This window comes from Mesorhizobium sp. IMUNJ 23033 (assembly GCF_044778005.1).
Lineage (GTDB): Bacteria > Pseudomonadota > Alphaproteobacteria > Rhizobiales > Rhizobiaceae > Mesorhizobium > Mesorhizobium amorphae_A.
Window position 1 is genome coordinate 1 of record NZ_JBJACT010000034.1, and the last position, 54,261, is coordinate 54,261.

The 54,261-nt window shown below is 64.3% G+C and carries 60 protein-coding genes and 1 pseudogene (1 of these 61 only partly in view); 32 read left to right on the forward strand and 29 right to left on the reverse strand.

From position 1 onward, the window contains the following. Positions 1-184: 184 nt before the first annotated feature. The 3 genes from zapE to ACFX5Q_RS28740 form a co-directional block, all read right to left on the reverse strand. Positions 185-1,384 carry a cell division protein ZapE gene (zapE, locus tag ACFX5Q_RS28730; protein ID WP_404283345.1) on the reverse strand — a complete coding sequence of 400 codons (1,200 nt, stop codon included), beginning with the start codon at positions 1,382-1,384 and terminating at the stop codon, positions 185-187. Positions 1,385-1,473: 89 nt separating this feature from the next. Continuing rightward, positions 1,474-2,013: an AprI/Inh family metalloprotease inhibitor gene (locus ACFX5Q_RS28735; RefSeq protein ID WP_404283347.1), complete on the reverse strand. Its 540-nt coding sequence runs from the start codon at positions 2,011-2,013 to the stop codon at positions 1,474-1,476. A 264-nt stretch (positions 2,014-2,277) separates the two neighbouring features. Beyond that, positions 2,278-2,721, reverse strand: a complete 444-nt coding sequence (locus tag ACFX5Q_RS28740) for a VOC family protein (RefSeq protein WP_404283349.1) — start codon at positions 2,719-2,721, stop codon at positions 2,278-2,280. 133 nt (positions 2,722-2,854) lie between these two features. Between ACFX5Q_RS28740 and ACFX5Q_RS28745 the strand changes: the two genes are divergently transcribed. The 8 genes from ACFX5Q_RS28745 to ACFX5Q_RS28780 all read left to right on the forward strand — a co-directional run bounded on the left by ACFX5Q_RS28745 (position 2,855) and on the right by ACFX5Q_RS28780 (position 10,261). Then, complete coding sequence (locus ACFX5Q_RS28745) at positions 2,855-3,868, forward strand: MBL fold metallo-hydrolase (RefSeq protein ID WP_404283350.1); 1,014 nt, start codon at positions 2,855-2,857, stop codon at positions 3,866-3,868. Positions 3,869-3,926: 58 nt separating this feature from the next. Next, complete coding sequence (locus ACFX5Q_RS28750; RefSeq protein WP_120014473.1) at positions 3,927-4,088, forward strand: DUF1328 family protein; 162 nt, start codon at positions 3,927-3,929, stop codon at positions 4,086-4,088. A gap of 97 nt (positions 4,089-4,185) precedes the next feature. Further along, positions 4,186-5,070 (forward strand): diaminopimelate epimerase, encoded by an 885-nt coding sequence (gene dapF, locus ACFX5Q_RS28755; RefSeq protein WP_404283352.1) that lies wholly within the window; start codon positions 4,186-4,188, stop codon positions 5,068-5,070. Next, entirely contained in the window at positions 5,070-6,368 is a 1,299-nt protein-coding gene (mtaB, locus tag ACFX5Q_RS28760; RefSeq protein WP_404283354.1) for a tRNA (N(6)-L-threonylcarbamoyladenosine(37)-C(2))-methylthiotransferase MtaB, read from the forward strand. Before dapF ends, mtaB begins: the two co-directional genes overlap by 1 nt. A gap of 12 nt (positions 6,369-6,380) precedes the next feature. Beyond that, positions 6,381-8,327: a signal recognition particle-docking protein FtsY gene (gene ftsY / locus ACFX5Q_RS28765; protein WP_404283355.1), complete on the forward strand. Its 1,947-nt coding sequence runs from the start codon at positions 6,381-6,383 to the stop codon at positions 8,325-8,327. Between the two features lie 60 nt (positions 8,328-8,387). Next, on the forward strand, positions 8,388-9,056 hold the full coding sequence (locus tag ACFX5Q_RS28770; RefSeq protein ID WP_006202673.1) for a septation protein A: 669 nt from the start codon (positions 8,388-8,390) through the stop codon (positions 9,054-9,056). Positions 9,057-9,066: 10 nt separating this feature from the next. Next, positions 9,067-9,687 carry a pyridoxamine 5'-phosphate oxidase family protein gene (locus ACFX5Q_RS28775; RefSeq protein ID WP_404283356.1) on the forward strand — a complete coding sequence of 207 codons (621 nt, stop codon included), beginning with the start codon at positions 9,067-9,069 and terminating at the stop codon, positions 9,685-9,687. A gap of 40 nt (positions 9,688-9,727) precedes the next feature. Then, positions 9,728-10,261, forward strand: a complete 534-nt coding sequence (locus ACFX5Q_RS28780; RefSeq protein WP_404283357.1) for an NADPH-dependent FMN reductase — start codon at positions 9,728-9,730, stop codon at positions 10,259-10,261. 12 nt (positions 10,262-10,273) lie between these two features. Here ACFX5Q_RS28780 and ACFX5Q_RS28785 read toward each other — a convergent pair whose 3' ends face one another. Beyond that, positions 10,274-11,194, reverse strand: a complete 921-nt coding sequence (locus ACFX5Q_RS28785) for an SMP-30/gluconolactonase/LRE family protein (RefSeq protein ID WP_404283358.1) — start codon at positions 11,192-11,194, stop codon at positions 10,274-10,276. 285 nt (positions 11,195-11,479) lie between these two features. Between ACFX5Q_RS28785 and ACFX5Q_RS28790 the strand changes: the two genes are divergently transcribed. After that, the gene (locus ACFX5Q_RS28790; protein ID WP_006202677.1) at positions 11,480-11,647 is read left to right on the forward strand and encodes a hypothetical protein; all 168 of its coding nucleotides are present in this window, start codon (positions 11,480-11,482) and stop codon (positions 11,645-11,647) included. Between the two features lie 153 nt (positions 11,648-11,800). Here ACFX5Q_RS28790 and ACFX5Q_RS28795 read toward each other — a convergent pair whose 3' ends face one another. The 5 genes from ACFX5Q_RS28795 to ccmA form a co-directional block, all read right to left on the reverse strand. Then, a complete protein-coding gene (locus ACFX5Q_RS28795; RefSeq protein WP_404283435.1) occupies positions 11,801-12,373 on the reverse strand; it encodes a DsbE family thiol:disulfide interchange protein in 573 nt (190 codons plus the stop codon). 2 nt (positions 12,374-12,375) lie between these two features. Beyond that, positions 12,376-12,570, reverse strand: coding sequence for a heme exporter protein CcmD (gene ccmD, locus ACFX5Q_RS28800; protein ID WP_404283360.1), 195 nt, complete (start codon positions 12,568-12,570; stop codon positions 12,376-12,378). After that, positions 12,567-12,695: a hypothetical protein gene (locus ACFX5Q_RS28805; RefSeq protein WP_404283361.1), complete on the reverse strand. Its 129-nt coding sequence runs from the start codon at positions 12,693-12,695 to the stop codon at positions 12,567-12,569. Before ACFX5Q_RS28805 ends, ccmD begins: the two co-directional genes overlap by 4 nt. Beyond that, positions 12,695-13,360 (reverse strand): heme exporter protein CcmB, encoded by a 666-nt coding sequence (ccmB, locus tag ACFX5Q_RS28810; protein ID WP_404283362.1) that lies wholly within the window; start codon positions 13,358-13,360, stop codon positions 12,695-12,697. Before ccmB ends, ACFX5Q_RS28805 begins: the two co-directional genes overlap by 1 nt. A 223-nt stretch (positions 13,361-13,583) precedes the next feature. Next, the gene (ccmA, locus tag ACFX5Q_RS28815; protein ID WP_404283364.1) at positions 13,584-14,192 is read right to left on the reverse strand and encodes a heme ABC exporter ATP-binding protein CcmA; all 609 of its coding nucleotides are present in this window, start codon (positions 14,190-14,192) and stop codon (positions 13,584-13,586) included. A gap of 284 nt (positions 14,193-14,476) precedes the next feature. Here ccmA and acnA point away from each other — a divergent pair, with 284 nt between their 5' ends. Beyond that, positions 14,477-17,167, forward strand: coding sequence for an aconitate hydratase AcnA (gene acnA / locus ACFX5Q_RS28820; protein ID WP_404283365.1), 2,691 nt, complete (start codon positions 14,477-14,479; stop codon positions 17,165-17,167). Between the two features lie 32 nt (positions 17,168-17,199). Here the strand turns inward: acnA and ACFX5Q_RS28825 are convergent, their stop codons facing one another. Further along, positions 17,200-17,877 (reverse strand): ceramidase domain-containing protein, encoded by a 678-nt coding sequence (locus ACFX5Q_RS28825; RefSeq protein WP_404283367.1) that lies wholly within the window; start codon positions 17,875-17,877, stop codon positions 17,200-17,202. 184 nt (positions 17,878-18,061) lie between these two features. Between ACFX5Q_RS28825 and ACFX5Q_RS28830 the strand changes: the two genes are divergently transcribed. Together ACFX5Q_RS28830 and ACFX5Q_RS28835 are read left to right on the forward strand one after the other, a co-directional pair. Further along, the gene (locus tag ACFX5Q_RS28830; RefSeq protein ID WP_404283368.1) at positions 18,062-18,811 is read left to right on the forward strand and encodes a DUF1223 domain-containing protein; all 750 of its coding nucleotides are present in this window, start codon (positions 18,062-18,064) and stop codon (positions 18,809-18,811) included. A 659-nt stretch (positions 18,812-19,470) separates the two neighbouring features. Next, positions 19,471-19,860 carry a DUF2794 domain-containing protein gene (locus tag ACFX5Q_RS28835; protein WP_404283369.1) on the forward strand — a complete coding sequence of 130 codons (390 nt, stop codon included), beginning with the start codon at positions 19,471-19,473 and terminating at the stop codon, positions 19,858-19,860. Here ACFX5Q_RS28835 and ACFX5Q_RS28840 read toward each other — a convergent pair. From ACFX5Q_RS28840 to ACFX5Q_RS28855, 4 genes are all read right to left on the reverse strand, one after another. Continuing rightward, positions 19,857-20,432: a GNAT family N-acetyltransferase gene (locus ACFX5Q_RS28840; protein WP_404283370.1), complete on the reverse strand. Its 576-nt coding sequence runs from the start codon at positions 20,430-20,432 to the stop codon at positions 19,857-19,859. The two genes, ACFX5Q_RS28835 and ACFX5Q_RS28840, sit on opposite strands and share 4 nt — an antisense overlap. 107 nt (positions 20,433-20,539) lie before the next feature. Beyond that, complete coding sequence (locus ACFX5Q_RS28845; protein WP_192181748.1) at positions 20,540-21,313, reverse strand: Bax inhibitor-1/YccA family protein; 774 nt, start codon at positions 21,311-21,313, stop codon at positions 20,540-20,542. Between the two features lie 236 nt (positions 21,314-21,549). Beyond that, a complete protein-coding gene (locus tag ACFX5Q_RS28850) occupies positions 21,550-24,099 on the reverse strand; it encodes an ABC transporter permease (protein ID WP_404283371.1) in 2,550 nt (849 codons plus the stop codon). Continuing rightward, on the reverse strand, positions 24,099-24,797 hold the full coding sequence (locus ACFX5Q_RS28855; protein ID WP_006202690.1) for an ABC transporter ATP-binding protein: 699 nt from the start codon (positions 24,795-24,797) through the stop codon (positions 24,099-24,101). The genes ACFX5Q_RS28850 and ACFX5Q_RS28855 overlap by 1 nt, the downstream gene beginning before the upstream one ends. Positions 24,798-24,881: 84 nt before the next feature. Between ACFX5Q_RS28855 and ACFX5Q_RS28860 the strand changes: the two genes are divergently transcribed. Next, entirely contained in the window at positions 24,882-25,526 is a 645-nt protein-coding gene (locus tag ACFX5Q_RS28860; RefSeq protein WP_404283373.1) for an arylesterase, read from the forward strand. A 117-nt stretch (positions 25,527-25,643) separates the two neighbouring features. Then, a complete protein-coding gene (gene thpR / locus ACFX5Q_RS28865) occupies positions 25,644-26,240 on the forward strand; it encodes an RNA 2',3'-cyclic phosphodiesterase (RefSeq protein WP_404283375.1) in 597 nt (198 codons plus the stop codon). Here the strand turns inward: thpR and ACFX5Q_RS28870 are convergent. Continuing rightward, a pseudogene (locus ACFX5Q_RS28870) lies at positions 26,144-26,657 on the reverse strand (low molecular weight protein-tyrosine-phosphatase). The gene thpR and the pseudogene ACFX5Q_RS28870 sit on opposite strands and share 97 nt — an antisense overlap. A 107-nt stretch (positions 26,658-26,764) precedes the next feature. On the opposite strand from ACFX5Q_RS28870, the gene ACFX5Q_RS28875 reads away from it, so the two are divergent. From ACFX5Q_RS28875 to ACFX5Q_RS28895, 5 genes are all read left to right on the forward strand, one after another. Continuing rightward, positions 26,765-27,061 carry a 4a-hydroxytetrahydrobiopterin dehydratase gene (locus ACFX5Q_RS28875; RefSeq protein ID WP_404283377.1) on the forward strand — a complete coding sequence of 99 codons (297 nt, stop codon included), beginning with the start codon at positions 26,765-26,767 and terminating at the stop codon, positions 27,059-27,061. A gap of 128 nt (positions 27,062-27,189) precedes the next feature. After that, positions 27,190-27,552: a YkvA family protein gene (locus tag ACFX5Q_RS28880; protein WP_404283378.1), complete on the forward strand. Its 363-nt coding sequence runs from the start codon at positions 27,190-27,192 to the stop codon at positions 27,550-27,552. Between the two features lie 252 nt (positions 27,553-27,804). Next, positions 27,805-28,308 (forward strand): invasion associated locus B family protein, encoded by a 504-nt coding sequence (locus tag ACFX5Q_RS28885; RefSeq protein ID WP_192181754.1) that lies wholly within the window; start codon positions 27,805-27,807, stop codon positions 28,306-28,308. 268 nt (positions 28,309-28,576) lie between these two features. Further along, the gene (gene rlmN, locus ACFX5Q_RS28890; RefSeq protein WP_404283380.1) at positions 28,577-29,812 is read left to right on the forward strand and encodes a 23S rRNA (adenine(2503)-C(2))-methyltransferase RlmN; all 1,236 of its coding nucleotides are present in this window, start codon (positions 28,577-28,579) and stop codon (positions 29,810-29,812) included. After that, the gene (locus ACFX5Q_RS28895; protein WP_404283382.1) at positions 29,809-30,291 is read left to right on the forward strand and encodes a hypothetical protein; all 483 of its coding nucleotides are present in this window, start codon (positions 29,809-29,811) and stop codon (positions 30,289-30,291) included. Before rlmN ends, ACFX5Q_RS28895 begins: the two co-directional genes overlap by 4 nt. Here ACFX5Q_RS28895 and ACFX5Q_RS28900 read toward each other — a convergent pair. After that, complete coding sequence (locus ACFX5Q_RS28900) at positions 30,263-30,904, reverse strand: LysE family translocator (protein WP_404283383.1); 642 nt, start codon at positions 30,902-30,904, stop codon at positions 30,263-30,265. The two genes, ACFX5Q_RS28895 and ACFX5Q_RS28900, sit on opposite strands and share 29 nt — an antisense overlap. Positions 30,905-31,071: 167 nt before the next feature. On the opposite strand from ACFX5Q_RS28900, the gene ACFX5Q_RS28905 reads away from it, so the two are divergent. Further along, positions 31,072-32,289 carry an argininosuccinate synthase gene (locus tag ACFX5Q_RS28905; protein ID WP_404283385.1) on the forward strand — a complete coding sequence of 406 codons (1,218 nt, stop codon included), beginning with the start codon at positions 31,072-31,074 and terminating at the stop codon, positions 32,287-32,289. A gap of 123 nt (positions 32,290-32,412) precedes the next feature. Here the strand turns inward: ACFX5Q_RS28905 and ACFX5Q_RS28910 are convergent, their stop codons facing one another. Then, complete coding sequence (locus ACFX5Q_RS28910; RefSeq protein ID WP_404283386.1) at positions 32,413-33,207, reverse strand: lytic transglycosylase domain-containing protein; 795 nt, start codon at positions 33,205-33,207, stop codon at positions 32,413-32,415. Between the two features lie 253 nt (positions 33,208-33,460). Between ACFX5Q_RS28910 and ACFX5Q_RS28915 the strand changes: the two genes are divergently transcribed. From ACFX5Q_RS28915 to rpsP, 9 genes are all read left to right on the forward strand, one after another. Further along, positions 33,461-34,708 carry a flavin monoamine oxidase family protein gene (locus ACFX5Q_RS28915; RefSeq protein ID WP_404283387.1) on the forward strand — a complete coding sequence of 416 codons (1,248 nt, stop codon included), beginning with the start codon at positions 33,461-33,463 and terminating at the stop codon, positions 34,706-34,708. 79 nt (positions 34,709-34,787) lie between these two features. Further along, positions 34,788-35,885 (forward strand): putative zinc-binding metallopeptidase, encoded by a 1,098-nt coding sequence (locus tag ACFX5Q_RS28920; RefSeq protein WP_404283389.1) that lies wholly within the window; start codon positions 34,788-34,790, stop codon positions 35,883-35,885. Between the two features lie 64 nt (positions 35,886-35,949). Next, the gene (locus ACFX5Q_RS28925; protein WP_404283390.1) at positions 35,950-36,552 is read left to right on the forward strand and encodes a DUF1236 domain-containing protein; all 603 of its coding nucleotides are present in this window, start codon (positions 35,950-35,952) and stop codon (positions 36,550-36,552) included. A 141-nt stretch (positions 36,553-36,693) separates the two neighbouring features. Then, positions 36,694-37,638, forward strand: coding sequence for a lysostaphin resistance A-like protein (locus tag ACFX5Q_RS28930; RefSeq protein WP_404283391.1), 945 nt, complete (start codon positions 36,694-36,696; stop codon positions 37,636-37,638). Beyond that, positions 37,638-38,579 (forward strand): glycosyltransferase, encoded by a 942-nt coding sequence (locus ACFX5Q_RS28935; RefSeq protein WP_404283393.1) that lies wholly within the window; start codon positions 37,638-37,640, stop codon positions 38,577-38,579. Before ACFX5Q_RS28930 ends, ACFX5Q_RS28935 begins: the two co-directional genes overlap by 1 nt. Next, positions 38,576-38,731: a hypothetical protein gene (locus ACFX5Q_RS28940; RefSeq protein ID WP_404283395.1), complete on the forward strand. Its 156-nt coding sequence runs from the start codon at positions 38,576-38,578 to the stop codon at positions 38,729-38,731. The genes ACFX5Q_RS28935 and ACFX5Q_RS28940 overlap by 4 nt, the downstream gene beginning before the upstream one ends. Before the next feature lie 135 nt (positions 38,732-38,866). Next, on the forward strand, positions 38,867-40,468 hold the full coding sequence (ffh, locus tag ACFX5Q_RS28945; RefSeq protein ID WP_404283396.1) for a signal recognition particle protein: 1,602 nt from the start codon (positions 38,867-38,869) through the stop codon (positions 40,466-40,468). 7 nt (positions 40,469-40,475) lie between these two features. Next, a complete protein-coding gene (locus tag ACFX5Q_RS28950) occupies positions 40,476-40,802 on the forward strand; it encodes a chorismate mutase (protein WP_404283398.1) in 327 nt (108 codons plus the stop codon). Positions 40,803-40,851: 49 nt separating this feature from the next. Next, positions 40,852-41,253: a 30S ribosomal protein S16 gene (gene rpsP / locus ACFX5Q_RS28955; RefSeq protein ID WP_404283400.1), complete on the forward strand. Its 402-nt coding sequence runs from the start codon at positions 40,852-40,854 to the stop codon at positions 41,251-41,253. Positions 41,254-41,340: 87 nt separating this feature from the next. Here rpsP and ACFX5Q_RS28960 read toward each other — a convergent pair whose 3' ends face one another. From ACFX5Q_RS28960 to ACFX5Q_RS28975, 4 genes are all read right to left on the reverse strand, one after another. Next, on the reverse strand, positions 41,341-41,604 hold the full coding sequence (locus tag ACFX5Q_RS28960; RefSeq protein ID WP_404283402.1) for a glycine zipper domain-containing protein: 264 nt from the start codon (positions 41,602-41,604) through the stop codon (positions 41,341-41,343). Between the two features lie 141 nt (positions 41,605-41,745). Beyond that, on the reverse strand, positions 41,746-42,273 hold the full coding sequence (locus ACFX5Q_RS28965) for an SRPBCC family protein (protein ID WP_404283403.1): 528 nt from the start codon (positions 42,271-42,273) through the stop codon (positions 41,746-41,748). A gap of 20 nt (positions 42,274-42,293) precedes the next feature. Further along, positions 42,294-42,698 carry a DoxX family protein gene (locus ACFX5Q_RS28970; protein WP_404283405.1) on the reverse strand — a complete coding sequence of 135 codons (405 nt, stop codon included), beginning with the start codon at positions 42,696-42,698 and terminating at the stop codon, positions 42,294-42,296. Between the two features lie 135 nt (positions 42,699-42,833). Beyond that, positions 42,834-43,739 carry a bestrophin family protein gene (locus ACFX5Q_RS28975; protein ID WP_404283407.1) on the reverse strand — a complete coding sequence of 302 codons (906 nt, stop codon included), beginning with the start codon at positions 43,737-43,739 and terminating at the stop codon, positions 42,834-42,836. A gap of 199 nt (positions 43,740-43,938) precedes the next feature. On the opposite strand from ACFX5Q_RS28975, the gene ACFX5Q_RS28980 reads away from it, so the two are divergent. Beyond that, positions 43,939-44,343 (forward strand): ACT domain-containing protein, encoded by a 405-nt coding sequence (locus tag ACFX5Q_RS28980; RefSeq protein ID WP_404283437.1) that lies wholly within the window; start codon positions 43,939-43,941, stop codon positions 44,341-44,343. Between the two features lie 9 nt (positions 44,344-44,352). On the opposite strand, the gene ACFX5Q_RS28985 is transcribed toward ACFX5Q_RS28980, so the two are convergent. Further along, positions 44,353-44,805, reverse strand: a complete 453-nt coding sequence (locus ACFX5Q_RS28985) for a GNAT family N-acetyltransferase (RefSeq protein WP_404283408.1) — start codon at positions 44,803-44,805, stop codon at positions 44,353-44,355. A gap of 201 nt (positions 44,806-45,006) precedes the next feature. After that, complete coding sequence (locus ACFX5Q_RS28990; RefSeq protein ID WP_404283410.1) at positions 45,007-46,041, reverse strand: aspartate-semialdehyde dehydrogenase; 1,035 nt, start codon at positions 46,039-46,041, stop codon at positions 45,007-45,009. Positions 46,042-46,619: 578 nt separating this feature from the next. Between ACFX5Q_RS28990 and ACFX5Q_RS28995 the strand changes: the two genes are divergently transcribed. Next, positions 46,620-48,485 (forward strand): DEAD/DEAH box helicase, encoded by a 1,866-nt coding sequence (locus tag ACFX5Q_RS28995; protein ID WP_404283412.1) that lies wholly within the window; start codon positions 46,620-46,622, stop codon positions 48,483-48,485. A gap of 31 nt (positions 48,486-48,516) precedes the next feature. Here the strand turns inward: ACFX5Q_RS28995 and ACFX5Q_RS29000 are convergent, their stop codons facing one another. Continuing rightward, positions 48,517-49,938, reverse strand: a complete 1,422-nt coding sequence (locus tag ACFX5Q_RS29000) for a glycosyltransferase (protein ID WP_404283413.1) — start codon at positions 49,936-49,938, stop codon at positions 48,517-48,519. Between the two features lie 140 nt (positions 49,939-50,078). Between ACFX5Q_RS29000 and ACFX5Q_RS29005 the strand changes: the two genes are divergently transcribed. After that, on the forward strand, positions 50,079-50,792 hold the full coding sequence (locus ACFX5Q_RS29005; RefSeq protein ID WP_404283415.1) for a DUF805 domain-containing protein: 714 nt from the start codon (positions 50,079-50,081) through the stop codon (positions 50,790-50,792). On the opposite strand, the gene ACFX5Q_RS29010 is transcribed toward ACFX5Q_RS29005, so the two are convergent. The 5 genes from ACFX5Q_RS29010 to ACFX5Q_RS29030 form a co-directional block, all read right to left on the reverse strand. Beyond that, positions 50,782-51,267 carry a GNAT family N-acetyltransferase gene (locus ACFX5Q_RS29010; RefSeq protein ID WP_404283416.1) on the reverse strand — a complete coding sequence of 162 codons (486 nt, stop codon included), beginning with the start codon at positions 51,265-51,267 and terminating at the stop codon, positions 50,782-50,784. The two genes, ACFX5Q_RS29005 and ACFX5Q_RS29010, sit on opposite strands and share 11 nt — an antisense overlap. Before the next feature lie 4 nt (positions 51,268-51,271). Beyond that, the gene (leuB, locus tag ACFX5Q_RS29015; RefSeq protein WP_404283418.1) at positions 51,272-52,375 is read right to left on the reverse strand and encodes a 3-isopropylmalate dehydrogenase; all 1,104 of its coding nucleotides are present in this window, start codon (positions 52,373-52,375) and stop codon (positions 51,272-51,274) included. An 86-nt stretch (positions 52,376-52,461) separates the two neighbouring features. Next, positions 52,462-52,812, reverse strand: a complete 351-nt coding sequence (locus tag ACFX5Q_RS29020; protein ID WP_404283419.1) for a VOC family protein — start codon at positions 52,810-52,812, stop codon at positions 52,462-52,464. A 4-nt stretch (positions 52,813-52,816) separates the two neighbouring features. Further along, a complete protein-coding gene (locus ACFX5Q_RS29025; protein WP_404283421.1) occupies positions 52,817-53,200 on the reverse strand; it encodes a RidA family protein in 384 nt (127 codons plus the stop codon). A 319-nt stretch (positions 53,201-53,519) separates the two neighbouring features. Further along, on the reverse strand, positions 53,520-54,261 hold the 3' portion of the coding sequence (locus ACFX5Q_RS29030) for a hypothetical protein (RefSeq protein ID WP_404283423.1). The gene runs 194 nt beyond the window's last position; the window shows 742 of its 936 coding nt (coding positions 195-936); the start codon falls outside the window, past its right edge — the gene reads right to left on this strand; the stop codon is at positions 53,520-53,522.

Genomic DNA, 54,261 nt, shown 5'->3' on the forward strand with positions numbered 1-54,261 from the left:
GTTCAGGTTGATGGTTCATTGGTGGGAAGGGGCCGAGCCATGCCGCGGCCTGTCCCAACAGGGACGACCAGGATCCTCTCGGCCTCCTTCCCACCTCAAACATAGCACTGAACGAACACACAGGATCTTAGGGTCTGCGGTCCGCTTTGTGTCGCTCCACCCTAGGATGACGAAGGCATGGCGGCTACGCCTGCGCCTGATGCGCTTCTGCCGGCGCCATCCTCGCCTTCAGCCGCTCCGCCCAATCCTCCAGCCAGTCGCGGCTCTGCATTTCGATCAGCCGCGAGGCCGTGCGCTCGAACTCGAACACCTCGTTGCCGCGCTTGGCCGTGTAAAGCGCCTGTGGCGGCGCTTCGGCGCTGACCACCAGCCGCACGTGATGGTCGTAGAGCGTGTCGATCAAAAGGATGAAGCGCTTGGCCTCGTTGCGCTTGCCTTCGCCGAGCACCGGCACATGGTCGATGAAGAGGGTCGAGAAGCGGCCGGCGATGGCCAGATAGTCGCGCGCACCGAGCGGCTTTTCGCAGAGATCGGCGAAGGAGAAGCGCGCCGCATCGCCAGCCGCGCGCGGCACCACCACCTGTCGGCCCTTCACCGTCAGCGCCGTCTCCATGGCCGGCCGGCCATGCGTCATCGCTTCCCAGGCCTGGTCGAGCACGGCATCGGCCGCCGCATCCGCCGGTGCGACATAGACCGGCATGCGACTGAGCTTTTCGACCCGGTAGTCCTTGTCGGCGTCGAGCGCAAGCACATCGGCGTGCCGCCCCAATATGCCGACGAAGGGCAGGAAAAGCTGCCGGTTCAGCCCGTCGCGGTAGAGGTCGTCTGGCACGACATTCGAGGTGGCGACCAGCACCACGCCATTGGCGAACAGCGCCGAAAACAGCCGCGACAGGATCATCGCATCGGCGATATCGGTGACCGAGAACTCGTCGAAGCACAGCACCCAGGCCTGTTCGGTCAGCGCGCGCGCCACCGGCGGGATCGGGTCGTCCTCCTTGACGTCGCCATTCTTGCGCGCCGCCCGGTGCTTCTGGATGCGGTCCTGTACATCGGCCATGAAGTCGTTGAAATGCACGCGGCGCTTGCGCCGGACCGGCAAGAGCTCGAAGAACATGTCCATCAGCATGGTCTTGCCGCGGCCGACGCCGCCATGGATGTAGAGGCCCTTGACCGCCGCGGGCGGCTGCTTGCGCGCGAACAGCCAGCCCAGCGCGCTCGACTTCTGCGCCAGCCGCTTGGCCGAGATCTCGTCGGTCAGCCGGTCGAGTGCGGCGGCGATGCGCTCCTGCGCCGGATCGCGCTCGATGGCGCCGGTCTCGACCAGATGGTCGTAGCGCTGCCTGACGGTCGCATGGGTCTGGAGGCCGTCACGCAGATGCATCGGTCACGTCGTTCTAGAGCAATTCCAGGAAAAGTGTGTAGCGGTTTTCCGTCCGGAATTGCGTAAAAACAAACAAGGGGCGGATCGGCCTATCTTGTAAGCGAGATCGGCAGGCCGGTGGAAGTCTGGCCGTCGAATTTCTCGCCGCCCGAGGAATAGAGGCGCGCCAGCGTGCCGCCATTCTCGTCGTAAAGCGTCAGCTGCTTGCCGGCGACGTTCCAGGACTTGATGCCGTCGATCGGCGCCGGGCAATGCAGCGGGCCGGCACGGTAGCCGGCGCCGAATTTGGTCTGTGGCGTCGCCACCTTGCAGCTCTGGCCCGACACGCTGGCGTTCCAGACGCCAGCGACGCTGGCCGCGGTCAGATCCGGTGCGCTGGCAGGCGCGGTACCGTCCGGCGGCAGCGAGGCGACCTGGCTGTTCGCCGGTGCCGTCGGGAACTGCGACGGGTCGGTGGTGCCAGGCGCGGCGGGCGGCGGCAGCTGGTTTCCCGTCACCGTTCCGGAAGGCGCCGGCGTCAGCGGCGCCGGCTGCTGGTCATCCATCGATGAGAATCGCGAGGTCGAACAGCCGCTTGCAACGAGCGCAGCAAGCGATACGGCCACCAGAGCGGTCTTCGAAAAAGTCATTCCAACCTCCGTCGGATCCGGCTTGGGGGACGCCGTCCGCGCAATCTCTCCCTCACCAAGATGGAGAAGGTGGCAGAATTTCAACCCGATATGGTTAAAATAGGGTTTTCGGCGCAATTGTTGCAGTTTTATCGCAACAGGCGTGTGACGCCTGTTGCGGTCCGGCCCGCGAATGCGCGGCATTTTGGACGTGAAAGCTAGGGCTATTTGTTTTTTGCGCAAATTCCGGACGGAAAACCGCCACGCACTTTTCCTGGAATTGCTCTACGCGGGGAGCGGCGTGCTCGGCACGAAAACGTATCCGTCTGGACCGACGATATGGCATTCGCGTAAGCCGTGCGGCTTGTCGATCGCCCCAGTGAGCACGATGTGGCCGAAGTCGCGCGCTTTGGCTTCAACCGCGTCCGGATCGGCGCCGTAAAGGCGAAGCTCGATGCCCGCGCCGCGCGTTTCCACCCCAGCGATGACGCCGGTCATCGGGTTCTCGAGATAGGAGTGGTCGGCATGCAGCATGAACACTGACCCCAGGAGTTCGATCGCGGCGAAATCCTCATCGGCATAGATGATCCGGGCGCCGAGCACGTCGCGGCAAAACGCTTCCATGGCCGGCATGTCGGTGACCAGAAGATTGACGCCGATGCCGCGTGGCAGCGAACGGCCGAAATCCTCGGCCTTCATCCACGGTGTCTTGGTCCGCCTCTTCGCCATGGTCGTCCTCTGCCTTGCCGCGATCCTAGCCGATGCAGGCCGCCAGCCCTTGGCATTCGCCCGCCAAATGCTTGCGCCAGACGCCCCAGACCCTATCTCAGGAAAAAGCGAACCCAGCGGGAGCGGGAGAAAAATGGCTGCGAGAAAGAGAGCCGCCAACCGCTATTATAGTGGCCCGCCCAGCGACCATTTCGACGGCACCTTGTTCTTCAATCCCGACGGCCAGCCGCCGGGCCGCTTTGCCGATCTGCTGAAATGGCAGTTGAGCGGCGAGCGCTCGAAATGGCCGGCGTCCGATCCGAGTCCGTTTCATCAGGCAAAGCCGGCAGAACGGATCGACGGATCAGGGCTGCGGCTGACCATGGTCGGCCATTCCTCCCTGCTGATCCAGATCGCCGGTCTGAACATCCTCACCGATCCGGTCTGGTCGCCGCGCGTCTCGCCGCTGTCCTTTGCCGGGCCGAAACGCGTCAATGCGCCGGGCATCGCCTTTTCGCAGTTGCCGTCGATCGACCTCGTACTGGTCAGCCACAACCATTACGACCATCTCGACCTCGCCACACTGGCACGGCTCAAGACGAAGCACGATCCGCAAGTGCTGACGCCGCTCGGCAACGACGCCATCATCGACGAAGCTGTGCCCGGCATGCGACTCACGGCACATGACTGGGGCGACAGGGTTGAAATCGGCGACGATGTCGCCGTCCATGTCGAGCCGGTGCATCACTGGTCGGCGCGCGGCGCGCGCGACCGGCGCATGGCGCTGTGGGCGGGTTTCGTCGTCGAAACCCCGGCCGGAAAGGTCTACTTCGCCGGCGACACCGGCTTTCATGGCGGCACCAACTACCGGCTGATGGCTGAGAAGCATGGTGGCTTCCGCCTCGCCATCCTGCCGATCGGCGCCTACGAGCCTCGCTGGTTCATGGCACCGCAGCACCAGAACCCGGAAGAGGCGGTGCAAGGCATGAAGCTGTGCAAAGCCGCCCATGCCGCCGGCTGCCACTGGGGCACGTTCCAGCTCACCAACGAGCCGATCGACGAGCCGGCCCGGAAACTGGCCGAAGCGCTGGACGCGGAGGGGGTGCTGCAAGAGCGGTTCCGCGCCTTGCGGCCGGGCGAGGTCTGGGACGTGCCGGAAAACGGCTGAGGAACCCAACTTTTGAAAACGCGTTGGTTCACAACGCAATTCGGCTGGGAGCCTTTCCATGATCAAGTGGATCATCATTCTACTGATTGTCGCCGCCGCTGCCAGCCTGCTCGGCATGCCCGCGCTGGCGGGTGCCGCCGCCACCGGCGCGCGCATCCTCATCGGCATCGTCCTCATCATCTTCCTGCTGCTCGTACTCGGCGTCTTCGCGGTAACGTAGGCGCGGCGTCTTCGCCGTCGCCAAAAGGCGTGGCACACTGGTAATTCCCGGCCGTTTCCGCCATATAGCGGCAAACGGACATGGAACCATCGGAGCAATGGCAGGCACCGCCCCCTTCGCCAAGATGAACGGCATCGGCAACGAGATCATCGTTGCCGACATGCGCAGCCGTGCCGATCGGGTGACGCCGGCCGCCGCCATAGCCCTGAATGCCGATGCTGCGACCAAGTTCGACCAGATCATGGCGATCCACGACGCCAGGACGCCGGGCACCGCATTCTTCATCGACATCTTGAATTCCGACGGCTCCGGCGCGCAGGCCTGCGGCAACGGCATGCGCTGCGTCGTCCAGGCGCTCGCCGCCGAGACCGGCCAGAAGATATTCACCTTCGAGACGGTCGCCGGCATCCTCAACGCCAGGGAACACGCCGACGGCACGATCTCGGTCGACATGGGCACGCCGCGCTTCGGCTGGCAGGATATCCCGCTGGCCGAGGAATTCCGCGACACCCGCATGATCGAATTGCAGATCGGCCCGATCGACGCGCCGGTGCTGCATTCGCCCTCGGTCGTCTCGATGGGCAACCCGCACGCCATCTTCTGGGTCGACAGCGATGTCTGGTCCTATGAACTCGACCGTTTCGGCCCGCTGCTCGAAAACCACCCGATCTTCCCCGAGCGCGCCAACATCACCATCGCGCAGGTGACCTCGCCGGAAACCATGGTCATCCGCACCTGGGAGCGCGGCGCCGGCCTGACCAAGGCCTGCGGCTCGGCCGCTTGCGCCGCGGTCGTCGCCGCCGCCCGCACCAAGCGCACCGGGCGCAGCGTGTCGCTGATGACACCGGGCGGTGGCTCGCTGCATGTCGAATGGCGCGACGACGACCACGTCATCCTGACCGGTGCCGCCGAATGGGAATTTTCCGGCAGTTTTGATCCGTCGACCGGCGCCTGGGCCCGCGACACCGAAAGCGCGGCCTGATGGGCGCTCTCACAAAGGGTGTCGACGTCGTCACCTTCGGCTGCCGGCTGAACACCTATGAATCCGAGGTGATGCGCCGCGAAGCCGAAAGCGCCGGCCTCGGCGAGCTGCAAGGCGGCGCCATCATCTTCAACACCTGCGCCGTCACCGGCGAGGCGGTGCGCCAGGCCAAGCAGTCGATCAGGAAAGCCCGCCGCGAAAACCCGGCCGCCCGCATCATCGTGACCGGCTGCGCCGCGCAGACCGAGCCGGGGAATTTCGTTGCCATGGACGAGGTCGATCTCGTGCTTGGCAATGAGGAGAAACTGAAGGCGCACTCCTATCGCGCGCTGCCGGATTTCGGCGTCAACGACACCGAGAAGGCGCGCGTCAACGACATCTTCTCGGTGCGCGAGACGGCCGGCCACATGGTCGATGCCATCGAGGGCCGGGCGCGCGCCTTCGTCCAGGTGCAGAACGGCTGCGACCACCGCTGCACCTTCTGCATCATCCCCTACGGCCGCGGCAATTCGCGCTCGGTGCCGATGGGCGCCGTGGTCGAGCAGGTCAAGCGTCTTGCCGGCAACGGATATGCCGAAATCGTGTTGACCGGCGTCGACATGACCAGTTTTGGCGCCGACCTGCCGGGCAGCCCAAAACTCGGCAAGCTGGTCAAGACGATCCTCAGGCAGGTGCCCGACGTGAAGCGGCTGCGTCTGTCCTCGATCGATTCGATCGAAGCCGATGACGATTTGCTCGATGCGATTGCCACCGAGCCGCGGCTGATGCCGCATCTGCATCTGTCGCTGCAGTCGGGCGACGACATGATCCTGAAGCGGATGAAGCGGCGCCATCTGCGCGACCAGTCGATCCGCTTCTGCGAGGATGTGCGCAAGCTGCGCCCCGGCATCGTCTTCGGCGCCGACATCATCGCCGGCTTCCCGACCGAGACCGAGGCGATGTTCGAGAACTCGGAAAAGATCGTCGAGGAATGCGGGCTGACGCATCTGCATGTCTTCCCGTTCAGCCCGCGCGAAGGCACGCCCGCCGCGCGCATGCCGCAGGTCCGCCGCGAGGTGGTCAAGCAGCGCGCCGCCCGACTGCGCGCCGCCGGCGAGGCCGCCTATCGCCGTCATCTCGCTACGCTCGCCGGCACGCGTCAGTCGATCCTGGTCGAGCGCGACGGGCTCGGCCGCACCGAAGGGTTTACGCTTGCCGCTATCGCTGCAGGTTCGCCGGGCGAGATTGTCGAGGCCGAGATCACCGGCCATGACGGCGCCCGCCTGATTGCCGCGCCGGCTACCGCCCGCGCCGCCTGAGAAACGCAAAGCATGGCTGGTTTTTTCAAGAAGATATTTTCGTTCGGCAAGAAGGAAGTGGTCGAGGAGCGGATCGACGAGACCGCACCGCTGCCGCCGATCAAATGGGACGCGCTGGACGCACTGCAACCGGCTGCCGAGCAGGTGTTGCCGGAGTTTTTGAAACGCGACGAGCCTGCGGCAGAGGTCGCGCCGCAGGCTGAACCGACGCCGCCTCCCGCTGTTGAGCCAGAAGCGCCGCCGGCACCGCAACCGGCCCCCGAGGAGCCAAAGCCCGAGCCGACCCCGACCATTCCACCGGCGCCGGAGCCGATTGTTCCGTCCGAGCCGGAACCTCTGCCGGAACCCGAGCCTATAGAAGAGCCGAAACCCGCTCCTGAGATACCTGCCGAGCCGCCAGCGCCTCAGGAAGTTCCTGCGCCCGTCGTTCCCGAGCCTGCCCCCGAACCGCAGCCTCAGGAAGTCCCGCCACCCGCGCCGGCCGAGCCAGAGATCGTCCCGTCACGCCCGGAAAGGCAGCCGGAACCAGCACCGGTCGAAGTGCCGACGCCTCCTGCAGAGGTCCCGGCGGAGACGCCCATACCGGTCGAGATACCACCATCGACTCCGTCTTCTGCGCCGCCATCTTCAGAGCTCAGCCCTGCCCCTCATCCGCCTGCCGGCACCTTCTCCCCGTATAGTGACGGGGAGAAGGGAGCTGATCGTAGCGCCAGCACCCCTCTTGCAGACATCAAAGAAGAAGCCTCAACGCTCGCGCCCCCCTCTCCCCGTCCTTCACGGGGAGAGGGTAAGGGTGAGGGGCAGCGCGAACCTGGCGATATTGGCCTCTCTTCTGCCGAAGCTGCACCATCGGCCGAAATCCCAGCGCCTATTCGCCAGCCATCGCCGGTTGAAGCACAGCCTGTCCTCGTCGAGATCGCACCTGAACTGCAGCCTATCCCACAACCAGCCCCCGAGCTGAAACCCGCTCCCGGCAAGGTGACCGTCTCCAAGAAGGTCGAGCAAAAGGCCGAGCCGCAGAAGGCGCCGGAGCCGGCGCCGAGGCGTTCCTGGTTCCAACGCATGAAGGACGGGCTTGCCCGTTCGTCCCGCGAACTCTCCGGCAACATCGCCGGCGTCTTCACCAAGCGCAAGCTGGACGAGGACACTCTGCAGGATCTGGAGGACGTGCTGATCCGCGCAGACCTTGGCCTGGAGACGGCCTTGCGCGTTACCGACGCGCTGGCCTCCAGCCGCTACGGCAAAGACGTCTCCGATACCGAGGTGCGCGCCGTGATGGCGGCCGAGGTGGAGAAGGTGCTGACCCATGTCGCCATACCGCTGGAGCTCGACCTCTCGCACAAGCCGCATGTCATCCTGGTGGTCGGCGTCAACGGCACCGGCAAGACCACGACCATCGGCAAGCTGGCGGCAAAGCTGACCGATAGTGGCGTGTCGGTGATGCTCGCCGCTGGCGACACGTTTCGCGCCGCGGCGATCGAGCAGCTCAAGATCTGGGGCGAGCGGACGAAGTCGCCGGTCATCGCCTCGAAAATCGGCGCCGATGCCGCCGGCCTCGCCTACGACGCCTTCGAGAAGGCCAAGGAGGCCGGCTCCGACGTGCTGATCATCGACACCGCCGGCCGGCTGCAGAACAAGACCGAACTGATGGCCGAACTTGAAAAGATCGTCCGCGTGCTGGGCAAGCTCGATCCGGAGGCGCCGCATACCGTGCTGCAAACGGTCGACGCCACCACCGGCCAGAACGCGCTCAACCAGGTCGAAATCTTCCGCAATGTTGCTGGCGTCAATGGCCTGGTGATGACCAAGCTGGACGGCACTGCGCGTGGGGGTATTCTGGTGGCGATCGCGGCAAAGCACAAATTGCCGGTCTATTTCATCGGCGTCGGCGAACAGGTCGACGACCTAGAACCTTTCTCGGCAAGCGAATTCGCGAGGGCGATCGCTGGAGTGGCCTAACAAGCGTGATCTCGAAAGGCGCAAGCTTTTTGGATTGGATCGCGCGCAAGAAGGAAGCCTATGAACCCGCCCATCCTTGAACGCGACCCGTCCGATCCGCAGAAACAAAAGAAAGAAGCCGTCAACCCGGTGCTCAAGCTGGCGCTCGAGCTCGGCCCGCTGCTGGTGTTCTTCTTCGCCAATGCGCGCAGCGGATGGCTGGTGCAGAAATTTCCCGTGCTGGCCGAATTCGGCGGCCCGATCTTCGTCGCCACCGGCCTGTTCATGGCCGCGACCGCGATCGCGCTGATCGCCTCCTGGCTGCTCACCCGCACTCTGCCGATCATGCCGATGGTGTCGGGCGTCGTCGTCTTCATTTTCGGCGCGCTGACGCTCTATCTGCAGGACGACGTCTTCATCAAGATGAAGCCGACAATCGTCAACACTCTGTTCGGCGGCGTGCTGCTCGGCGGCCTGTTCTTCGGCCGGTCGCTGCTCGGCTACGTCTTCGATTCCGCCTTCAGCCTCGATGCCGAAGGCTGGAAGAAGCTCACCTTCCGCTGGGGGCTGTTTTTCCTGTTCCTGGCCCTCGTCAACGAAGTGGTGTGGCGGAATTTTTCGACCGACGCCTGGGTTACCTTCAAGGTCTGGGGCATCATGCCGATCACGCTGCTGTTCACCTTCAGCCAGATGCCGCTGATCCTGCGCCATTCGCTCGAGGACAAGACCGAAGAGAAGGCCGGCAAGTAGGGAGACCGGGATGGACTTCGTCACCACGCGCGACGAGCTGAGGACGATCTACAAGGCGCCCCGGCCGACCGACGGCTCCATCCGTAAGGAACAGAAGGTGCTCGACGGCCACTGCCGCTCCTTCATCGGCAAGAGCCCTTTCGTGCTGATCGGTTCCTCCGACGGCGCCGGCAATGCCGATGTGACGCCGAAGGGCGACAAACCGGGCTTTACCGCCGTGCTCGACGACAGGACCATCGCCATCCCCGACCGGCCCGGCAACAACCGGTTGGACACGCTGGAAAACATCATCCGCAATCCGTCCATCGGGCTGCTCTTCCTCATCCCCGGCATGAACGAGACGCTGCGCGTCAATGGCGATGCCCGCATCACCGTCGATGCCGGCTTGCGCGAACGCCTCGCGATCGACGGCAAGGCGCCGCAAAGCGTCGTCGTGGTGTCGGTCAGAGCCGCCTACATGCATTGCGCCAAGGCCTTCATGCGCTCCGATCTGTGGAAACCCGAGACCTGGTACGACCGCGCCACGCTGCCCACCCTCGGCCAGATCATGCGCGACCAGCTGGCGCTGGCCGACACCGCGGGGGATATCGACCGCGAGCTGGACGAGGATTACCGCAAGACCCTGTGGTAGCTTTTGAGAACGATTCTCCGTTCACCCGGCTCGCATCCCTTTGATCGAAATCCTCGCCATCTCCGGCAGCCTGCGCGCCGCCTCGACCAATTCGGCCCTCGTCGCGGCGCTGGCCGCGAACGCGCCTTCGGATTGCCGTGTCAGCCTCTATGACGGGCTTGGCCGGCTGCCGATCTTCAACCCCGACGACGAGGGCGAACGCACGCCGCCGGAGGCATCAAGGCTGATCGACGCCGTCACCCGCGCCGACGGCGTCATCGTCTCCTGCCCCGAATACGCCCATGGCGTGCCGGGCGGGCTGAAGAACGCGCTCGACTGGCTGGTGTCGCGCGATGCCGCCGTCGACAAGCCGGCGATGCTGGTGCACGCCTCGCCGCGCTCGCTGTTTGCCCGCGCTGCACTCGCCGACATCATGCGCATGATGTCGTTCGCGCTCTATGAAGATACCGCACTCGAGATCGTCCTGATCGGCAAGAAGCCGCCGGAGATGGACAAGATCCTGGCCGAGCCGGCAAGCCGGCTGGCCATGCGCGAGGCGGTTTCGGCCTTCGCCGGCTTCATCGGCGCCCGCTGAACGACATGAGGTTCAAAACGTCTTGGCGCCGTTGACCATCAGCCGGACCATGTAGAGCGAGCTCGTACCGGCGATGTAGAGGCAGTTGCGCTTGTTGCCGCCGAACACGCAATTGGCGGTGACTTCGGGCACTTTGACCTTGCCGATCAGCGTCCCGTCCGGATCGTAGCAATGGATACCGTCGGCCGCACTCGTCCAGATGCGCCCGTCCTCGTCGAGCCGGAAGCCGTCGAACATGCCGGAGGTGCAGTCGGCGAACACCTTGTCGCCGGAAACCTTCTTGCCGCCCTTGCCGACATTGAACACGCGCATATGAGCGGGGTTCTTCGCGCCATGCGTACGGCCGGTGTCGACGACATAGAGCTTGCTTTCGTCGAGCGAGAACGCCAGCCCGTTGGGCCTGACCATGTCGGTGATCACGGCTTCGATCTCGCCGCTGCCGGGATCGACCCGGTAGACATGGCAGGCACCGATCTCGCTCTCGGCCTTGTCCCCCTCATAATCGGTGTCGATACCGTAGGTCGGATCGGTGAACCAGATCGAGCCGTCGGACTTCACCACCGCGTCGTTGGGCGAATTCAGCCGCTTGCCGCGCCATTTGTCGGCGATGGTGATGATGGAGCCGTCATGTTCGGTGCGGCTGACGCGGCGGCCCGAATGCTCGCAGGTCACCAGCCGGCCCTGCCGGTCGACAGTGTTGCCGTTGGAATTGGCGGAGGGCTGGCGGAAGACGCTGACATTGCCGTCGGTTTCGTCGTAGCGCAGCATGCGGTTGTTGGGGATGTCGGACCACACGACATAGCGGCCGGCGGCGAACCAGGCCGGGCCTTCCGCCCACTGGCAGCCGGTGAACAGCTTTTCCACTTGCGCGTTGGAGTTGAACAGCCGCGCGAAACGCGGATCGAAAACTTCATAATAGTCTGCGGCGGCCATGCTTTTCCTCCCGGCACTTGAGATCGGGCGCGATCAAGCCAGCCGGCGGCCGATCTGGCAAGATCGATGATGAGTGCTTCACCGCATCTTGAGGTCTCGTAGCAAGACCGGGGTGACGCCGCCTTGCGGGAATTGCGGGTAAGGGCCGGTTAACCGGCTATGCACTGGGCGCAATGGTGCATTGCAACATATTCTTTTTGCAACGCACCATTACTATGTCATGGTTCGTATCGATCAAGGGAGGAACAATTCGCCGCCAGAACGCGGCACGAAAGGAACCTTGCTATGATCATCGACAGCCTCATGACCCGCGCTCGCCAGAGCATTGCCAAGCGCAAGCACTACAACCGCCTCGTCGCCGAAATCGACAGCTTCACCGCCCGCGACCTGGCCGACATGCGCGCCGACCGCTCGGAAATGCTCTACCAGATCCACAAGCAGATCTACGGCTGAACTTTTAGTCGAAAGACTCGGTCCGGCACGTTGAGATTCAGGTCAGGCCGAGTCGAGAATGGTGGGTTCCGAGAACCGGAGCGGAGCGTACTTAAGTACGTGAGCACCGGAAGCGCAGGAAACCGCCGTTCGTAGGCCGGCATCACCTGAATATCAGCGTGCCGCCAGAGCTTTTTCGATCTGCGGCAACAGCAGCGTCTCAGCCGACTCGGCCGTCAGCGGACCGACATGCTTGTAGGCGATCTTGCCGTCCTTGCCGACGACGAAGGTTTCCGGCACGCCATAGACGCCCCAGTCGATCGCCGCGCGTCCGGCTTCGTCGACGCCGATCGCCTGGAACGGATTGCCGAGCTCGCCGAGAAAGCGGCGGGCATTTTCCGGTTCGTCCTTGTAGTTCAGCGCCGCCGTGACGAAGCGCTTGTCCTGCGACAGGGCCAGCAGCACCGGATGCTCCTCGCGGCACGGCGCGCACCATGACGCAAAGACATTGACCAGCGTCACCTTGCCGGCGAACTGTTTCGAATCGAGACCGGGCAGGTTGGTGCCTTCGAGCGCCGGCAGATTGGTTTGCGGCGCCGGCAGGCCGATCAGCGCCGACGGCACTTCCGAAACATCGCGGCCGGACAGAAGCTGCAACAGGAACAGCCCCGCCAGGCCGAGGAAGATCACCAGCGGCAACAGCACGATCAGGCGGCGACGGGCCGGCGCCGGCGTTTCGCTCTCCATGCTCATGACTTGGCGCCTTTTTCCCGGGCACCTTTGTCGCCGGCGCCCTTGGAGCGGCGGCGCACGCCGGCCGCCTCCAGTTCTGCCAGGTCGCGCTTGCGCCCGCGCTGGTCGATCAATATCCAGCCGATCAGCCCGGCCAGCACGATCGCCGTGATGGCATAGGCGGCAGTCACATAGAGCGCGTGCACGCTCACGCCAGCTGCTCCGCGCGGGCGTCCGACCCAACCATGTCGCCGTGTTCGATCATGCCTTCCCTTAGCCTTGCCGTTCCGGCTTCGCAATCGGCCGCCGCGCCGCAGCCGTCCACGGCCCAATGCATCAGTCGGTCCCGTGGCGCAGCGCCAGCGCTGCGGCCACCGGCCCCAGCACGGCAAGAAACAGGGTCAGCGCGGCGAGAATGAGGAAGGGCTGCAGGAACGGATCGGGGTCCGCCACCGCGCCATAGCTTGCCGAGACGCCGAAGATCAGCACCGGGATGGTCAGCGGCAGCACCAGCACCGAGATCAGCAACCCGCCGCGCGGCAGGGCCACCGCCACGGCGGCGCCCGCCGCTCCGATGAAAGTAATCGCCGGCGTGCCGACCAGAAGGGTCAGCGCGGTTGCGCCGATGCCGATCGGCGCCATATTCATGAACAGGCCGAGCAGGGGCGCGGCGACCACCAGCGGCAGCACGCTGCCAGCCCAGTGGGCCAGGCATTTCACCAACACCGTCAGCGCCAGCATGTGGCGGTCGTGGCCCAGCACCAGAAGATCGAGCGAGCCATCTTCGCGATCGGCCTGGAACAGCCGGTCGAGGCCGAGCAGGCAGGCGAGCAGGGCCGCGATCCACAGGATCGCCGGACCGATGCGGGCCAGCAGATTGAGGTCCGGCCCGACGCCGAAGGGAATCGTGGCGATGACGGCGAGGAAGAAGATCACGCCGGTCAGCGCCCCGCCGCCAGCACGGATGGAGAGGTGGATGTCGCGGAGGAAGAGCGACCACATTAGGATGCGGGCCCTTGATGGTGGCAACGCGAAATGTAGCGTTCCTTCGCGCCTCCCTCTGTCCTGCCGGACATCTCCCCCACTTGGGGGGAGATCGGCCGTCGTCCGGGCTTTCGCCAATCGCCAACGTTGCAAGGGTGCGCGGGGCGCTGAAGCCGCCAATCTCCCCCCTCGTGGGGGAGATGTCCGGCAGGACAGAGGGGGGCGTGACGGAGCGCCGACATCAAACGGTCTCCCCCATGACCAACGCCTTCGCCCCATCCAGCCCCAATGGCAAATGCGTTGCTGCTATGATGATCCCCCCTTGCCGACGGTGATCCGTCATCACCCCGCCAAACCGTGCCTCCGACGCCTTGTCCAACCCAGCCGTCGGCTCATCCAGCAGCCACAGCGGCCGCCTGCTCACCAGCAGCTTCGCGATCGAAGCCCGTCGCCTCTGCCCTGTCGAGAGATAGCCGAACGGCAAATGGCCGATCCCACCGAGCCCGACAGTCTCCAGCGCCTCTTCAACACTCAACAAACCTGCACCGGCAAAATCCCGCCAGAAGCGCAAATTCTCCGCCACGCTGAGCACCGTCTTCATCGCGTTCTGATGGCCGAGATAGTGGCAGGCCGAAGCAATCGACGGGAAATCCTCGCCACCGCCTTCGATCGACACGCGGCCTCCCGCCACCGGAAGCAGCCCGGCGATGACCCTGAGCAGCGTCGACTTGCCGGCGCCGTTTGGCCCGGTGACGACCAGCGCCTCGCCTTTTTCCAGGGCGAAGCCGATGCCGGAGAAGACCGTCTCGCCGCCGCGTTCGCCGCCCAGATTTTCGGCGATCAGCCGCATTCGTTCCCCTTCGCCGAAAGTCCAAGCGCCGCTTCGGTGCGCCGCAGCGAAAATGGCGATTCCGTGTCTAGAACTATTCCAGGAAATTCTCTATATCCGGGTCATCCGTGCCAGCGGTCGGCACGGGAACAGAATTAGCGCCGAACCAGCGCACGCGCCGCCTTGAACGGCTCGGGTTGGCTGGGAACGGACAGCGGAAATGGCCGTACCCGCACCTTTGCGCGTGATTGCATGCCATCGGCGTCCGTTCCCTTTCAGGCTGAACAGACAAGGACGGATCGCACGTGTCAAAATCCCTCGATAGTTTCAACTGCCGCCGCACCCTGACTGTGGGTGGCGCGGACTATGTCTATTTCGACCTCATCGAGGCCGAAAAGAACGGCCTTACCGGCATCGCCCAGCTGCCCTATTCGATGAAAGTGCTGCTGGAGAACCTTTTGCGCAATGAGGACGGGCGCTCCGTCACCAAGGAAAGCATCCAGGCTGTCGCCGGCTGGCTGACCGACAAGGGTACCGCAGGCGTCGAGATCGCCTATCGCCCGGCCCGCGTCCTGATGCAGGATTTCACCGGCGTTCCGGCGGTGGTAGACCTTGCCGCCATGCGCGACGCCATGGCCTCGCTTGGCGGTGACCCGCAGAAGATCAACCCACTGGTGCCGGTCGATCTCGTCATCGACCATTCCGTCATCGTCGACGAATTCGGCACGCCGATGGCTTTCGCCCGCAATGTCGAGCTCGAATACGAGCGCAACGAAGAACGCTACAAATTCCTGAAATGGGGCCAGCAGGCGTTCCGCAATTTCCGCGTCGTGCCGCCCGGCACCGGCATCTGCCACCAGGTCAATCTCGAATATCTCGGCCAGGTCGTCTGGACCAACGCCGAGGACGGCGAAACCACGGCCTATCCCGACACCTGCGTCGGCACCGATTCGCACACCACCATGATCAACGGTCTTGGCGTGCTCGGCTGGGGCGTCGGCGGTATCGAAGCCGAGGCCGCAATGCTCGGCCAGCCGGTTTCCATGCTGTTGCCGGAAGTCATCGGCTTCCGTCTCACCGGCAGGCTCAAGGAAGGCGTCACCGCCACCGACCTCGTGCTCACCGTCACCCAGATGCTGCGCAAGAAGGGCGTCGTCGGCAAGTTCGTCGAGTTCTTCGGCCCCGGCCTGTCCAACATGACGCTGGCCGACCGCGCCACCATCGGCAACATGGCGCCGGAATATGGCGCCACCTGCGGCTTCTTCCCGGTCGACTCTGAAACCATCCGCTACCTGACCATGTCCGGCCGCGAGGAAAACCGCATAGCGCTGGTCGAGGCCTATTCCAAGGCGCAAGGCCTGTGGCGTGACACCGGATCGGCCGACCCGGTCTTCACCGACCTGCTCGAACTCGAGCTCGGCGACGTCGTGCCGTCGATGGCCGGTCCCAAGCGTCCGGAAGGCCGCGTCGCGCTCGAAGGCATCCCGGCCGGCTTCGCCAAGGCGATGGAGACCGAATACAAGAAGGCCGCCGAGATCTCCAAGCGCTATGCCGTCGAAGGCACTTCCCATGATCTCGGCCATGGCGACGTCGTCATCGCCGCCATCACCTCCTGCACCAACACCTCCAATCCGAGCGTGCTGATCGGCGCCGGCCTGCTCGCCCGCAACGCCAACCGGCTTGGCCTCAAGCAGAAGCCGTGGGTGAAAACCTCGCTTGCGCCGGGCAGCCAGGTGGTTGCCGAATATCTGGAGAAATCCGGCCTGCAGAAGGAGCTCGACCAGATCGGCTTCAACCTGGTCGGCTTCGGCTGCACCACCTGCATCGGCAATTCCGGCCCGCTGCCGGCGCCGATTTCCAAGACCATCAACGATAAGGGCCTGATTGCTGCCGCAGTCCTGTCCGGCAACCGCAATTTCGAAGGCCGCGTCTCGCCCGACGTGCAGGCGAACTATCTGGCGTCGCCGCCGCTGGTTGTCGCCCATGCGCTGGCCGGCACCGTGACCAAGGACTTGACCACCGAGCCGCTCGGCGAGGACAAGAACGGCGAGCCGGTCTATCTCAAGGACATCTGGCCGAGCTCGGCCGAGATCCAGGAGTTCATCGAGAAGAACGTCACGCGCGAGCTGTTCGCCCGCAAATATGCCGACGTCTTCAAGGGCGACGAGTACTGGCAGAAGGTCAAGGCGCCGGAGGGCCAGACCTATGCCTGGGACGACAACTCGACCTATGTGCAGAACCCGCCCTATTTCGCCGGCATGACGTCGGGCTTCGGCAAGATCGGCGACATCAAGGGCGCGCGCGTGCTTGGCCTGTTCGGCGACAAGATCACCACCGACCACATTTCGCCGGCAGGCTCCATCAAGGCCGCTTCGCCGGCGGGAAAATACCTGACCGACCATGGCGTCGGCGTTGCCGACTTCAACCAGTACGGCACGCGCCGCGGCAACCATGAGGTGATGATGCGCGGCACCTTCGCCAACATCCGCATCCGCAACCACATGCTGGGCGAGAACGGCCGCGAGGGCGGCTACACGATCCACTACCCGTCGAAGGAAGAGACGTCGATCTACGACGCCGCGATGGAGTACAAGAAGGACGGCGTGCCGCTGGTCATCTTCGCCGGCGTCGAATACGGCAACGGTTCGTCGCGCGACTGGGCCGCCAAGGGTACCAATCTCTTGGGTGTCCGCGCGGTCATCGCCCAGTCCTTCGAGCGCATCCACCGCTCGAACCTGGTCGGCATGGGCGTCATCCCCTTCGTCTTCGAGGATGGCACGTCATGGGCCTCGCTCAACTTGAAGGGCGATGAGCTGGTCGAGATCGACGGGCTGAGCGCCATCAAACCGCGCCAGAAGATGGCCGCCAAGGTCACTTACGGCGACGGCACGGTGAAGAACGTGCCGATCATCTGCCGCATCGATACGCTGGACGAGCTCGACTACTTCAAGAACGGCGGCATCCTGCAATACGTGCTGCGCGATCTCGCGGCATAGGAAGGGAATAAGGCAGTAGGGAATAGAACCCCCTACTGCCTGCTGCCTACTTTCGGCTCTCCATACCGCGCCGCCGCGGCCAGAAGCACGCCGAGCATCAGGCCGTTCAGGATGTGCCACAGGAAATGCGTGCCGAGCGGGAAGCTGCCGCAGACCAGCGGATCGGCCATACGGCAGATGACCGAGACGACGAAGATCGCCAAGGCCGCCAGATTATAGCGGCCGGCGCCGCTGCCGCTCAACGCTGTCCATGTGCCGAGGAAGGCAAGCGCCAGGAAGGGCGCCAGATAGCCGGTCGTGCCGTTCGAGGCCTGCCGCAGCCAGTCCGGCACCGCCCATGTCAGCAGCCCGGCGATGGCGTAGAAGGCGACGAAGATGGCGATCGCCTTGCCCCATTCCATGCCGAGGAGGCGACGCAGCGTGAACAACGTGTAGGCGAGCGTGAAACCGGCGATCGGCAGCACGTCGGCCCAGATCGTGGCTCGGATGGCGAAGGTATGGAACAGCATCGAGCCGATGCCGATCGCCACCACCCACCAGGCCAGCACTTCGGCGAAAGTGCCGGTGCCATGCCGGCGCACCTCACGCACACCCCACAGACCGGCGGCAAGAAACGCAAGATTTGTCAGAGCATTGACCGGTTCGGCCCAAAGTTCCGGGCCTGTCCGTTCACAATAAAGATCGACCGGCGTCAGGAGAGTTTGCCACATGCTGAAGCCGCCGCCACCAATCGAACCGCACCGCAAAGTGCAGACGCCTCTCCTATTGCGGGCTTGCCTTCAGTTGCAACCACAAAATTTCACCGCAACGTGACTTCCCGTTGACTGTCGCTTCTGCCACATATTTTAGCAATCACGACAAAGCCGGCGTCACCGGCGGGAAATTGGAACGGCCATGGCATTTCAGGGATCATTGCGGCTTGCGGCACTAGCGCTGGCCCTGTCGGCGTTGGCCGGCAACGGGCTTGCGGAGGAAACGGACAAGCCGCTCGGCGTGGTCGAGCTTTTCACCAGCCAGGGCTGCAACTCCTGTCCGCCGGCCGACGCGTTCTTCGCCGAGCTCGCCGCCAAGGAAAACATCATCGCGCTGGCCTATCATGTCGACTACTGGGACTATCTCGGCTGGCAGGACACGCTGAGCCGCAAGGAGAACACCGAGCGGCAGTATGACTATATGCGCGCCTTCGGCAGCCGATCGGTCTACACGCCGCAAGCCGTCATCAACGGCCGCAGCCATGTCAACGGCGCCAGCCGCAAGGAAGTCGACGGCACACTTGCCCGCCTGCAGAAGACCGGCGAAGGCATGCGGGTCGGCATCAAGGTCAGCCGCACCAGCGACCGCGTCATGATCGACACCGGCGACGCCGGCAGCGGCCCGACCGATGCCCATGTCGTCATCGTCTATTTCAATGCGCCGCAGACGATCAAGATCGGCGAGGGTGAGAACAGCGGTCGCAGCATGACCTACTGGAACGCCGTCTCCGGCATCCAGACCGCCGGCATGTGGCACGGCAAGGCGCAACGCTACGAATTGCCGATGACCGAGATCTCCAAGAAAGGCGGCTGCGCGGTGCTGCTGCAGTCGGTCGGCAAGGACGGCACCCCCGGGCCGATCCTGGGCGCGGCCTTCATCCGCAAGCCGTAACTGGACCGTCGGCGCCGCCTCTCATCCACCTGCCGGCTTCTCCCCGTATAGTGACGGGGAGAAGGGGACTGGCCGCAACGTTGGCGCCCATTCTGCAGCGTCGATGATCGGCGAAACCGTCAATGACAGCGTCTTTCTCCCCGTCACTAACGGGGAGAAATGCCCGGCAGGGCAATGAGGGGCAGCCCTGACCGACGCACGAAATAGAGCAGTTCGAGCGCCTCATGTTGGGCGCCATTTTACCGCGCGCGCTTTTGGCGTCGATCCATCGTTCCAACTAGCCAATAAAAAACCGGCGTCAGCTTGCTTCTGACGCCGGTCATTTAGGTTTTGGGATCGTCGCACCCGATTCTTCCGAGGGAAAAACCGAGGTTGGTTCGATCCGACGCAGACCCGTGGGCGGGGGGCTTGGGGTTTACGAGCCGGTGCCGGACCGAACCGTCTCAGGCAACGCCGGTAAACTCGTCGGAGATTGGGGCATCAGCGCGGATAAAATAAGGCAGGAATGTGGCGAAGCATCACCAATTCCAACAGGCGTTTGACAAACGTGACTGGACGTGACGGAAACGGCTTAGCCCCGGCTTGCTTAGCCGGGCCTTGCAATTCGGCAGCGAACACGCCAACTTCTGCAAGCGAAGCTTCATTCGAAGGATCGAGGCATGACCGATCGCGGCGGCAGTGGGACGGAGGATGGGGACGCATCCGCAATATTGATCCCGCTGCAAGAGGCAAGACGCGAACGCCTCGACCAGCCGGTGCGCTTCGACCGGCGCGAACTGGACCAGATCCTGAGACTTTACGGGCGCATGGTTGCCGCCAATGAATGGCGCGACTACGCCATCGATCACCTCTCCGACCGCGCCGTCTTTTCCGTCTTCCGCCGCGCCAGCGAAGTGCCGCTGTTTCAGATCGTCAAGGACCCGAAGCTGGCGCGCCGCCAGGGCGCCTTTGCAGTCATCGCCGCAGGCGGCCGCATCCTCAAGCGCGGCCAGGAGCTCGGCCGCGTGCTTGGCGTCTTCGACAGCGAGCTGAGGGTCGTCGAAGCTTAACTATTTGATTTTTGCCGGAATTTCCGCTCCGGCAGCGAGGCCGGATCGGGCGGGAGCTGCGCTCCGCCATTCATCGACAGCTGCATGAACACCGTGTCCAGCCAGCGTCCGTGCTTGTAGCCGGAGCCTTCCAGGCGGCCCGAATGGCGAAAGCCGAGCTTCTCATGCAGCCGCACCGAGGCGCTGTCGGCATGGCCGTCGCCGATGACCGCGATGATCTGGCGAAAGCCCGCCGCCCTTGCCGCCTCGATCAGCCCCTGCATCAGAAGCCGCCCGACGCCCTGGCCCTTGGCCTCCGGAGCGACATAGACCGAATCCTCGACGACGAAGCGATAGGCCGGGCGCGGCCGGAACGGCCCGGCATAGGCATAGCCGAGCACGGCGCCGTGTTTTTCCGCCACCAGAAAGGGAAAGCCGCCCGCCATCAGCGTGTCGAATCGGTTGCCCATTTCGGCGCGGCTGGGCGGCTCAAGCTCGTAGCTCGCGGTGCCGTGTGTCACCGCGTCGGCGTAGATTTCCGTGATTCGATCGAGGTCGGCCGAACTGGCGGCCCGTATGGTGATGCTGCTCATAATTTATGCATGCCATTTGCCTGCCTGAGATAACAGCAAAGGCCGGCACAAAAGAAAAGGGCGGCCGTTGGGCCGCCCTCCGGGAACTCGATGGTCCAACTGCGAAATCAGCGGCGGTCGCCCATGAACTGCAGCAGGAACATGAACAGGTTGATGAAGTCGAGATAGAGCGTCAGCGCGCCCATGATCGCCTTGCGACCGGCGACATCGGTGGCGTCGCCCTCGAAATACATCTCCTTGATCTTCTGCGTGTCATAGGCGGTCAGGCCCGAGAAGATCAGCACGCCGATCGCCGAAACGGCGAAGGACAGAGCCGACGACTGCAGGAAGATGTTGATCACCATCGCAATGATCAGGCCGAACAGGCCCATGATCAGGAACGACCCGATCGCGGTCAGGTCGCGCTTGGTCGTGTAACCGTAGAGCGACAGCGCGCCGAAAGCGGCAGCGGTGGCGAAGAAGGTCTGCGAGATGCTGGCCGTCGTGTAGACAAGGAAGATCGACGACAGCGACAGGCCGACGAGGCCGGCATAGACCCAGAACGTCGTCTGCGCGGCCGACACGCTCATCGACTGGACACGGAACGACAGGAACAATACCGCGGCCAGCGGGGCCAGCATGACGACCCAGCGCAGCGGCGACCCGAAGATCGCGTAGCCGAAGGAGGTCAGCATCTCGCCGCTCGGCAGCGTTGCAACCGCCGAGGCCGGATCGGTGGTGGTGGCCAGCATGATCGTGCCGACAGCGGCAAGGCCCGTGATGAGCAAGCCAAGCCCCATCAGATTGTAGACTTTGATCATATAGGCGCGCAGGCCCTGATCGATATCGACGGCGGCGCCGGGTACGGCGCGCGTCTGGTAATTGCGAATGGGATCAGCCATTGGAATCCTCTTTTGCTTCTGCCCCGTCCGGTCCGGTGTCGGGCTCGATCGAGCCCAGGCGCCGCTGGCGGGGCTCCAGCATGCCTGCGGCGGAATATGATGGTTCTTGGCGACAAGAACAAGACCGTAACCGAGCGTAATGCTTCGTGAAGCAGCCAAATTGCGGTTTGTCAGCCGTCCCAGCCGCAACATTAACGAGATTTAATCGAAGGTGGGCCGATTCAGGCGGTTGCGGATCAGAGATTTCGCAGCACCGGCGCCGCTTTGTGCCCCAGCACCCGCCAGGTTCCGGCAAGACCGATGCCGACCGTGATGACCAGCGCAAAGCCTATGGTTGCCACCGCCACTTCCGGCATGAAATGCGATGGCAGGGTCATTATGCGCGCGACGACGAACCAAGCAGCGACCCCGCCAGCCGCCAAAGCGAAGACCGCGGTGGCAAGGCCGATCAGCATATATTCGAGCGAGAAGGCCGCTATCAGCGTTCGCCTGGTGGCACCCAGCGTCTTCAGCACCACAGCGTCGTGGATGCGCGCCCGGTTGCCCGCGGCGAGCGCGCCGGCCAGAACCAGCACGGACGCAATCAACGCCACGCCGGCGGCGGCGCGGATGGCCGTTCCGAGCTGCGCCACCAGCCGGTTGACGATATCGAGCGCGTCCTTCACCCTCACCGTCGTCACCGCCGGGAAAGCGCGGGTGACGGCATTGAGCAGGCGGGCATCGTCCGCCGCCGACGCGTTCTTCTCGGTCAGCGTCGCCAGCCAGCCATGCGGCGCACCTGCAAATGTGTTGGGCGAGAACACCATGACGAAATTGATGCCCATGGTTTCCCACTCGACCTGGCGGAAATTGGCGATCCTGGCGGTGACGTTGCGTCCCAGCACATTGACGGTGACGGTGTCGCCGAGCTTCAGCCCGATCTCCTTGCCTTCCTCGGCCGAGAACGACACCAGCGGCTCGCCGGCATAGTTTTGCGGCCACCATGAGCCTTCCATCAGCGTCGCGTTCGAAGGCTGGCGGTCGTCATAGGTCAGCCCGCGATCGCCGCGCAGCACCCAGGCGCCTTCCGCCGGCACCTTGACTTTTTCGACATCGACGCCGTTCAGCGCCATGACCCGGCCGCGCAGCATCGGCACCTTGACCAGCGTTCCCTGTGGCGCCTGCCCGCCGACCAGCGCCGAAAAGGCATCGACGTTGCTGCTCTGGATGTCGACGAAGAAGAAGTTCGGCGCCTGCTCCGGCAGGCTGCCGGAAATCTGCCGCCTGAGATTGCCGTCGATCAGCGCCAGCGTCACCAGCAGTGTCAGCCCGAGTCCCAAAGACAGCACCACCGAGGGGGTCAGGGCGCCCGGCCTATGGATATTGCCGATGGCAAGCCTGAGCGCGACGGAGCGGACCCTCGGGCTCTTTTTGGCGGCCCACTGCACCAGCCAACCGACCAGGCGCAGCACCAGGAAGGCAAAAAGCGTGGCGCCGACGAAGATCGAGGCGATGCGGCGGTCGCCGGAAAACAAGATGGCCAAGGCCGCCAGGGCGAGCGCGATGCCGACCGCTGCCGCCACATAGGGCAGGCGCGGAAAGCCGCGGCTCTCGAAGCCCATCTCGCGAAACAGTGCCGTCGCCGGCACGTCGCGGGCGCGGCCAAGCGGCAGCAGCGCGAAAGCCAGCGTCACCAGCAGGCCGAACAGCGCCGCCATGGCAAGCGCGCCGGGATAGAAGCCGCCCTCCGCCGGCACCGGGATGACCGACTGAAGGGCCGCACTCGCCGCGAACGGCATCAAGGCGCCGAGGATGAGGCCAAGCACGATGCCGAGACCGGCGATCAGCAGGATCTGCACCAGGTAGACGGCAAAGACGAAACCACCCGAGGCGCCCAGACTCTTGAAGGTGGCGATGACGCCGCGCTTGCCGTCGAGATAGGCGCGCACCGCGTTCGCCACGCCGACGCCGCCGACCACCAACGCCGTCAGCCCGACCAGGGTCAGGAATTGCGAGAAGCGCTCGATGTTGGAGGACAGTGCGGGCGCGGCGTTGCTGCGCGTGCGGATCGACCAGCCGGCCTGCGGAAAGTCCGCTGCGGCCTGGTCCTGGATCGCCTCGATATCAGCCTCGCTGGCGCCGGCGGGCAGGCGGATCTTGTAGGTGTGCTCGACCAGGCTGCCAGGCTGGATCAGGCCGGATGCGGCAAGCCCTTCGGTCGACACCAGCAGCCGCGGCGCGAAGCCAAAACCGTCGGACACCGCATCCGGCTCGCTGGTGAGCCTGGCGCGCAGTTCGAATGTGGCGCTGCCGAGCTTCAGCCGGTCGCCGATCTTGAGGTTCAGCCGGTCGAACAGCAGGTCGGGTGCCACGGCGCCGAAGACGCCGGATTTCTCGCCGAACAGGTTCTGCCTCGATAGCTGCGGCTCGGTCTCCAGCGCGCCATAGAGCGGATAGGCGTCGTCGACCGCCTTGGCCTCGACCAGCGACTGGTCGGAGCCGTCCTCGAGGCGCGCCATCGAGCGCATGCTGGCGCTGTGCGAAACAGCGCCCAGCCGATCGACGAAACCACGTTCGTCCGGCGTCGCGTCGCGCTGGTTGAGCTGGAAGCGCAGATCGCCGCCAAGCAGCGTCTGGCCCTGATTGGCAACGCCGGCAGTGATTGCCTGCGCTACCGAATTGACGCCGCCGATTGCCGCGACGCCGAGCGCGATGCAGGCAAGGAAGATCAGGAAGCCCGACAGCCCGCCGCGCATTTCGCGCAGCGAGAAGCGGACGGCGAGCTTCAGCGTCTGCGACAGCGGCATCAGGCCGTCACCTTCAGCGGCCTCGGTGTGTCCTCGATCCGTCCAGAGCGCATCGAGACCTGGCGCGAGCAACGCGCCGCCAGCGCCGGATCATGCGTGACCAGCACCAGCGTCATGCCGCGCTCGGCCGCCTTGGCGAACAGGAGGTCGGCGACCTGCCGGCCTGTCGCCTGGTCGAGATTGCCGGTCGGCTCGTCGGCGACCAGGATGCGCGGCGAAGGCGCCAGCGCCCGCGCGATCGCCACGCGCTGCTGCTCGCCGCCGGACAATTCACCGGGATAGTGGGTGACGCGGTCGCTGAGGCCGACTGCCGCGAGTTCGCGTGCCGCCACACCGAACGGATCGGCATGGCCGGCGAGTTCGAGCGGCACCGCGACATTTTCGAGCGCCGTCATGTTGGGGATGAGATGGAAGGACTGGAAGACGATGCCAATGTTTCGCCCACGAAACGATGCGATCTGGTCCTCGCTTTTGCCGTTGAGCAGCTCGCCGGCGATTCGAACCGTACCCGAATCGACCCTTTCCAGCCCTGCCAGAACCATCAGCAGCGTCGACTTTCCGGAGCCCGAAGGGCCGACGATGCCGGTTGCCTCGCCGGCGGCGACATCGAGACTGACGCCCTTCAGCACATGGACCGAGGACGCGCCTTCACCGAGCGTCAGCGATACGTCTTTCAGCACGATGACGGCTTCTGTCACAATGAAAGCGTCCTATATGGGATTGTATAGGGGACGAAGTTTGCCTTCGCCAAAAAACTGTTCCGCTCATATGGGGCCTGCCGCATGGCTTTCAAACACACACTTGCCGCAGCCCTCGTTCTTTTCACCGCGATCAGCGGCGCGATTTCGTCGGCGCGCGCCGAGACCTTCACTATCGTCGGTTTCGGCGACAGCCTGATGGCGGGCTTCGGCCTTGGCCCCGGCGAAGGCTTTACCGACAGGCTGCAGGCCGCACTTCGCGCCAAGGGCCATGACGTGACGGTCGCCAATGCCGGCGTTTCCGGCGACACGACAAGCGGCGGCCTGGCGCGGCTCGACTGGTCGGTGCCCGACGGCACACAACTGGTGGTCCTCGAGCTCGGCGCCAACGACATGCTGCGCGGCGTCTCGCCCGGCATCACCGAAAAGAACCTGGACGAGATGCTGGCCAAGCTCAAACAGCGCAAGATCGCCGTGCTTCTGGCCGGCATGCGCGCCGCCCCCAATCTCGGCGCCGACTACCAGAACGCCTTCGACGCGATCTATCCGAAGCTGGCCGCGAAATACGGCGTTCCGCTCTACCCGTTCTTTCTCGACGGCGTCGCCGGCCAGCCCGGGCTGCGGCTGGAGGACGGCCTGCATCCCAACGCCAAGGGTGTCGAAATGATGGTCGAACGTATCCTGCCGACGGCCGAAAAGGCCATTGCGGGGGCGGGCGGTGCGTCGTGAGGCCGGAAAGTCACGGTTGCCGCTGGGGAAACCGCGGAGCCAACAAACCGCTTGCCCCGTTTGAATATCGATGATTCGCTAGGGGCGTGAGTTCGATTCGAGGACAGGAGGCTTGCCATGCCACGTCTTTTCACCGCCCTCGAAATTCCGCGTGATGCTGCCCTTTCGCTGTCCCTGCTCCGGGGCGGCCTGCCCGGAGCCCGCTGGATCGACGTCGAAAACTACCATCTGACGCTGCGCTTCATCGGCGATGTCGAGGGCCATGTCGCCGACGAGATCGCCATCGCGCTCGACCGCGTCCACCGCCCGTCCTTCCCGATAGCCTTGTCCGGCGTCGGCGCTTTCGGCCAGAAAAAGCCGCATGCGGTGTGGGCCGGCGTTTCCGCCTCGCCGGATCTTACCGGCCTGCAAGCCGAAATCGACCGCATCTGCCAGCGGCTCGGCCTGCCGGCCGACCCACGCAAATTCACGCCGCATGTGACGCTGGCGCGCTTGCGCAATTCGAGTCCGCTCGACGTCGCCCAATATCTTTCGGCGCGCGGCAATTTTTCGACGCTGCCGTTCCGCGTTGGCCGCTTCGTCTTGATGTCGTCGCGCGATTCGGTCGGCGGCGGCCCCTATATCGTCGAGGAAGCCTGGCCGCTGTCGGGCGCCGACACGCGCACTGCCAGCCGCGTCGCCAGCGCTTCCGACGCCTCGCGGATCATGCGGTAGACGGTCGCGAACGCCTCCGGCCCGTCATAGTAAGGGTCCGGCACATCGCGACCGCTGCCGCTCGCAAACTTCAGGTAAAGATGGATGCGGTCGTGCACGGCGGCAGGCGACAGCGCCTTCAGGTCGCGGACATTCTGCCGGTCCATCCCCAGGATCAGGTCGAAGCGGTGAAAATCTTCTGGCGCAACTTTGCGTGCTGTCTGTCCGGAAATGTCGATGCCGTGGCGGGTGGCGATCGCGATCGAGCGTGGGTCGGGGGCCGAGCCCACCTCCCAGCCGCTGGTTGCGGCTGAATCGAGCACCCAGGTCCCCTGCACGCTCACTCCAAACGGCGCGAAAAACACCCTCGGCCAGCGGCGAGCGGCAGATGTTGCCGAGACAGACGAACAGAATGGACTTTATGGGCTTTGCGCTCATCGATCCGGCGCTATTTTTGTGGATGTCGTTATCCCAAAACCGCGACGCACTTCTGGGCGACATGCATTATGGTGAGGGTCATTTTTCGAATAGCACAGGAATCCGACATGACGAGAGAGAAACTGGGCAAGGACGCTATCGCTGCTGCCCTTGCTGAACTGGGCGGCTGGTCGCTGGCTACCGACGGCGCTTCGATCAAGCGCAGCTTCGTCTTCAAGAACTTCTCCGAGGCCTTCGCCTTCATGACCCGCGTCGCGCTTGCGGCGGAAAAGATGGATCATCATCCGGACTGGTCGAACGTCTACAAGACCGTCGACGTCACGCTGAACACGCACGATGCCGGCGGCGTGACCGCTCTCGATATCGAACTGGCGAAGAAGATGAACCGCTATTTCGGCGGCTGAGTGACGCCCCGCGACAGGCCCAGCATGCCAAATCGGCGCCGGCATCTTGCAGCGGGGGTCGGCTTTCACCACATTTTTGCTCGCAGCCGCGCGTTGAACGATACGCAGCCGCCTGCAAGGAGAGATTGATGGCGCAAGATTCCGGTTTTGATTTCTTCGGCTTTGGCGACAAGCTTGCCGGCGAGCGTGAGGTACGCGAGAAGTTCTGGCGCACCGCCAAGAAGGCTGCCCGGCAGATCCCGTTTATGGAGGACGTGGTGGCAGCCTATTACTGCACCATGGACAAGAACACGCCGCTGCGCGCCAAGGGCATCCTGGTGGCGGCACTCAGCTACTTCGTGCTGCCGGTGGACTTCATCCCCGATTTCGTGCTCGGCCTCGGCTTCACCGACGATATCGCCGTGCTGACGGCCGCGATCACCACCGTCAGCGCCCACATCACCCCGGCGCACCGGCAGGCTGCCAAGCAGGCGATTGCCGACAAGAGCTGAGCCGGCACAGCACACGCAGGGGTGGTTTGAAAAGACAAACTCTTGCCGCTTTCGTGGCCTCCAAGTCCGAGACAGGGACGTCGCGCTGCTGCTTTTCGAGCAGCAGTGCGGTGATGGCGGCGGTTTCCTGGGGTGTGGGTCCTTTTCTTGAGGAAAATTCACCGTTTGGTAACCCAGATTAAATCAAAATGAAGCGACGGGCAGGACGCCAGACCGGCCTGCCGCCGCACCAGTTGGAATACGGGAAAAACGATGCGCGGATTGATTGCTACAGTTTCCAGCCTAGTCCTGGTGGCCCTGGCCGCGCCGGCGCTGGCGCAGTCGGCGACCAAGATCGGCCAGCACAATGCCTGGGGCACCTACAGCTACCAGGCATCCGGCGGCAAGGTCTGCTACGTGCTCACCGTGCCGACCGACAAGCAGCCGCCGACGCTCGACCATGGCGACATGTTCTTCTTCGTCAGCCAGCGGCCGGGACAGCAAGTCTCCTACGAGCCGCAATTCATCGCCGGCTACAATTTCCAGGAGGGCTCCAAGGCCACCGTCACCATCGACAAGAAATCCTTCTCGATGTTCACGCGCGGCAAGTCGGCCTGGGTCGAGAACGCCGCCGAGGAGCCGGTGCTGATCGCCGCCATGAAGACCGGCACCGACATGAAGGTGTCGGCCAAGTCCGGCCGCGGCAACACCACCACCTACGTCTTTTCGCTGAAGGGCATTTCGGCGGCGCTGTCGTCGATCGCCAAGTGCAAATAGGCACGGTCGGATGAGGGGTGTTCCAGCTTGGCGGAACGCTCCGCCTAGACGCTGACTGACTAACGGCGGCGATACCCAGCCAACGCCTCATTCCTTCCAACACCCCTCATCCGTCTCGGCGCTGCGCGCCGATCCACCTTCTCCCACAAGGGGAGAAGGAGAGTCACCGCTCCCCCGCATGACTCCGCGCGCAACCTGTGCTATGCGCCGCGCTTCATTTCGGGCACGATGCTGAAATCGGCCGCAAACCGCTTATATTGGCGCAACCATGACCCTTTCGTTCGATCTGACCGCCGACGGCGCCCGTGACGCGTTGCGTGCCCGCACCGCGTCGGCTGAAAAACCGTCGCTGATCGGCCTGACGCGGGCCGAGCTTGGGGAAGCCCTTGTCGGTGCCGGCATCGTGCCGGAGCGCCAGTCGAAAATGCGCGCCCAGCAGCTCTGGCACTGGATGTATGTACGCGGCGTTTCCGACTTTGCCGGCATGTTCAACATCTCCAAGGATCTGCGCGCCGAGCTCGACAAGCACTTCACCGTCGCCCGGCCCGAGATCGTCGAGGAGCAGATTTCCGCCGACGGCACCCGCAAATGGCTGTTCCGTTTTCCGCCGCGCGGCGCCGGCCGGCCGGTCGAGATCGAAACCGTCTACATCCCCGAAGAGGGCCGCGGCACGCTCTGCATCTCCTCGCAGGTCGGCTGCACGCTGACCTGCTCCTTCTGCCACACCGGCACGCAGAAACTGGTGCGCAACCTGACGGCCGAGGAAATCCTCGCCCAGTTGCTCACCGCCCGCGACCGGCTCGGCGATTTCCCCGACCGCGACACGCCCGACGGCGCCATCGTGCCGGCCGAGGGACGCAAAGTGTCCAACATCGTCATGATGGGCATGGGCGAGCCGCTCTACAATTTCGAGGCGGTGAAGAAAGCGCTGCTGATCGCCTCAGACGGCGACGGTCTTTCCCTGTCGAAGCGCCGCATCACGCTCTCGACTTCGGGCGTCGTGCCCGAGATCTTCCGCACCGGCGAGGAGATCGGCGTCATGCTGGCGATCTCGCTGCACGCCACCAATGACGATCTGCGCGACCTGCTGGTGCCGATCAACAAGAAGTATCCGCTGAAGGAGCTGATTGCCGCCTGCCGCGCCTATCCCGGCCTCTCCAACGCCAAGCGCATCACCTTCGAATATGTGATGCTGAAGGACGTCAACGATTCCATCGAGGACGCCAAGGGGCTGATCAAGTTGCTCAAGGGCATCCCGGCCAAGATCAATCTGATCCCGTTCAACCCCTGGCCGGGCACCAACTACCAGTGCTCCGACTGGGAGACGATCGAGAAGTTCGCCGACTACATCAACAATGCCGGCTATGCCTCGCCGATCCGCACCCCGCGCGGCCGCGACATCCTCGCCGCCTGCGGCCAGCTCAAGTCGGAATCGGAGCGCATGCGCAAAGTCGACCGGCTGGCGCTGGAAGCCATGATGATCGCGGGGCACGGCGAGGCGTGAGCCGTCTCTTTGCCTACCTCATCCGCTTCGCCGTGATCCTGGTCGGCTATGTCGTCGCCTCGCTGGCGGCGAGCGCATTCCTCAACATCCTGTTCCTGGCCTCGCTCGGCTATGCACCGGACCAGGCCCACCCGACGGCGACCGCCTCGCTCTATTTTTCTATTCCGTTCGTGGCGTTGTTCGTCGCCTATTTCGCCTTCATGCCGGCTGCGATCGTCATCCTGATCGCCGAAATCCTGGGACGGCGCGACTGGCTGTTCTATGCGCTAGCCGGCGGCGTGATTGCCGCGGTCTTCCTCGGCTTCGTCCATCAGAATGCCGATGCCAATTTCGACGTCACCGACCCCCGCGCCATCGCCGCCGTGATCGGCTGCGGCATGGTCGGCGGCATCTTCTACTGGCTCGCCGCCGGCCGCTGGGCCGGAAGCTGGTGGAAGGAGGACAAGGCCGCTACTTCGCCTGGGCCGTCAGGATCTTGAGCGCGAAAGCCGAGAACACGCCGGCGAACAGATAATCGACCACCCGCGTCACCCGCGGGCTGGCCTTCATCGCCGTCGAGAATTTTTCCGCCGCGAACACCATCGGCGCCGTCACCGGGATCGACAGCACGATGAACATCACGCCGAGGAAGAACAGCTTTCCCGGCGCATTCGGGTCGTGCGCGGAAACGAATTGCGGCAAAAACGTCATGAAGAACAGGATGATCTTCGGGTTGAGCAGATTGACGCCCAGCCCGGCCGCCCAGCTGCGGAACAACGAGATTTGTGGCCCGCTCTTCTTCTCCGGCGAAAACGCGGACCCCCTGGCGAGCGCCTGCCAGGCCAGGAACACCAGATAGCCGGCGCCAAAAACCTTCAGCACGAAGAAGGCCATCGGCGAGGCGACGATCAGCGCCGAGACGCCGACCACCACCAGCGTGGTGTGGATCAGCGTGCCGCACAGCGCACCCGCCATCGAGGCAAAGCCGGTGGCGCGGCCCTGGCTCAGTGTCCGCGAAACAAACAGCGTCATGTCGGGCCCCGGCGTGATCGCCAGGATCACGGTGGCGATGGCAAACTGGATCAGCGTCGTGGTGTCGGGAATGAAGGACATGGCCGGTCTCAAGGCAGCAAAAAGACGGCGCAGCCATAACGCAAGTGTCCTGCCCTTGCCAGCTTCTGACTGATCCGGCGTCTGGTCCAGCCACCGTTCGTCTCTTGCGCAGGCCGGAAACGCCGTGATACCTCGCCCGCCGAGAACTCCTGTCGCGGAACCGCCAAATGTCAAAAGCAAAAGACGTCAAGAAAGTCGTGCTCGCCTATTCCGGCGGCCTCGACACCTCCATCATCCTGAAATGGCTGCAGACCGAGCTCGGCGCCGAAGTCGTCACCTTCACCGCCGACCTCGGCCAGGGCGGCGAGCTGGAGCCGGCGCGCCGCAAGGCCGAGATGATGGGCATCAAGGACATCCGCGTCGTCGACGTGCGCGAGGAATTCGTCGCCGACTTCGTCTTCCCGATGTTTCGCGCCAACGCCGTCTATGAAGGCACTTACCTGCTCGGCACCTCGATCGCCCGGCCGCTGATCTCCAAGCATCTGGTCGAGATCGCCAGGGAGACGGGTGCCGATGCAATTGCTCATGGTGCTACCGGCAAGGGCAACGACCAGGTCCGTTTCGAACTGTCGGCCTATGCGCTGAACCCCGACATCAAGGTCATCGCGCCGTGGCGCGACTGGTCGTTCAAATCACGCACCGACCTGATCAACTTCGCCGAGCAGCACCAGATCCCGGTGCCGAAGGACAAGAAGGGCGACGCGCCATTCTCGGTCGATGCCAACCTTTTGCACTCATCTTCCGAGGGCAAGGTGCTGGAAGACCCGTGGACCGAGCCGCCGGAATTCGTCCACCAGCGCACCGTTTCGCCGATGGACGCGCCGGACAAGGTCACCGAAATCGAGATCGAATTCCTCAAGGGCGATCCGATTGCGCTGAACGGCAAGAAGCTGTCGCCGGCGACCATGCTGGCCGCCCTCAACGATCTCGGCCGCGACAATGGCATCGGCCGGCTCGACCTGGTCGAGAACCGCTTCGTCGGCATGAAATCGCGGGGTGTGTATGAAACACCTGGCGGCACGATCCTGATCGCAGCGCATCGCGCCATCGAATCGATCACGCTCGACCGCGGTGCCGGCCACCTCAAGGACGAGTTCATGCCGCGCTATGCCGAGCTGATCTACAACGGCTTCTGGTTCGCGCCCGAACGGCTGATGCTGCAGGCGATGATCGACAAGAGCCAGGAAGACGTCGAAGGCACGGTGCGGCTGAAACTCTACAAGGGCAATGTCATGGTCACCGGCCGCAAGTCAAAGAAGACGCTCTATTCCGACGCGCTGGTCACCTTCGAGGACGACGGCGGCGCCTACGACCAGAAGGACGCCGCCGGCTTCATCCGCCTCAATGCGCTGCGGCTGCGCACACTTGCCGCGCGCAACCGCTAGAGGTGCAGCCGATCTCCCCCTCAAGGGGGAGATTGGCCGTCATCCCGGCCTTCGCCAATCTGCAGCGACAGGCACAAAAAAGCCCGGCGATCGCCGGGCTTTCTTTCGAACAGGGATGTCTTTTCAATCGCCGTCGATCGCCGTGGCGATGCGGGCGATGGCCTGCTGATAGACGCTCGCGGAATTCCAGCCGGCAATGGCGCCCATATTCGCGCTCGCGCTCGCACCCGCCTGCCAGCCATGAGCCTTGAGGAAGTTGGCGGTGGAGGCCAGCGCCGTGGCCTTGTCGCGCAGATTCCCGTTGCCGACGCCATACTGCAAAACATTTCCGGGCAGGAACTGCGTATGGCCAATCTCGCCATGCGCTGCGCCGACCGACGAGGCGCTCAACGCACCCCGATCGACCAGCTTCAGGGCTGCGATGGCATGCGGATAAAAGAACCCCGGGCGGCGGCAATCATAGGCAAGCGTCAGAATGGCAGAGACCGTATTCTGCTTGCCCAAGGAAGAACCGAAGCCGGTCTCCATGCCCCAGATGGCGAGCAACACACCCGGCGACACGCCGTAGGTCGCTTCGATCTTGTTGAACAGCGCCGCGTTCGACTTCTTCAGCGAACGGCCCTTTGAAATGATCGCGGCCCCACCGCGGCGCTTCATAAACTCTTCGACAGAGCCGCTGAAAGCCTTATGGATGGCGCGGTCGACGCTGATCGTCTTTGTTGCGTAGGTGGCGCCGGCCAGAGCGGCCAGACCCTTCGAACCGACGCCGTTGGACCTGGCCTCCGCGGCAAACTCCTGCTTCCACGCCTCGAAGCCGGCGCCGTTCTTGCCGCAGCTGGCCGCCTGCGCGCCCGTCGCCAGCGCAAGCATCGCCACCAGCGCGGCCGCAAAAATTCTTCCCTTGGCAAGAAATGCCATGCTTTTCTCCTGATTGCCTGAATCACGTCCCGGTTGCGAATTTGCCAGTGAACCGGTTCATTGTCACTGGCTCCGGTAGAGCGCCGATGCGGCGAAGCCGAAAATCGCAGTCTTTGCAGCAAGGCTACGCGCGAAATTCGGTTTCAACGCCTTCGAACACTGATGCCACCGGACCTTCAAAATCCACCGCACTGGCCAATGCCGCGCAATTTGCCTACGATCAAGTAGATATTGTGGCGGGGGTCTTGCATTCATGGAAGATGTTGACGTCGTGATCATCGGCGCCGGCTCCGCTGGCCTCGCCGCCGCCAAGACCATTCGCGCCGCCGGCCTTTCCTTCAAACTACTGGAAGCGATGGGCCGCGTCGGCGGTCGCGCCTGGACCAGCGACCAGCATTTCGGCGTCCCGTTCGACATCGGCTGCGCCTGGCTGCATGCCGCGGACCGCAATCCCTATTTTCCCGAGGCCGAGGCCGCCGGCTGGACGCTTCACCATCACGACATGAATGTCGATCATCTCTATTACCGCCAGCGCAAGGCAAGCGAGGTCGAAGAGGCCGAGATGAAGGCCGCCGATGCACGGCTGTTCGAACTGCTGGCCGCGCACCAGGTGGAAGAAGGCGACGACGACCGCCTTTCGGCACTCCTCGCCAAGGGACATGCGCCGCGCGCCGCCGCCACCTTCGCCGGGCCGATGGATTTTGGCGCCGACGAGGATGAAATATCGATCCGTGACTTTCAGGCCGCCGCCGATCTCGATCCCAATTATTTCAGCAAGGAAGGGTTTGGCGCCCTGGTGGCGCATTTCGGGGCAGACCTGCCGGTGGAACTGTCGACGCCGGTGCGCAAGATCCTCTGGGACGTGCCGGGTGTCGCCTGCGTCACCGATCGCGGCACCATCCGCGCCAGGGCGGTCATCGTCACAGCCTCGCCGGCGGTGCTCGCCTTCGAGGAGATCGAATTCTCGCCGGCGCTTCCCGATACGCATTTTGGCGCCTTCTTCGATCTGCCTATGGGCATGCTGACCAAGCTGCCGGTCGAGATCCGGGGCACCAGGCTTGGCCTGCAGCCCTTCGACGATCTGTTGATCGAGCGGTTGGCCAGGCACGACATCTACTTCCTGTGCTTTCCCTTCGATCTCGACCTGATGGTCGGCTTCGTCGGCGGCGACTTCGCCTGGGAGATGTCGGCTGCCGGTGAGGCGGCGGGTATCGACTTCGTCGTCGACCGGCTCTGCAACATCTTCGGTGCCGACACCCGCAAGCATGTCGCACGCGCCATGATGACCAATTGGGGCGGCGAGCGCTTCGTGCGCGGAGCGTATGCGGCGGCCCGCCCGGGACGTTCCGAAGCGCGCGCCACGCTGATGCAGCCGGTGGCGGAAAAGATCTTCTTCGCCGGCGAGCACCTGGCCGGTCCGCTCATCCAGACCTGCGGCGGCGCGCGCCTGTCGGGAGAGAGCGTGGCACGGCAGGTGGCCGCCTTGCTTGCGATTGGATAGCGGCGGCTGGGGCGGCGGCTCGCGTTTGGGTGGCCGGCGATCCCGCCCTATATGCGGGCTCTGACGATTTGAGAGCACAATGAAGCTGTTCGACTGCCCGCATTGCGGCCACCGCCTATATTTCGAGAACGCCCAGTGCCTGAGCTGCGCCAGCCTCGTCCTCTATGATCCCGAGCAGGCAAGCTTTACCTTGTCTGGTGTCGACGGCGTTTTCCAATGCACCAATGCCGATGAATGCGCCTGCAACTGGCGGGCGGAGCCGGGCCAGGCCTTCTGCCGCGCCTGCGCGCTGAACCAGCTGATCCCGGACCTCTCGGTCGACGGCAACCGCCGGCGCTGGATCCGCGTCGAGGCGGCCAAGAAGCGCGCCATCTATTCGCTGCTCGCCTTCGGCCTGCCGACCGCACCAAAGCACAACCCCGGCGACGAGGCCGGCCTTGCCTTCGACTTCCTTGCCGATCCGATCGGCGGCGGCCCCGGCGGCGAGCGCATCCTGACCGGCCACGACAACGGCCTGATCACGCTCAACGTCGCCGAGGCGGACTCCGCCGAACGTGAAAGACGGCGCGTCGAAATGGGCGAGAATTACCGCACGCTGCTCGGCCATTTCCGCCACGAGCTCGGCCACTATTACTGGGATCGTCTGATCCGAGACGACCCGCAAAGGCTTGCAGCCTTCCGCGCCTTGTTCGGCGACGACCGCCCGGACTATGAGCAGGCGCTGCAGACCTACTATGCCACGGGGGCTGCGCCCGACTGGCAGCAGGGCCACATCTCCGCCTATGCGACGTCGCACCCTTGGGAAGACTGGGCCGAAACCTTCGCGCACTATCTGCACATCACCGACACGCTGGAGATGGTGCATGCGCTGAATTTCCCGCTTGGCCGGCTGGAGACGGTTGACGCCGAGGCGCTGCCGCGCGGCGATACCGGCGGCGAACTGCAGGCAGCGCCGTCCGAACCCGCCACCGTGCCCGAGCCCTTCGACAGGATCCTCGCCCGCTGGCTGGTCCTGTCGGAGGCGTCCAACTCGATCAACCGCTGCATGGGCCTGCCCGATCTCTATCCCTTCGTCATTTCGGACGTGACGGCGCGGAAACTGGACTTCGTCCACGCGCTTTTGACCGGTTTGCCGAAAGAAACCGGAACAATTCGTGAGCCGGCAGGGGCATTTTAGCCGGAACGCATAGAGCCTTGTTTCGTTTCCGTTCGCGAGGGAGTTCGAAGAACGGAGAGAAATCATGAAAGCCATACTGTTTCCGGCCATCGCCGGGGCGCTCGTCGCCATGTCGGGCGCGGCCCTGGCCGAAACCGCCGTTTCGGCTGTCACCGATCTCAACGTGCGCGCCGGCCCCGGCCCGCAATATCCCGTGATCGGCGTGCTGGCCGCCGGCCAGTCGGCAACGCTCCAAGGCTGCATTGCAAACAGCAAATGGTGCACGATCGCCGAGGCCAATGGCCAGGGCTGGGTCTATTCGGATTATGTAACGGCCGATTTCGGCGGCAATCAGGTGGTGCTGACGCGCCGGCCGGTTGACGCCGATATCGAGGTTGTGACGCCGCCGAGTGACGATATCTATACGGATACCTATACCAGCGCCATTGTCGCGGCCGAACCGATCGACCCGATCGCCAGGCCTCCGGCCGAAGTCGGCACCTACGTCACGACGCACCGGCTCGATCCTGTCTATCTCGACGGCGAGGTGGTGACAGGCGCGACCTTGCCGGACACGGTCGAGTTGCGCGAAATCCCCGATTACGACTACCGCTACGTCTATGTGAACAACCAGCCGGCGCTGGTCGACCCCGGCACGCGGCGCATCGTCTACGTCATGCGTGACTAGGTCACTGAAACACGCGGCCGCCAGCGCTGGCGGCCGCCGCTCTTTTCGAGCTCAGCACATGAGGGCCTGACGAGGATGATTGCGCACGGAGCCCCGATCCCATAGATCATGCGTCGCGAATACGTTGGGCAGGGGAGCCGCGTGATCATCGACAATGCCGCTTTCGAGCGCTATCGGCGCTCGCCGAACGACAGGACAAATTTGCCGCGCCTCCTGCTCGGCAGCGCCATTGTCGTGCTTTTCTGGGTGGCGACGACCCTGGTCGTGCTGCTCGGCGGCACCTATGCCTTCGTCGCCTGGCGGGCCTCGATGGCCGGCAGCGCGCCGATCGGCCGGCCGGTGCAGGATTTCCTGGCATCGCCCGAAGGGATCCTTATCGCACTGGTCTCCTTCGCCGGCATCTGGATCGGCCTTTGGATCGCTATGCGCTGGGTGCACGGGGAGCCGCTGTCGGCGCTGATCGGAACCAGCCGCCGCGTTTCGCGCCAGGGATTCCTCAAGGGCCTGGCGGCGGTGCTGATCACCTCGCTGCTCTCCGAGGTGTTGCTCTATTGGCTGCAACCCGAGATCGCGCGCGGCGCGATCAGCCTGCCGTCCTGGCTGCTGTTCCTCGTCCCGATCGTCTTGCTGGCCTTTCTGCAGACGTCCTCTGAGGAGGCGCTGTTTCGCGGTTATCTGCTGAGAGGCCTGGCAAACCGGTTTCGCAGCCCTCTTATCTGGGTGTTGCTGCCGGTGCTGCTGTTCACCGCGCTGCATTGGAGTTCGGCCTCGTCGCTCGCCATCAATGCCTGCGTGCTGGTCTCGATCGCCACCTTCGCGCTGGTGCTGACGCTTCTGGTCTATGCGACGGGCAATCTGGGTGCTGCCTTCGGCGCCCATCTCGGCAACAACCTGACCGGCTTCCTGCTGATTTCGCACCAGGCAGGCTACAATTCCTTTGCCCTGTTCAACGCCAAGCCGTTGGAAGGCCCCGGCTGGACGACGTGGGACGCGGTCCTGATCGCCGCGATCGGCATCGTCAGCAGCCTGCTGACGGTGTTGCTCCTGTTGCATCCGCGCTCGCCGCTGAAGGTCGGGCCGGACTAATGCGCATCACATTGGTGGTCAGGGGCGCAATCCCCTGCAAGGGCTATGGCGGCACTCAGCGTCAGGTCGAGTGGCTGGCGAGCGAACTCGCGCGCCTCGGTCACCGGGTGGTGCTTATCGCCGACCCTGGCTCCAGCCATCCGTTGTGCGAAGTGCGGCAGGCGTCGTCGGCGCAGCAATGCCGGGCCGCCATCCCCGCCGACACCGATATTGTCCATTTCAACAGCTGGTTTATCGAGGTTCCGTTTCCGACCCTCAACACCGAGCACGGCCATACTCCAAGCGAGCCCAGACGGCAGAAGAACTGGAGTTTCGTCAGCGCCAGCCATGCCCGCAACCACGGCCGCGAGACCTTCGTCCACAACGGCTTTCCGACCGAGGCCTATCGGCTGGCCGAAACCAAGACCGATCGTCTGATGTTCCTTGCCGGCATCGCGCGCGCCGGCAAGAACCTGAACCGCGCCGTCGACCTGGCGAAGAAGTTTGATTTCCCCCTCGATATCGCCGGCGGCTCGCGCTGGAAACTGCTCACGCGCAGCCATGTTCGAAACCAGGGCGTCTTCTTCAAAAGCCTTGCCAGCCGCTACCGCTTCCATGGCATCGTCGATGGCGACAAAAAGCTGCGCCTGCTGGGAGAGACAAAGGCCTTTCTCAATCCGATCGCCTGGGAAGAGCCGTTCGGCATGGCTTCGGTCGAGGCGATGCTGTGCGGAACGCCGGTGCTGACGACCCCGCGCGGCGCGCTGCCCGAGATCGTCGACGCCGACACCGGGCGCTTCTTCGACACGGACGCGGAGTTCGGCGCGGCCCTTGCCGCCGTCGCGGATCTATCCCCGCAACGCTGCCGCGACTCGGCCGCCGAGCGCTTTCCGATCGCCCGGACCGCCAAGGGTTACCTCGACCTCTACGCGCGTATTCTCGACGGAGAGGTGCTCCCTTGAACCAGTCGCAAAAACAGCGTTTCGACGCTCATCTCGGCCCGCGCCTTGACTCTACGGCCGATTTCCTGTCTACACGCCGCGAATCCCGCGACGAGTATCCCTCCGAGCAAGCCGACCAGGACGCCGAAGCCTTTTTGAGGCGAGTGCCGTAAATCGATCCTGGAGGCCAACACCCGGCAGCGCTGTGCGCCCCCGGGTGCTTTTTGGCTTTGGCTTCTGGTTGGACGATCGGCGCGAACGCACTACCTCTCGGGCAGCCATCCGGGTGCCAGGGAAAAGGAAAAAGAATGTTTGAATCGCTACAGGAACGTCTTGGTTCGATCCTGAACGGCCTGACTGGCCGCGGTGCGCTGTCCGAAGCGGATGTCTCGGCGGCGCTGCGCGAGGTGCGCCGCGCGCTGCTCGAGGCGGACGTTGCCTTGGAGGTGGTCCGTTCCTTCACCGACAAGGTGCGCGAGAAGGCGGTCGGCGCCGCCGTGGTGAAGTCGATCAAGCCCGGCCAGATGGTCGTCAAGATCGTACATGACGAGCTGGTCGAGATGCTGGGCGCCGAGGGCGTCGCCGTCGACCTCAACGCGCCGGCGCCCGTCGTCGTCATGATGGTCGGCCTGCAGGGCTCCGGCAAGACGACGACCTCGGCCAAGATCGCCAAGCGGTTGACCGAGCGCCAGAACAAGAAGGTTCTGATGGCCTCGCTCGACACGCGGCGCCCCGCCGCGCAGGAGCAGCTGCGCCAGCTCGGCGAACAGGTGAAGGTGGCGACGCTGCCGGTCATCGCCGGCCAGAACCCGGTCGATATCGCGCGGCGGGCCGTGCAGGCGGCAAAGCTCGGCGGCCATGACATCGTCATCCTCGACACTGCCGGCCGCACCCATATCGACGAGCCGCTGATGGTCGAGATGGCCGACATCAAGAAGGTGTCGTCGCCGCACGAGATCCTGCTGGTCGCCGACTCGCTGACCGGCCAGGACGCCGTCAACCTGGCCAAGAGTTTCGACGAGCGCGTCGGCATCACCGGCCTGGTGCTGACCCGCATGGACGGCGACGGCCGCGGCGGCGCGGCCCTTTCGATGCGCGCCGTCACCGGCAAGCCGATCAAGCTGATCGGCACCGGCGAAAAGATGGACGGGCTGGAGGAATTCCATCCCAAGCGCATCGCCGACCGCATCCTGGGCATGGGCGACATTGTCTCGCTTGTCGAAAAGGCCGCCGAAAACATCGACGCCGAGCAGGCGGCGGCGATGGCCAGGAAGATGCAATCGGGCAAGTTCGACCTGAACGACCTTGCTGGCCAGCTTCAGCAGATGTCGAAGATGGGTGGCATGGGCGGCATCATGGGCATGATGCCCGGCATGGGCAAGATGAAGGACCAGATGGCCGCGGCCGGCCTCGACGACAGGATGTTCGGCCGTCAGCTCGCCATCATCTCGTCGATGACCAAGGCCGAGCGCGCCAACCCCGATATCCTGAAGCACTCACGCAAGAAGCGCATCGCCGCCGGCTCCGGCACCGATGCAGCCGAGATCAATAAGCTGCTGAAAATGCATCGCGGCATGGCCGACATGATGAAGGCGATGGGCGGCAAAGGCAAAGGCGGCGGCCTCATGCGCGGCATGATGGGCGGCCTTGCCTCGAAGATGGGTCTTGGTGGCATGATGCCGGGTGGCATGGGCGGTATGGGAGGCATGCCGGACCTGTCCAAGATGGACCCCAAGCAGCTCGAAGCCTTGCAGAAGCAGGCGCAGGCGGCCGGCCTCGGCGGCATGAAGGGCTTGCCCGGCGGCCTCCCCGGCGGCGATGGCCTGCCCGGTCTGCCCGGCGGCATGAAGCTACCCGGTCTTCCCGGCCTGGGCGGCGGCGGGCTGCCCGGTCTTGGTAAGAAGAAGTGAGGGCGTCATGAACGAGGACAAGGACATGGCCGACGCACGCACCATCCTGGCCGGTTATCGCGCTTCGATCGACAACATCGACGCCGCCCTCATCCATATGCTGGCCGAGCGCTTCCGCTGTACCAAGGCGGTTGGCGTGCTGAAGGCCGAGCACGGCCTGCCGCCGGCCGATTCGGCGCGCGAGCAACAGCAGATCGCCCGCCTTCGCCAATTGGCCAAGGATGCGCATCTCGACCCCGATTTCGCGGAAAAATTCCTCAACTTCGTCGTCCGCGAAGTGATCCGTCACCACGAACAGATCGCCGCTGCCAACGGCGTGACGAAAACCGGCTGAGGACCAGCCGTAACCAACCAACGAAATCAGAGTTTCTAGGAGAAAAGAAATGCCATTGAAGATCAGACTGGCCCGTGCGGGCTCGAAGAAGCGTCCTTACTACCACGTCGTCGTTGCCGACGCCCGTTCGCCGCGCGACGGCCGTTTCATCGAGTCGCTCGGCTCGTGGAACCCGCTGCTGCCCAAGGACGGCGAGCGCGTCAAGGTTGACGCCGACCGCGTCAAGCATTGGCTGTCGCACGGCGCCCAGCCGACCGACCGCGTACTGCGCTTCCTCGACGAGGCAGGCCTCGCCAAGCGCGACGCCCGCTCCAACCCGAAGAAGGCCGAGCCCGGCAAGAAGGCGCAGGAGCGCGCTGCCCTTTTGAAGAAGGCGCAGGACGATGCCGCAGCCGCTGTTGCCGCCGCGGCCGCAGCACCTGCCGAGGCGGAAGCCGCCACCGCCGAGTAATCCGGCTCAATTTGCTTACGAAAACGGCGGGCCATTTGCCCGCCGTTCTCTTTTCAGGGTATGCCCTGTGCCGAAGGCCGCGCCCGCTCAATAGCCGTCCGGGCAGCGGGCGATATAGGTACGCCCATAGCGGTCCCGGTAGCGGCAACGATCCGGTTCGCTGGCCCGGCCGATCAGCGCACCGGCGACGGCACCAACAGCGCCACCGACAACTGCGCCTTCCACCGGATCGTTTGCGACCGCGGCACCTACGGCCGCGCCGCCCAGGCCGCCGACCGCCGCGCCTTTTTCCGTTTGCGAGCACGCGCCGAGCGGCACCAGCAACGCCATCAAAACCATTAGCTTCTTCATTGTCGTTCCTCTCGGTTTCGCCCGCTACGCCATGCGCAATAACGCAAAAGTGAAGGAATCGATCCACGCGAGAATGCAGATGCGCTTCTTTGCGACCGCCAGATCTCGAGGAAGCAGCGGTGTCGCAAGCCTGGTCCGGATCTATTTCTCGGTGGCCCGCTTCAGATTGGCTAGTCCGGCCTCGAAATCCCTGCCGATCAGCGTGTCGAAATTCATGAACAGGCCCATCAGCTTGGCGATGAAGGGCCGGCCGCCGCGCATTGCCCAGGTGACGTTCGTGTTCTCGCCCGACGGCGTCAGGGTGAAGTCGACGGTATTGTTGGCCCTGAACGGCTTTTCGAAATCGAGCTTCAGCGCCACCAGTGAGGACGGAACCGAATTGGTGATTTCCATACGGCCGACCCCGGCCTTGCTGTTGCCATGCCAGGCATAGGCGGCGCCCTTGCCGCTTTCGGCGCCGGAGAGCGTGCGTTTCATGTCCGGGTCGAGTTTTTCGTACGGCGACCAGGTAGGCCAGCGCCTGAAATCGTTGATCAGTGGAAAGATCGCCTCGGCGGGCGCCTTGATGTCGGCCGAGCGGCTGACGACGAAATCGTTGGGCCGGGTCGCGGCATAGAGGAGCACCGCGGCGATGATGACGACGAGAATGATGAGGATGGTGGCAAGCATTGTCCTATCCCTTCAATGGGTTAGTTGGCGAACAGTGCGCGCACCCTGGGGTCGCGCAGGCACAGGCCGCCCCACAGGATGACGCCGAGATAGACGCCGAACAGAATGTGCGAAAACAGCGGGCTGCCGATGCGCACATGGGTGGCGACGGCGCCGCCCATATAGGCAGTGAGCAGGATGGCGCCGAGCACCGAGGTGCGCGGCAACGCATAGAGCGCGGTCGAAACCAGCCCAATAATGCCGAGCAGGCGCGCGGCATTGGCATCGGCCGGCCAGCCAAGCTGCGTCATGGTCTGGGTGACGATATCCAGCGGCGGCAGTTTGATGACGCCATCGAAGATCATGAACAGCACGATGATCGTGCTGAGCGCACGGCCGGTCCATAAGGCGCCTGATGAGACGGGTGCGGTTTGCGACATGGACATTGATGTTCCCTCCTGATGCTGCGAGCCCCCTTTTTTGGGAGTCGAGCCAAGGACGCGGCAGGAGGCGGCAATCCGACACGGGCCGGAATCTTTTGGCATCCGGGCGCGGTGCCGCCCGGTAAGCCATTGCCAAGGCTAGGAAAAATAGAACCTTTCGGCCGCAATCATCTTCGGCGGCGTCTCGCCCAGCGCCTCGAACACCGAGATCTCGCAGGCGCGGCACAGGCCGTCCAGCGCAAGGTCGTTGGGCTGGGTGCCGAACGGATCCTCGAGCTCCTCCGAAAGCGCGTCGAGGCCGAAGAACGTGTAGGCCATCAGCGCCGTGAACAGCGGTGTCGCCCAGCCGGCGGCGGAAGTCAGCCCGAAGGGCAAATGCAGGCAGAAGATGTAGGCGGTGCGCTGCAAGAGCAGCGTATAGGCAAAAGGCAACGGCGTTCCGGCGATGCGCTCGCAGCCTGCCTGTGCGGCGGCGATCTCCGACAGCCGTTCGTCGAGGATGCGATAACCGATCGTGTCGATGGCGCCGGCCCTGCGGAGTGCTGCAATACGCCCGCCCATCCGCCGCAGCATGGCGTCCGGCGCGTTGGCGGCCTGGACGGCGCCTTCAACCTCGTCGCCGATGAAGGTGCGAGCTTCCGCCGTGGCATCGACCCGTCTGAGCAGGCCGCGCAGGAAGTGACAGAAGGCCGTCGCCTCCATCAACAGGCAGCGCAACTCGGTCCGGTCCTCGATCAGCCCGGTGGAAGCGCGCGCCAAATTGCGGATGTCGAAGACCAGCTGTCCCCACAGCTTGCGCGCCTCCCACCAGCGGTCATAGGCGGCGTTGTTGCGGAAGCCGAGATAGATCGACAGCGCGACGCCAAGCAGGGCGAAGGGTGCTGTGCCGGCATGGCCGAAGTCGAGCTTCAGCGCCCTGACGATCACCACCACCAGCGCGCCATAGGCGGCAAAACCAAAGATCTGCGGCAGGATGCGCGGCACCACCGATCCGCGCATGATGAAGAACAGGTGCAGGACCCCCGGACGCGGGCGAACGATCATAGGAAAACCCTTTCACGGACCGGCGCCGGCCCTGAGCTCGTTTATTGTGTGGCGGCGCTGCTGCGCAAGCTCAGCCGTCAACGACATAGCCATGTCGCCTTGCGAGGGAACGGCGGTGCGCGTTATCGAAGTCGGCGAAACTGACGAAAGGGCGCAGGCGCTCAACGACCGCCTGTTGCACAAGATCCGGAAGCAACCGATGGCTGGCGAGACCGACCTGAAAAAACTTCTGGCGACGATGACGCCGGAACTGCTTGCCGGCATCCATGTCTTCGTCACCTTGCCGCCCGGTATGCCGGTTCCCAGCACGCTCGAACCGGTGATGCTGTTTCGCGAGCGCGAGGGCACGACGCTGATCGTGCTGGAAGGCGAAGCCAGGGCAGCTGGCCTCGACGCCGTCTTCCCGTGCTGCATGATCACGCTGAACATCCATTCGCCGCTGGAGGCGGTCGGCTTCCTCGCCGCCATCACCGCGCGGCTGGCCAGAACCGGCATGGGCGTCAACCCGGTCTCGGCCTTTTATCACGACCACCTGTTCGTACCGGCCGACCGGGCGGAAGAGGCGATGGAGCTGCTGAGGGACTTGGCAACCGAGAGCGCCTGAGAGGCGAGGTCAACGCTTGCGGACATACAGGATGTCCGGCAGGCCCTCCTCGTTGCTCGTGCCGTCGCCGAAGGCCTCCACGCGAAACCCGTGCCGCTCATAGAAACGCCGGGCGCCGCTGTTGGCCTGAAAACAATGCAGTTTCACGACCGGCATGGCAGCGGTCGCGTCTATCAGCAGCCGATTGCCGATGCCTCGTCCGGTCCAGGCCGGATCGAGATAGAGCTGCTCGACCCAGTCGCCACTGATGGCGATGAAGCCGACGATCGTCTCGCCGGCCTCTGCGACCGTCACCTGCTGTCGCGGTAGTACGATATCGCGGATGAAAGAAAAATCCTCGTCCGGCGTGTGGATGACCGGCATCCAGTCGAACGAGCCAAGAGCTGCCCGCATGAGCCTGGCGATAGCAGCGGCGTCAGAACCGGTGGCCGGGCGCAGCGTGACTTTGGCGGGATCGTTCATGGACGTTTCTCAGCAGAGGCCGGCGCTGCCCCTCATCCCCCTGCCGGGACCTTCTCCCCGTGAACGGGGAGAAGGGAGCTGCCCGGCCGAAGGCCGAGCCCGCGACTGCGGGCCGCCGGTCGTCCGGCGCCCCCGCGGAGGGCCAGCCGCGGTAGCGGCGGTGCGGCCCGTGAGCGAAAACGGAACCGCCCGTGAGCGAGATTATGCCGCCTTCTTCTTGGGCTGGATCAGGCCGCGCTCGACCAGCAGCTCGGCGATCTGCACCGCGTTCAGCGCCGCGCCCTTGCGCAGATTGTCGGAGACGATCCACATCGACAGACCGTTGTCGATGGTCGAATCCTCGCGGATGCGCGAGATGAAGGTGGCGTCCTCGCCGGCCGATTCGAGTGGCGTGATGTAGCCGCCATCCTCGCGCTTGTCCAAGACCTGGCAGCCCGGCGCTTCGCGCAGGATGTCGCGCGCCTCGTCGGCGGTGATCGGCTTTTCGAACTCGATGTTGACCGCTTCCGAATGGCCGATGAACACCGGGACGCGTACGCAGGTCGCCGTCAGCTTGATCTTGGGGTCGAGCATTTTCTTGGTCTCGGCCACCATCTTCCACTCTTCCTTGGTGAAGCCGTCGTCGAGGAAGACGTCGATATGCGGGATGACGTTGAAGGCGATGCGCTTGGTGAACTTCTTGACGTCGACCTGGTCGGCGACGAACACGGCACGCGTCTGCGTGAACAATTCGTCCATGCCTTCCTTGCCGGCACCCGACACCGACTGGTAGGTGGCGACGACGACGCGCTTGATGGTGGCAAAGTCATGCAGCGGCTTCAGCGCCACCACCAGCTGTGCCGTCGAGCAGTTCGGATTGGCGATGATGTTCTTGCGGGTGAACAGCGAAATCGCATCCGGGTTCACTTCCGGCACGATCAGCGGCACGTCCTGATCGTAGCGGAAGGCCGACGAATTATCGATGACGACGCAGCCCTGCTTGCCGATCTTCGGCGACCATTCCTTGGAGACGTTGCCGCCGGCCGACATGATGCAGATATCGGTATCGGAAAAATCATACTGGTCGAGCGACTTGACCTTCAGCGTGCGGTCGCCGAACGACACTTCCGTGCCCTGGCTGCGCCGCGAGGCCAGTGCCACCACTTCGCTCACCGGAAAGCCGCGCTCTTCCAGTATGTTCAGCATTTCCCGGCCCACATTGCCCGTGGCGCCGACGATCGCAACCTTGAAACTCATAAAGATCTCCTGTCCCTCTCCGCTCGGTTTTTGGAGAAAACCCGCCGGCCGATGCGGGTTTCAACCCCCAGGCCGGACCCGGGAGAGGGTGGTTAGGCCAAGGGAATCAGACCGTTTTAGTGGTCGTTTTGGCCGTGGTTTTGCTGGAACGAGGGGACGCGCCGACGCGCCCGGCCCAATGGTTCGCATTGTGGCCAGGGAAGTCGAATGCAAGAAGAGCCATCAAAAGGCCGCGCATCGAATGACGATCCCGTTCGATGCCGGCTTTTACGCGGTTTGCAAAAAGAGTCAATTGCGCGCTCTGCTCTCCCTTCTCCCCTTGTGGGAGAAGGTGTCGCCGAAGGCGACGGATGAGGGGTGTTCCAGCTTGGCGCCGACTGCGATCCGTCCAACACCCCTCATCCGTCTCGGCGCTGCGCGCCGATCCACCTTCTCCCACAAGGGGAGAAGGGAAAGGCAGTGCCGCTCGCCCTGTACAATGGCGGCGGCAGGAAGTACGAACGGCCAAGATTGTTTGGCTGGCATGCGCCGGCATGTGCTCCATGACGAGCGCAGACCCAGAATTCCGAAAGAGATAGATGTCCAGTTTCCAAGGTATTGTTCCTGCGCTTGCACAGGCGCTGGAAAAACGCGGCTATGCCGAGCTGACGCCGGTGCAGAAGGCGGTTCTCGCCCCCGAACTCGGTCAGGCCGACGCACTGGTTTCGGCGCAGACCGGTTCCGGCAAGACCGTCGCCTTCGGCCTTGCTTTGGCGCCGACCCTTCTCGAAGGCGCGGATCGCTTTGCCCAGGCGGGAGCACCGCTGGCGCTGGCCGTGGCGCCGACGCGCGAGCTCGCCTTGCAGGTGACGCGCGAATTGCAATGGCTCTACGAGCTGACCGGCGCGACGGTCGCGTCCTGCGTCGGCGGCATGGACATGCGCACGGAGCGGCGCGCGCTGGAGCGCGGCGCCCACATCGTCGTCGGCACGCCAGGCCGGCTGCGCGACCACATCACTCGGCACGCGCTCGACATGTCGGCGCTCAAGGCCGTCGTTCTCGACGAGGCCGACGAGATGCTCGATCTCGGTTTTCGCGAAGACCTGGAATTCATCCTCGATGCCGCCCCGGCCGAGCGCCGCACGCTGATGTTTTCGGCCACCGTGCCGCGCTCCATCGCCACGCTGGCGCAAGGCTACCAGCGAGATGCGGTGCGCATCTCGGCCGCCGGCGAGGAAAAGCAGCATCTCGATATCGAATACCGGGCGCTGAACGTCGCCCAGGCCGACCGGGAAAACGCCATCATCAACGTGCTCCGCTATTACGAGGCCAAGAACGCGCTGGTGTTCTGCAACACCCGCGCCGCCGTCAACCATCTGACGGCACGCTTCAACAACCGCAATTTTTCCGTCGTGGCGCTGTCGGGCGAGCTCAGCCAGAACGAGCGCAGCCATGCCTTGCAGGCGATGCGCGACGGCCGCGCCAAGGTCTGCATCGCCACCGACGTGGCGGCGCGCGGCATCGACCTGCCTAACCTCGAACTGGTCATCCACGCCGACCTGCCGACCAATCCTGAGACGCTGCTCCACCGGAGCGGGCGAACCGGGCGTGCCGGACGCAAGGGCGTCAGCGCGCTGATCGTTCCGAACAGTGCCCGCAAGCGCACCGAGCGGCTTTTGCAGAATGCCGGGCTGAAGGCGACATGGGCGAGCCCACCATCGGCCGACGATGTGATCCAGCGCGACGACGAGCGCATTCTTGCCGATCCGGCTTTCGACGAGCCCGTGAAGGATGACGAGCGCGGTTTCATCGACGCGCTTCTCGCCCGGCATGGCGCCGAACAGGTGGCGGCCGCCTTCGTACGCCAATGTCGTGCCAGCCGCTCGGCGCCCGAGGACCTGCTCGATGTCGCACCGTTCACGCCGTCGGGCGAAAAGTTTGCCCGCCGCGACGAGACGCCCAGCCGCCGTGACGATTTCGGCGCCAGCGTCTGGTTCTCGCTGTCGGTCGGCCGTCGGCAAAATGCCGAACCGCGCTGGCTGATCCCGATGCTGTGCCGCACCGGCAACATCTCCAAGCGCGAGATCGGCGCCATCAAGATGCAGCCGGAAGAGACTTTCGTGCAGATCGCCGCCGACTGGGCCGACCGGTTCCTGGCGGCGATCGGCCCCGACAAGAAGCTGCAGAACAACATCGTGGTGCAGCGGCTGGACGGTACGCCCGATCTTTCCCGCGCCGGTTCTCAGCCGCCGCAGCCTGACAAGAAGCCGCACCGCGGCAAGCGGGCATTCGACCAGAATGCGCCCCAAAGTGCCCACAAGCCGAAATTCGACAAGCGCGCCGCGGCATCGGATGGCCAGCGCCCTCCGTTCGAGGCAAAGCCCTGGGCCGCGAAAGCGGGCAAGCCGAAATTCGACAAGGCCGGACCGCCAAAGCACAAGAAGTCGAAGACGCGGCCGGCGTAGAGGCGAGCCCTTGCCGCCGGCCTTGCGGCCCTCAGCCGGCCTCAGGCGGACGTGATCTGCCTGCCTTGAGACCGGCCTTGATCGCCGCCCAGCTGGCTGCTGCGGGCGTCGGCCGGTGCTGCCGCGCGATGCGGTCCGTCAGCGAGGAACGCCATTCCGTGTCCTCGGCCATCCTGCGGATGGCTGCGTACCAACCTGCCTGATCGGTGGACTCGATTGCCGGCATCAGGCCGCCGGTCGCCTCGATCAGCGACGGCGTTTTCGACACGATCACCGGCACCCCGAAATCGAGACATTCCGAGGCGCCATAGCCCCAGCCCTCGATATGCGAAGGGAAGACGCCGAAGGACGCGCTGCGGTAGTGGCGGATAAGCTCCTCGTCACTGATCGGGCCGGTGAACGTCACCGGACCGGCCAGCTCGGGGTGAGCCTTCAGATAGGCGTTCAACGCCTCAACCATCCATCCCCGGCGTCCGACGCAGACAAGCCTTGGCAGGCTGACGCCGTCTTCGAGCGTATGCCGCCAGATCCGCGCCAGCATGATGTGGTTCTTCCGCACTTCGATGGTCGAACAGTAAAGCACGAACGGCTCATCGGGCTCGAAGCGCGACGTCATATCGAGCCGCGAAGCAGTCTCGTAGAGGATCGACGGCATTGGAAAGCGGTGGATGACCGGCGGCGCGATGCCGGCCTGGCGCGTGTGATCGGTCAGCGTGACGCTGGCCTCGGCCGAGGTGCAGAAAGCCGTCGCCCCCGACCGCACAAGCCTCTCGAGGTAGGTCCCGAAGGCTTTCTCGGTCGGGCCCGAGCCTACCAGGTCGGGGCGCAGTACCGGGATGAGATCGTGGCAGATGAAGGCGAAGCCTTTGGCGTCGCCCGAGATGGCCGATCGGTCCTCCCGTGTGAGAATGTGATTGGAGATCAGCACCAGGCTCCGTTCGGCATCGACGGGTCGATGCGGAACCTCCTGGCGCCAGCCGAGCCTGCCAAGAACCCGCCGGTATGAGCGATAGGCACGGATCAGCAGCCTCACCGCGTGAAACCCGGGTCCCTTCTTGCCGCTGGTCACCGTCATGGCAAGGTGACGGTCGGCATCTCGCTTGCCCCACGGATATTGCCTCACCGACCGGAGAGCCTGCGACAGCGCCTCTATCGTCCCTGGCCGTCGCCTGGCGCGAAAAGGCGCAATCCCGCTTGCCGCCCAATAATCCTGCTCGAAGGGGGCCAGCGGTTCGAACCTGCACTCCGCAGCTCTGAACGCCACCACCTCCACGGCAGGGTCGGGATCCGCCAAGGCTGCCTTGACCAGAAACTCTTCGATCCGCGGAATGCCCGCCAGGGCCTTGCCGGGCGGCCACAACAACAATCCCGTCGCGTCGATGAACAGCGTTGGCGCTCTCGTGCCCGCTTCGTCTTCCCCCGTCGTACCGGCATTCAAGCTTTGGATGGTCATTGCCTACTTCTTGACGAGGAAGATTGCGCCTTATGCTTCATTTGCAGCGACGGCAAAAGCCACGTTTTCCTGGCGCAGGCCTTGCTTGCCGGTTCGGGCGCGTGTCACATTTCGGCCGGATGTATTGCGGGGGCAAGGACATGCGCGGCGAAGTTCTTCACTATGACGAAGACCAGGGCTTCGGTTTCATCGCCGGAGCTGACGGCAACCGCTACGGCTTCGCGCGCGAGGACATGCGCCGCGACGCCTCGGTGGCCAAGGGCGCGCTTGTCGAATTCCAGCCGGGCGGTGGCCAGGCGCGCAATGTCTATTCGATCCGTACCCAGACGTCGGCGGCTCCGGCAGGCCCCACCGCCACATCACCTCAGGCCGGCAGCAAGCCGGCGGCGGCCGCGTCTCAACCGCAGCATTTTGGCCGTCTCGCCGACACCGAGACCGGCGGCTCCACCGGTTTGTGGGGCTATTTCTGGCGGGCGGTGACGGAAAACTATTTCAACTTTGCCGGTCGCGCCCGCCGCAAGGAATTCTGGGCTTTTTGCCTGTTCTGGATGGTCAGTTTGATCGTGGTCTTCGGTATCGGCGTCGCCGCCGACGCGGCCATGGGCAATCTGGACGCCGGCACAGACCTGCCGGCGATGGCGATGGGGCTTTCCATCACGTTCATCCTGGCAACGTTCGTGCCGTGGATCGGGCTGATCGTGCGCCGCCTGCACGATATCGGCCTGACCGGCTGGCTTGCCGTGCTGTTTTTCATCCCGACGGTCGGCGGCCTCGCCACGCTGGTCTTCGCGCTGATCCCGACGCAGGGACAAGAAAACCGGTGGGGGCCGGTGCCGGTAGGCGTCAGGGTTTAGCTGCCGTTTCCAGCGCCTTGCCCGACAGTCTGAGGAAGACCTTCTGGCCGTGACGCTCGGCGCCGAGCTGCGCGTAGAAGCGTAGCGCGCCCTCGTTCCAGTCCTCGGTGGTGAGGTCGAGGCGGCCGATGCCCTCGCTAAGGCAATGACGGGCGAGAAAGCCGATCAACGCCCGGCCGACGCCAGCATTGCGGGCATGGTCGCGTACGAACAGATCTTTCAGGAAAAGCAGTCTCTCAAGGTCAATGCCGGGATGCGCGATGGCGACCGATGCCAGGCCGGCAACCTCGCCATCGACGAAGGCCTGCGCGAAATGCGGATAGGCAGGGCTTTCCTCGCCAAGCCATTTTCGCGCCGCAGCCAGCGCGCGCTCGCTGTCGAGTGGCGGCTGCCGGTAATGCACCGCCATCTCGCAGAGCATGACGGCAAGCGCCGCCGCATCGCCGGTCGTCGCCCAGCGGACGTCGACCGCCATCGGATCAGCCCAGGAACTTGGCGATGATCGCGTCGCCCATCTCGACGGTGCCGACCTCGGTCATGCCCTCGGACATGATGTCCTTGGTTCGCAAGCCCTGATCGAGCACGGCGGCGATAGCGCCTTCGAGCTTGTCGGCCTCGGCCACCATGCCGAAGGAATAGCGCAGGCACATGGCGAAGGAGGCGATCATGGCGATCGGGTTGGCGATGCCCTGACCGGCGATGTCGGGCGCCGAACCATGCACCGGCTCGTAGAGCGCCTTGCGTTTCTTGGTCTTCACATCCGGCGCGCCGAGCGAGGCCGACGGCAGCATGCCGATCGAGCCGGTCAGCATGGCGGCGATGTCGGACAGCATGTCGCCGAACAGATTGTCGGTGACGATGACGTCGAACTGTTTTGGCCAGCGCACTAACTGCATGCCGCCGGCATCGGCCAGCATGTGGTCGAGCTTGACGTCGGCGTATTTGGCCTTGTGCGTGTGGCTGACGACCTCGTTCCACAGCACGCCCGACTTCATCACATTGCGCTTTTCCATCGAGGTGACGTGGTTCTTGCGCGTCCGCGCCAGCTCGAAGGCAACGCTTGAAATGCGCTCGATCTCGAACGTGTCGTAGACCTGCGTGTCGATGCCGCGCTTCTGGCCGTTGCCGAGGTCGATGATCTGCTTCGGCTCGCCGAAATAGACGCCGCCGGTGAGTTCGCGCACGATGAGGATATCGAGACCCTCGACGACCTCCTGCTTGAGCGAAGAGGATGCTGCCAGCGCCGGATAGCAGATGGCCGGACGCAGATTGGCAAACAGCTCCATGTCCTTGCGCAGCCGCAGCAGCCCGGCCTCGGGGCGGACTTCATAAGGCACCTTGTCCCATTTCGGCCCGCCGACGGCGCCGAACAGCACGGCATCCGCCGCCATTGCCTTTTCCATGTCGGCATCGGAGATCGCCGCGCCATGCGCATCATAGGCGCAGCCGCCGACCAGCCCCTCGTCGGTGACGAAGCCGCTGCCCAGCTTTGCGTTCATGGCCGCGATCAGCTTCTTCACCTCGGCCATCGCCTCGGGGCCGATGCCGTCGCCGGCGAGCAGGAGAAGATTTTTCGAAGCCATGGAGAACCGTCCCGGAAAGAAGTTGAAATCGCGGCCTTGCTAAACGCCAAGCGGCCGGCGCGCAAGCCTGCGCGTGGGAAGCGTGGTCACCGATGCGAGAGGATATTGACCAGCCTGCCGAACGGATCGCGCACATAAAAGCGCCGCACGCCCCAGGGTTCGTCGGCCGGGCCGTATTCGATGGCGAAGCCGGCGCTCTTCATGGCGTCGAGCGCGGCATCGACATCGTCGACCTCGATCGACAGGTCAGGCACCGGCGTGCCGGAGCCGCCTTCGGCCATGAAGCTGATCTGCACGGTCATTGTCTCTTGCGAGCCATAGGTGGCGATCCAGCCCATATCCATGAGCACATCGAGGCCGAGCACATCCTGATAGAAGCGCCTTGCCGCCGCGATATCCTGCGTGTCTATGTTTGCAACGATGCGCCGGACTTTCATGGGCTCATACCGTGCGCCGCAGCGCCGTAACTTCGATCTCGATCTTCATTTCCGGTCTGTTCAACTGGCAGACGATCATCGTCGCCGCCGGCCTGATCTCGCCGAAGGCCTCGCCAAGGATCGGGAAGACGACATCAACGAAAGCCTGGTCGGTGATGTAGTAATGCGCCCGCACCACGTCGGCCATCTCGAAGCCGCCGTCCTGCAAGGCCTTGGCAATCGTCGCCAGGCAATTGCGCGCCTGCGCCTCGACCGTCTCCGGCATCGTCATGGTCGCATAGTCGTAGCCGGTGGTTCCCGACACGAAACACCAATCGCCTTGTACGACGGCGCGCGAGTAGCCGGCGGTTTTTTCGAAGGGCGAACCGGTGGAGATGAGTTTGCGCATGGGCTTCCTCGCATTCGTAGGTGGTCGTCTAGCAGGGGAGGCGTAGTCAGTCATGGGCCAGAGAGAATTGACCATTGTTATGCCAGCGACGAGCCAGCATCACTTTGGTAGTTTGTTGGTGGGACCCTCGCGCCTTCGTCATCCTGGGGCGTAGCAAGGAGCGAAGCGACGCGGCGAAGACCCCAGGATCCATGCCGTTACATCAAGGCGCTGCTGCGGTGCAGAATTCTGTTCCGTCGCGTTCTTGGACGACGGTCACGGCATGGATCCTCGGGTCAAGCCCGAGGATGACGAAAGGTATGCTCGCCGCACGAAGCGCCTAATTCCCCGACCCCAGCGCCTTGTCCAGCGCTTCCTTCACATCGGCCGGCCACGTCGTCACCGCCGGCCAGGCGTCCGGCTCGGGCTTGTCGCCGCGGCGGGCGAAATAGAGTGTGTGCTTGGCCGGGTCGACCGCCATGAACCCGTCATTGCCGCCGCAATCATGCGGCACGCAGCCGCTGGCGTAGAAGGCGCCGGACGCCGTCTTTTCAGTGCCGCCGCCGACCAAAAGGCTGGTCGCCATGTCGGGCATGTCCTTGCCGAGCAGCGTCTCGGCCGCCTTGTAGACGGCCTCATTGTGGAAGGCGTCGATGATGTTCTGGTATTTGGCCGGATCGACATCTTTCCAGTCGGTGCCGGGTTCCGGCATATAGCTCAGATTGCCCGAGGTGGTCAGCCCGTCCGTGGGCGACCATTGCAGCGCAGGCTTCGATTCGCCGGGCAGGAGATAGGGCACGAAATAGATGGCGTTGTCCGACACGGCGGCCGGCGGCGCGCCGCATTCGGCCTGTTCGACCGTGGTGGTCTGGACTGTGCCGCCTTCCGGCTTCCACACGATCACCTTGGCCGGGCCGCACTGGTTACCGCCGTCGCCGACATCGACCAGCACCACGTTGATGCCGCCGACCTTGACGACCTTGTCGAAGAACACATCGTAATTGCTGGCCAGCTGCTTGCCGTCATAGGCCAGCACCTTTTCGCCGTCCTGCTCCGGCTGGGTGATGGTCAGCTGCCCGCCC

Coding starts and splice junctions, on each gene's coding strand:
- zapE (WP_404283345.1), bottom strand. CDS start 1,384: ATGCATCTGCGTGACGGCCTCCAGACCCATGCGACCGTCAGGCAGCGC.
- ACFX5Q_RS28735 (WP_404283347.1), bottom strand. CDS start 2,013: ATGACTTTTTCGAAGACCGCTCTGGTGGCCGTATCGCTTGCTGCGCTC.
- ACFX5Q_RS28740 (WP_404283349.1), bottom strand. CDS start 2,721: ATGGCGAAGAGGCGGACCAAGACACCGTGGATGAAGGCCGAGGATTTC.
- ACFX5Q_RS28745 (WP_404283350.1), top strand. CDS start 2,855: ATGGCTGCGAGAAAGAGAGCCGCCAACCGCTATTATAGTGGCCCGCCC.
- ACFX5Q_RS28750 (WP_120014473.1), top strand. CDS start 3,927: ATGATCAAGTGGATCATCATTCTACTGATTGTCGCCGCCGCTGCCAGC.
- dapF (WP_404283352.1), top strand. CDS start 4,186: ATGGCAGGCACCGCCCCCTTCGCCAAGATGAACGGCATCGGCAACGAG.
- mtaB (WP_404283354.1), top strand. CDS start 5,070: ATGGGCGCTCTCACAAAGGGTGTCGACGTCGTCACCTTCGGCTGCCGG.
- ftsY (WP_404283355.1), top strand. CDS start 6,381: ATGGCTGGTTTTTTCAAGAAGATATTTTCGTTCGGCAAGAAGGAAGTG.
- ACFX5Q_RS28770 (WP_006202673.1), top strand. CDS start 8,388: ATGAACCCGCCCATCCTTGAACGCGACCCGTCCGATCCGCAGAAACAA.
- ACFX5Q_RS28775 (WP_404283356.1), top strand. CDS start 9,067: ATGGACTTCGTCACCACGCGCGACGAGCTGAGGACGATCTACAAGGCG.
- ACFX5Q_RS28785 (WP_404283358.1), bottom strand. CDS start 11,194: ATGGCCGCCGCAGACTATTATGAAGTTTTCGATCCGCGTTTCGCGCGG.
- ACFX5Q_RS28790 (WP_006202677.1), top strand. CDS start 11,480: ATGATCATCGACAGCCTCATGACCCGCGCTCGCCAGAGCATTGCCAAG.
- ACFX5Q_RS28795 (WP_404283435.1), bottom strand. CDS start 12,373: ATGGAGAGCGAAACGCCGGCGCCGGCCCGTCGCCGCCTGATCGTGCTG.
- ACFX5Q_RS28805 (WP_404283361.1), bottom strand. CDS start 12,695: ATGCATTGGGCCGTGGACGGCTGCGGCGCGGCGGCCGATTGCGAAGCC.
- ccmB (WP_404283362.1), bottom strand. CDS start 13,360: ATGTGGTCGCTCTTCCTCCGCGACATCCACCTCTCCATCCGTGCTGGC.
- ccmA (WP_404283364.1), bottom strand. CDS start 14,192: ATGCGGCTGATCGCCGAAAATCTGGGCGGCGAACGCGGCGGCGAGACG.
- ACFX5Q_RS28825 (WP_404283367.1), bottom strand. CDS start 17,877: ATGTGGCAAACTCTCCTGACGCCGGTCGATCTTTATTGTGAACGGACA.
- ACFX5Q_RS28830 (WP_404283368.1), top strand. CDS start 18,062: ATGGCATTTCAGGGATCATTGCGGCTTGCGGCACTAGCGCTGGCCCTG.
- ACFX5Q_RS28835 (WP_404283369.1), top strand. CDS start 19,471: ATGACCGATCGCGGCGGCAGTGGGACGGAGGATGGGGACGCATCCGCA.
- ACFX5Q_RS28840 (WP_404283370.1), bottom strand. CDS start 20,432: ATGAGCAGCATCACCATACGGGCCGCCAGTTCGGCCGACCTCGATCGA.
- ACFX5Q_RS28845 (WP_192181748.1), bottom strand. CDS start 21,313: ATGGCTGATCCCATTCGCAATTACCAGACGCGCGCCGTACCCGGCGCC.
- ACFX5Q_RS28850 (WP_404283371.1), bottom strand. CDS start 24,099: ATGCCGCTGTCGCAGACGCTGAAGCTCGCCGTCCGCTTCTCGCTGCGC.
- ACFX5Q_RS28860 (WP_404283373.1), top strand. CDS start 24,882: ATGGCTTTCAAACACACACTTGCCGCAGCCCTCGTTCTTTTCACCGCG.
- thpR (WP_404283375.1), top strand. CDS start 25,644: ATGCCACGTCTTTTCACCGCCCTCGAAATTCCGCGTGATGCTGCCCTT.
- ACFX5Q_RS28875 (WP_404283377.1), top strand. CDS start 26,765: ATGACGAGAGAGAAACTGGGCAAGGACGCTATCGCTGCTGCCCTTGCT.
- ACFX5Q_RS28880 (WP_404283378.1), top strand. CDS start 27,190: ATGGCGCAAGATTCCGGTTTTGATTTCTTCGGCTTTGGCGACAAGCTT.
- ACFX5Q_RS28885 (WP_192181754.1), top strand. CDS start 27,805: ATGCGCGGATTGATTGCTACAGTTTCCAGCCTAGTCCTGGTGGCCCTG.
- rlmN (WP_404283380.1), top strand. CDS start 28,577: ATGACCCTTTCGTTCGATCTGACCGCCGACGGCGCCCGTGACGCGTTG.
- ACFX5Q_RS28900 (WP_404283383.1), bottom strand. CDS start 30,904: ATGTCCTTCATTCCCGACACCACGACGCTGATCCAGTTTGCCATCGCC.
- ACFX5Q_RS28905 (WP_404283385.1), top strand. CDS start 31,072: ATGTCAAAAGCAAAAGACGTCAAGAAAGTCGTGCTCGCCTATTCCGGC.
- ACFX5Q_RS28910 (WP_404283386.1), bottom strand. CDS start 33,207: ATGGCATTTCTTGCCAAGGGAAGAATTTTTGCGGCCGCGCTGGTGGCG.
- ACFX5Q_RS28915 (WP_404283387.1), top strand. CDS start 33,461: ATGGAAGATGTTGACGTCGTGATCATCGGCGCCGGCTCCGCTGGCCTC.
- ACFX5Q_RS28920 (WP_404283389.1), top strand. CDS start 34,788: ATGAAGCTGTTCGACTGCCCGCATTGCGGCCACCGCCTATATTTCGAG.
- ACFX5Q_RS28925 (WP_404283390.1), top strand. CDS start 35,950: ATGAAAGCCATACTGTTTCCGGCCATCGCCGGGGCGCTCGTCGCCATG.
- ACFX5Q_RS28935 (WP_404283393.1), top strand. CDS start 37,638: ATGCGCATCACATTGGTGGTCAGGGGCGCAATCCCCTGCAAGGGCTAT.
- ffh (WP_404283396.1), top strand. CDS start 38,867: ATGTTTGAATCGCTACAGGAACGTCTTGGTTCGATCCTGAACGGCCTG.
- ACFX5Q_RS28950 (WP_404283398.1), top strand. CDS start 40,476: ATGAACGAGGACAAGGACATGGCCGACGCACGCACCATCCTGGCCGGT.
- rpsP (WP_404283400.1), top strand. CDS start 40,852: ATGCCATTGAAGATCAGACTGGCCCGTGCGGGCTCGAAGAAGCGTCCT.
- ACFX5Q_RS28960 (WP_404283402.1), bottom strand. CDS start 41,604: ATGAAGAAGCTAATGGTTTTGATGGCGTTGCTGGTGCCGCTCGGCGCG.
- ACFX5Q_RS28965 (WP_404283403.1), bottom strand. CDS start 42,273: ATGCTTGCCACCATCCTCATCATTCTCGTCGTCATCATCGCCGCGGTG.
- ACFX5Q_RS28970 (WP_404283405.1), bottom strand. CDS start 42,698: ATGTCCATGTCGCAAACCGCACCCGTCTCATCAGGCGCCTTATGGACC.
- ACFX5Q_RS28975 (WP_404283407.1), bottom strand. CDS start 43,739: ATGATCGTTCGCCCGCGTCCGGGGGTCCTGCACCTGTTCTTCATCATG.
- ACFX5Q_RS28980 (WP_404283437.1), top strand. CDS start 43,939: ATGGCTGGCGAGACCGACCTGAAAAAACTTCTGGCGACGATGACGCCG.
- ACFX5Q_RS28985 (WP_404283408.1), bottom strand. CDS start 44,805: ATGAACGATCCCGCCAAAGTCACGCTGCGCCCGGCCACCGGTTCTGAC.
- ACFX5Q_RS28990 (WP_404283410.1), bottom strand. CDS start 46,041: ATGAGTTTCAAGGTTGCGATCGTCGGCGCCACGGGCAATGTGGGCCGG.
- ACFX5Q_RS28995 (WP_404283412.1), top strand. CDS start 46,620: ATGTCCAGTTTCCAAGGTATTGTTCCTGCGCTTGCACAGGCGCTGGAA.
- ACFX5Q_RS29000 (WP_404283413.1), bottom strand. CDS start 49,938: ATGACCATCCAAAGCTTGAATGCCGGTACGACGGGGGAAGACGAAGCG.
- ACFX5Q_RS29005 (WP_404283415.1), top strand. CDS start 50,079: ATGCGCGGCGAAGTTCTTCACTATGACGAAGACCAGGGCTTCGGTTTC.
- ACFX5Q_RS29010 (WP_404283416.1), bottom strand. CDS start 51,267: ATGGCGGTCGACGTCCGCTGGGCGACGACCGGCGATGCGGCGGCGCTT.
- leuB (WP_404283418.1), bottom strand. CDS start 52,375: ATGGCTTCGAAAAATCTTCTCCTGCTCGCCGGCGACGGCATCGGCCCC.
- ACFX5Q_RS29020 (WP_404283419.1), bottom strand. CDS start 52,812: ATGAAAGTCCGGCGCATCGTTGCAAACATAGACACGCAGGATATCGCG.
- ACFX5Q_RS29025 (WP_404283421.1), bottom strand. CDS start 53,200: ATGCGCAAACTCATCTCCACCGGTTCGCCCTTCGAAAAAACCGCCGGC.